The sequence below is a fragment of the Rubritalea sp. genome (genome assembly GCF_051252225.1).
Taxonomy (GTDB): Bacteria; Verrucomicrobiota; Verrucomicrobiia; order Verrucomicrobiales; family Akkermansiaceae; genus Rubritalea.
This window is the reverse complement of record NZ_JBPOGE010000002.1, coordinates 228,416-283,986: the sequence shown is the minus strand read 5'-3', so window position 1 is coordinate 283,986 and position 55,571 is coordinate 228,416. Positions and strand designations below refer to the sequence as shown.

The 55,571-nt window shown below is 47.9% G+C and carries 58 protein-coding genes and 1 tRNA gene (2 of these 59 running past the window's edge); 36 read left to right on the top strand and 23 right to left on the bottom strand.

Annotated elements, in window-relative coordinates; translation table 11 throughout:
• From ACSHX2_RS03735 to ACSHX2_RS03720, 4 genes are all read right to left on the bottom strand, one after another.
• Window positions 1-763, bottom strand: the 5' portion of a protein-coding gene (locus tag ACSHX2_RS03735) for an alpha/beta fold hydrolase (RefSeq protein WP_435690702.1). It extends 41 nt beyond the left edge of the window; the window shows 763 of its 804 coding nt (coding positions 1-763); it begins with the start codon at window positions 761-763; its stop codon lies beyond the left edge, outside the window.
• A gap of 62 nt (window positions 764-825) precedes the next feature.
• A complete protein-coding gene (locus tag ACSHX2_RS03730; protein WP_435690701.1) occupies window positions 826-1,836 on the bottom strand; it encodes a sugar phosphate isomerase/epimerase family protein in 1,011 nt (336 codons plus the stop codon).
• Between the two features lie 134 nt (window positions 1,837-1,970).
• The gene (locus ACSHX2_RS03725) at window positions 1,971-2,714 is read right to left on the bottom strand and encodes a helix-turn-helix domain-containing protein (protein WP_435690699.1); all 744 of its coding nucleotides are present in this window, start codon (window positions 2,712-2,714) and stop codon (window positions 1,971-1,973) included.
• A 125-nt stretch (window positions 2,715-2,839) separates the two neighbouring features.
• Window positions 2,840-3,337 (bottom strand): Fur family transcriptional regulator, encoded by a 498-nt coding sequence (locus ACSHX2_RS03720; RefSeq protein ID WP_435690697.1) that lies wholly within the window; start codon window positions 3,335-3,337, stop codon window positions 2,840-2,842.
• A gap of 169 nt (window positions 3,338-3,506) precedes the next feature.
• Here ACSHX2_RS03720 and ACSHX2_RS03715 point away from each other — a divergent pair, with 169 nt between their 5' ends.
• From ACSHX2_RS03715 to ACSHX2_RS03700, 4 genes are all read left to right on the top strand, one after another.
• Window positions 3,507-3,896, top strand: coding sequence for a hypothetical protein (locus ACSHX2_RS03715; RefSeq protein ID WP_435690695.1), 390 nt, complete (start codon window positions 3,507-3,509; stop codon window positions 3,894-3,896).
• A gap of 129 nt (window positions 3,897-4,025) precedes the next feature.
• On the top strand, window positions 4,026-4,553 hold the full coding sequence (locus ACSHX2_RS03710; RefSeq protein WP_435690693.1) for an STAS domain-containing protein: 528 nt from the start codon (window positions 4,026-4,028) through the stop codon (window positions 4,551-4,553).
• Window positions 4,554-4,571: 18 nt separating this feature from the next.
• Window positions 4,572-6,053 carry a GAF domain-containing SpoIIE family protein phosphatase gene (locus tag ACSHX2_RS03705; RefSeq protein ID WP_435690692.1) on the top strand — a complete coding sequence of 494 codons (1,482 nt, stop codon included), beginning with the start codon at window positions 4,572-4,574 and terminating at the stop codon, window positions 6,051-6,053.
• A gap of 43 nt (window positions 6,054-6,096) precedes the next feature.
• Complete coding sequence (locus tag ACSHX2_RS03700) at window positions 6,097-7,335, top strand: competence/damage-inducible protein A (RefSeq protein ID WP_435690690.1); 1,239 nt, start codon at window positions 6,097-6,099, stop codon at window positions 7,333-7,335.
• On the opposite strand, the gene ACSHX2_RS03695 is transcribed toward ACSHX2_RS03700, so the two are convergent.
• Entirely contained in the window at window positions 7,332-7,769 is a 438-nt protein-coding gene (locus ACSHX2_RS03695; protein WP_435690688.1) for a 23S rRNA (pseudouridine(1915)-N(3))-methyltransferase RlmH, read from the bottom strand. The two genes, ACSHX2_RS03700 and ACSHX2_RS03695, sit on opposite strands and share 4 nt — an antisense overlap.
• 210 nt (window positions 7,770-7,979) lie before the next feature.
• Between ACSHX2_RS03695 and ACSHX2_RS03690 the strand changes: the two genes are divergently transcribed.
• From ACSHX2_RS03690 to ACSHX2_RS03675, 4 genes are read left to right on the top strand one after another with little or no spacing between them, the layout of a single operon-like run.
• Entirely contained in the window at window positions 7,980-8,588 is a 609-nt protein-coding gene (locus ACSHX2_RS03690) for a LemA family protein (RefSeq protein WP_435690686.1), read from the top strand.
• Between the two features lie 51 nt (window positions 8,589-8,639).
• Window positions 8,640-10,589: a M48 family metallopeptidase gene (locus tag ACSHX2_RS03685; protein WP_435690684.1), complete on the top strand. Its 1,950-nt coding sequence runs from the start codon at window positions 8,640-8,642 to the stop codon at window positions 10,587-10,589.
• Window positions 10,590-10,626: 37 nt separating this feature from the next.
• On the top strand, window positions 10,627-10,953 hold the full coding sequence (locus ACSHX2_RS03680; protein ID WP_435690682.1) for an MGMT family protein: 327 nt from the start codon (window positions 10,627-10,629) through the stop codon (window positions 10,951-10,953).
• A gap of 55 nt (window positions 10,954-11,008) precedes the next feature.
• Complete coding sequence (locus tag ACSHX2_RS03675; protein ID WP_435690844.1) at window positions 11,009-11,899, top strand: 1,4-dihydroxy-2-naphthoyl-CoA synthase; 891 nt, start codon at window positions 11,009-11,011, stop codon at window positions 11,897-11,899.
• A 58-nt stretch (window positions 11,900-11,957) separates the two neighbouring features.
• Here the strand turns inward: ACSHX2_RS03675 and ACSHX2_RS03670 are convergent, their stop codons facing one another.
• On the bottom strand, window positions 11,958-13,445 hold the full coding sequence (locus ACSHX2_RS03670) for a S10 family peptidase (RefSeq protein ID WP_435690680.1): 1,488 nt from the start codon (window positions 13,443-13,445) through the stop codon (window positions 11,958-11,960).
• A 148-nt stretch (window positions 13,446-13,593) separates the two neighbouring features.
• Between ACSHX2_RS03670 and ACSHX2_RS03665 the strand changes: the two genes are divergently transcribed.
• The 24 genes from ACSHX2_RS03665 to ACSHX2_RS03550 all read left to right on the top strand — a co-directional run bounded on the left by ACSHX2_RS03665 (window position 13,594) and on the right by ACSHX2_RS03550 (window position 32,304).
• Complete coding sequence (locus tag ACSHX2_RS03665; RefSeq protein ID WP_435690678.1) at window positions 13,594-14,421, top strand: alpha/beta hydrolase; 828 nt, start codon at window positions 13,594-13,596, stop codon at window positions 14,419-14,421.
• Between the two features lie 101 nt (window positions 14,422-14,522).
• Window positions 14,523-14,597, top strand: a tRNA-Ile gene (locus ACSHX2_RS03660).
• Window positions 14,598-15,012: 415 nt separating this feature from the next.
• A complete protein-coding gene (gene rpsL, locus ACSHX2_RS03655) occupies window positions 15,013-15,387 on the top strand; it encodes a 30S ribosomal protein S12 (protein WP_435690676.1) in 375 nt (124 codons plus the stop codon).
• Window positions 15,388-15,431: 44 nt separating this feature from the next.
• Entirely contained in the window at window positions 15,432-15,905 is a 474-nt protein-coding gene (rpsG, locus tag ACSHX2_RS03650; protein ID WP_435690674.1) for a 30S ribosomal protein S7, read from the top strand.
• A gap of 42 nt (window positions 15,906-15,947) precedes the next feature.
• A complete protein-coding gene (gene fusA, locus ACSHX2_RS03645) occupies window positions 15,948-18,092 on the top strand; it encodes an elongation factor G (RefSeq protein ID WP_435690672.1) in 2,145 nt (714 codons plus the stop codon).
• A 39-nt stretch (window positions 18,093-18,131) separates the two neighbouring features.
• The gene (rpsJ, locus tag ACSHX2_RS03640) at window positions 18,132-18,440 is read left to right on the top strand and encodes a 30S ribosomal protein S10 (RefSeq protein ID WP_435690671.1); all 309 of its coding nucleotides are present in this window, start codon (window positions 18,132-18,134) and stop codon (window positions 18,438-18,440) included.
• Between the two features lie 29 nt (window positions 18,441-18,469).
• Window positions 18,470-19,117 carry a 50S ribosomal protein L3 gene (gene rplC / locus ACSHX2_RS03635; RefSeq protein WP_435690669.1) on the top strand — a complete coding sequence of 216 codons (648 nt, stop codon included), beginning with the start codon at window positions 18,470-18,472 and terminating at the stop codon, window positions 19,115-19,117.
• Window positions 19,118-19,145: 28 nt separating this feature from the next.
• A complete protein-coding gene (rplD, locus tag ACSHX2_RS03630; protein WP_435690667.1) occupies window positions 19,146-19,754 on the top strand; it encodes a 50S ribosomal protein L4 in 609 nt (202 codons plus the stop codon).
• Window positions 19,755-19,776: 22 nt separating this feature from the next.
• Window positions 19,777-20,061 (top strand): 50S ribosomal protein L23, encoded by a 285-nt coding sequence (gene rplW / locus ACSHX2_RS03625; RefSeq protein ID WP_435690666.1) that lies wholly within the window; start codon window positions 19,777-19,779, stop codon window positions 20,059-20,061.
• Window positions 20,062-20,122: 61 nt separating this feature from the next.
• On the top strand, window positions 20,123-20,956 hold the full coding sequence (rplB, locus tag ACSHX2_RS03620) for a 50S ribosomal protein L2 (RefSeq protein WP_435690664.1): 834 nt from the start codon (window positions 20,123-20,125) through the stop codon (window positions 20,954-20,956).
• 37 nt (window positions 20,957-20,993) lie between these two features.
• On the top strand, window positions 20,994-21,263 hold the full coding sequence (gene rpsS, locus ACSHX2_RS03615) for a 30S ribosomal protein S19 (protein ID WP_435690662.1): 270 nt from the start codon (window positions 20,994-20,996) through the stop codon (window positions 21,261-21,263).
• Between the two features lie 18 nt (window positions 21,264-21,281).
• The gene (locus tag ACSHX2_RS03610) at window positions 21,282-22,004 is read left to right on the top strand and encodes a hypothetical protein (RefSeq protein ID WP_435690660.1); all 723 of its coding nucleotides are present in this window, start codon (window positions 21,282-21,284) and stop codon (window positions 22,002-22,004) included.
• Between the two features lie 36 nt (window positions 22,005-22,040).
• Window positions 22,041-22,382, top strand: coding sequence for a 50S ribosomal protein L22 (rplV, locus tag ACSHX2_RS03605; protein WP_435690658.1), 342 nt, complete (start codon window positions 22,041-22,043; stop codon window positions 22,380-22,382).
• A 24-nt stretch (window positions 22,383-22,406) separates the two neighbouring features.
• On the top strand, window positions 22,407-23,117 hold the full coding sequence (rpsC, locus tag ACSHX2_RS03600) for a 30S ribosomal protein S3 (RefSeq protein WP_435690656.1): 711 nt from the start codon (window positions 22,407-22,409) through the stop codon (window positions 23,115-23,117).
• Window positions 23,118-23,157: 40 nt separating this feature from the next.
• Window positions 23,158-23,577 (top strand): 50S ribosomal protein L16, encoded by a 420-nt coding sequence (rplP, locus tag ACSHX2_RS03595; RefSeq protein ID WP_435690654.1) that lies wholly within the window; start codon window positions 23,158-23,160, stop codon window positions 23,575-23,577.
• Between the two features lie 36 nt (window positions 23,578-23,613).
• The gene (gene rpmC / locus ACSHX2_RS03590) at window positions 23,614-23,811 is read left to right on the top strand and encodes a 50S ribosomal protein L29 (protein ID WP_435690652.1); all 198 of its coding nucleotides are present in this window, start codon (window positions 23,614-23,616) and stop codon (window positions 23,809-23,811) included.
• A gap of 23 nt (window positions 23,812-23,834) precedes the next feature.
• Window positions 23,835-24,098 (top strand): 30S ribosomal protein S17, encoded by a 264-nt coding sequence (gene rpsQ / locus ACSHX2_RS03585; RefSeq protein WP_435690650.1) that lies wholly within the window; start codon window positions 23,835-23,837, stop codon window positions 24,096-24,098.
• Between the two features lie 76 nt (window positions 24,099-24,174).
• Window positions 24,175-24,540 carry a 50S ribosomal protein L14 gene (gene rplN / locus ACSHX2_RS03580; RefSeq protein WP_435690648.1) on the top strand — a complete coding sequence of 122 codons (366 nt, stop codon included), beginning with the start codon at window positions 24,175-24,177 and terminating at the stop codon, window positions 24,538-24,540.
• Between the two features lie 21 nt (window positions 24,541-24,561).
• Entirely contained in the window at window positions 24,562-24,783 is a 222-nt protein-coding gene (rplX, locus tag ACSHX2_RS03575; protein WP_435690646.1) for a 50S ribosomal protein L24, read from the top strand.
• 230 nt (window positions 24,784-25,013) lie between these two features.
• Window positions 25,014-25,904, top strand: coding sequence for a ThuA domain-containing protein (locus ACSHX2_RS03570; protein WP_435690644.1), 891 nt, complete (start codon window positions 25,014-25,016; stop codon window positions 25,902-25,904).
• 89 nt (window positions 25,905-25,993) lie between these two features.
• Entirely contained in the window at window positions 25,994-27,505 is a 1,512-nt protein-coding gene (locus ACSHX2_RS03565; protein WP_435690842.1) for a sulfatase family protein, read from the top strand.
• Between the two features lie 26 nt (window positions 27,506-27,531).
• On the top strand, window positions 27,532-28,554 hold the full coding sequence (locus tag ACSHX2_RS03560) for a DUF7133 domain-containing protein (protein WP_435690642.1): 1,023 nt from the start codon (window positions 27,532-27,534) through the stop codon (window positions 28,552-28,554).
• Window positions 28,555-28,631: 77 nt separating this feature from the next.
• The gene (locus ACSHX2_RS03555; protein WP_435690640.1) at window positions 28,632-30,605 is read left to right on the top strand and encodes an NPCBM/NEW2 domain-containing protein; all 1,974 of its coding nucleotides are present in this window, start codon (window positions 28,632-28,634) and stop codon (window positions 30,603-30,605) included.
• Between the two features lie 67 nt (window positions 30,606-30,672).
• A complete protein-coding gene (locus ACSHX2_RS03550; protein ID WP_435690638.1) occupies window positions 30,673-32,304 on the top strand; it encodes a fibronectin type III domain-containing protein in 1,632 nt (543 codons plus the stop codon).
• 38 nt (window positions 32,305-32,342) lie between these two features.
• On the opposite strand, the gene ACSHX2_RS03545 is transcribed toward ACSHX2_RS03550, so the two are convergent.
• The 3 genes from ACSHX2_RS03545 to ACSHX2_RS03535 form a co-directional block, all read right to left on the bottom strand.
• The gene (locus ACSHX2_RS03545) at window positions 32,343-33,026 is read right to left on the bottom strand and encodes a 3-keto-disaccharide hydrolase (protein ID WP_435690636.1); all 684 of its coding nucleotides are present in this window, start codon (window positions 33,024-33,026) and stop codon (window positions 32,343-32,345) included.
• Window positions 33,027-33,203: 177 nt separating this feature from the next.
• Window positions 33,204-35,090, bottom strand: a complete 1,887-nt coding sequence (locus ACSHX2_RS03540) for a sulfatase (RefSeq protein ID WP_435690634.1) — start codon at window positions 35,088-35,090, stop codon at window positions 33,204-33,206.
• Window positions 35,091-35,106: 16 nt separating this feature from the next.
• Entirely contained in the window at window positions 35,107-35,817 is a 711-nt protein-coding gene (locus ACSHX2_RS03535) for a 3-keto-disaccharide hydrolase (RefSeq protein WP_435690632.1), read from the bottom strand.
• Window positions 35,818-35,986: 169 nt separating this feature from the next.
• Between ACSHX2_RS03535 and ACSHX2_RS03530 the strand changes: the two genes are divergently transcribed.
• Entirely contained in the window at window positions 35,987-36,829 is an 843-nt protein-coding gene (locus ACSHX2_RS03530) for a hypothetical protein (protein ID WP_435690630.1), read from the top strand.
• Between the two features lie 60 nt (window positions 36,830-36,889).
• Here the strand turns inward: ACSHX2_RS03530 and ACSHX2_RS03525 are convergent, their stop codons facing one another.
• The 9 genes from ACSHX2_RS03525 to ACSHX2_RS03485 form a co-directional block, all read right to left on the bottom strand.
• Complete coding sequence (locus ACSHX2_RS03525) at window positions 36,890-37,759, bottom strand: sugar phosphate isomerase/epimerase family protein (protein WP_435690628.1); 870 nt, start codon at window positions 37,757-37,759, stop codon at window positions 36,890-36,892.
• Between the two features lie 11 nt (window positions 37,760-37,770).
• Complete coding sequence (locus tag ACSHX2_RS03520) at window positions 37,771-38,478, bottom strand: 3-keto-disaccharide hydrolase (RefSeq protein ID WP_435690626.1); 708 nt, start codon at window positions 38,476-38,478, stop codon at window positions 37,771-37,773.
• A 15-nt stretch (window positions 38,479-38,493) separates the two neighbouring features.
• Window positions 38,494-39,540, bottom strand: coding sequence for a Gfo/Idh/MocA family protein (locus tag ACSHX2_RS03515; protein ID WP_435690624.1), 1,047 nt, complete (start codon window positions 39,538-39,540; stop codon window positions 38,494-38,496).
• 15 nt (window positions 39,541-39,555) lie between these two features.
• Entirely contained in the window at window positions 39,556-41,160 is a 1,605-nt protein-coding gene (locus ACSHX2_RS03510; RefSeq protein WP_435690622.1) for a divalent metal cation transporter, read from the bottom strand.
• A 62-nt stretch (window positions 41,161-41,222) separates the two neighbouring features.
• Entirely contained in the window at window positions 41,223-42,002 is a 780-nt protein-coding gene (locus ACSHX2_RS03505; RefSeq protein WP_435690620.1) for an SDR family oxidoreductase, read from the bottom strand.
• Window positions 42,003-42,006: 4 nt separating this feature from the next.
• On the bottom strand, window positions 42,007-43,233 hold the full coding sequence (locus tag ACSHX2_RS03500) for a glucuronate isomerase (RefSeq protein WP_435690618.1): 1,227 nt from the start codon (window positions 43,231-43,233) through the stop codon (window positions 42,007-42,009).
• 13 nt (window positions 43,234-43,246) lie between these two features.
• Entirely contained in the window at window positions 43,247-44,350 is a 1,104-nt protein-coding gene (locus ACSHX2_RS03495) for an Ldh family oxidoreductase (RefSeq protein WP_435690617.1), read from the bottom strand.
• Complete coding sequence (locus ACSHX2_RS03490) at window positions 44,331-44,822, bottom strand: gluconokinase (RefSeq protein ID WP_435690615.1); 492 nt, start codon at window positions 44,820-44,822, stop codon at window positions 44,331-44,333. Before ACSHX2_RS03490 ends, ACSHX2_RS03495 begins: the two co-directional genes overlap by 20 nt.
• 19 nt (window positions 44,823-44,841) lie before the next feature.
• Window positions 44,842-45,810 carry an NAD(P)-dependent oxidoreductase gene (locus tag ACSHX2_RS03485; protein ID WP_435690613.1) on the bottom strand — a complete coding sequence of 323 codons (969 nt, stop codon included), beginning with the start codon at window positions 45,808-45,810 and terminating at the stop codon, window positions 44,842-44,844.
• A gap of 209 nt (window positions 45,811-46,019) precedes the next feature.
• On the opposite strand from ACSHX2_RS03485, the gene ACSHX2_RS03480 reads away from it, so the two are divergent.
• Together ACSHX2_RS03480 and ACSHX2_RS03475 are read left to right on the top strand one after the other, a co-directional pair.
• Window positions 46,020-47,045 carry a substrate-binding domain-containing protein gene (locus tag ACSHX2_RS03480; protein WP_435690611.1) on the top strand — a complete coding sequence of 342 codons (1,026 nt, stop codon included), beginning with the start codon at window positions 46,020-46,022 and terminating at the stop codon, window positions 47,043-47,045.
• A gap of 104 nt (window positions 47,046-47,149) precedes the next feature.
• Window positions 47,150-47,599 carry a Dps family protein gene (locus tag ACSHX2_RS03475; protein WP_435690609.1) on the top strand — a complete coding sequence of 150 codons (450 nt, stop codon included), beginning with the start codon at window positions 47,150-47,152 and terminating at the stop codon, window positions 47,597-47,599.
• 52 nt (window positions 47,600-47,651) lie between these two features.
• On the opposite strand, the gene truA is transcribed toward ACSHX2_RS03475, so the two are convergent.
• From truA to ACSHX2_RS03460, 3 genes are all read right to left on the bottom strand, one after another.
• Window positions 47,652-48,407 (bottom strand): tRNA pseudouridine(38-40) synthase TruA, encoded by a 756-nt coding sequence (truA, locus tag ACSHX2_RS03470; protein WP_435690607.1) that lies wholly within the window; start codon window positions 48,405-48,407, stop codon window positions 47,652-47,654.
• A gap of 472 nt (window positions 48,408-48,879) precedes the next feature.
• Window positions 48,880-51,333, bottom strand: coding sequence for a DUF3656 domain-containing U32 family peptidase (locus ACSHX2_RS03465; protein ID WP_435690605.1), 2,454 nt, complete (start codon window positions 51,331-51,333; stop codon window positions 48,880-48,882).
• Between the two features lie 273 nt (window positions 51,334-51,606).
• On the bottom strand, window positions 51,607-52,080 hold the full coding sequence (locus tag ACSHX2_RS03460) for a hypothetical protein (protein WP_435690603.1): 474 nt from the start codon (window positions 52,078-52,080) through the stop codon (window positions 51,607-51,609).
• Between the two features lie 156 nt (window positions 52,081-52,236).
• On the opposite strand from ACSHX2_RS03460, the gene ACSHX2_RS03455 reads away from it, so the two are divergent.
• Window positions 52,237-53,499, top strand: coding sequence for a hypothetical protein (locus ACSHX2_RS03455; protein WP_435690601.1), 1,263 nt, complete (start codon window positions 52,237-52,239; stop codon window positions 53,497-53,499).
• Window positions 53,500-53,563: 64 nt separating this feature from the next.
• Here the strand turns inward: ACSHX2_RS03455 and hemH are convergent, their stop codons facing one another.
• Both hemH and hemG read right to left on the bottom strand, forming a co-directional pair.
• Window positions 53,564-54,583 (bottom strand): ferrochelatase, encoded by a 1,020-nt coding sequence (gene hemH, locus ACSHX2_RS03450; protein ID WP_435690599.1) that lies wholly within the window; start codon window positions 54,581-54,583, stop codon window positions 53,564-53,566.
• 130 nt (window positions 54,584-54,713) lie between these two features.
• Window positions 54,714-55,571 carry the 3' portion of a protoporphyrinogen oxidase gene (hemG, locus tag ACSHX2_RS03445; protein WP_435690597.1) on the bottom strand. It continues 552 nt past the right edge of the window, so only the last 858 of its 1,410 coding nucleotides appear in the window; its start codon lies off the right edge, out of view — the gene reads right to left on this strand; it ends in the stop codon at window positions 54,714-54,716.

Sequence of the window (55,571 nt, the reverse complement as noted above, 5' to 3'; positions counted from 1 at the left end):
TTTCGATGTTTTCGAAGTGGAATGCATGACCTGCATTGTCGTAGAAGTAGGTTTCACAGTTCGGAATAGCGTTAGCAACTTCGTTCGCCATCCAGAGTGGGGTGAAGATGTCGTCGATGCCACCAGTGATATAACAAGGAACTTCAATGTTAGAAAGCTCTGCTAATGTGTTATGTGACGTACAGGCTGCTGCTTGGCCTTTGAGGCCATGAAGCGGCTGAGGTGTCGGATCTAAATCTGCACCAGCTTGGCCTTCTGCAAGAGAAGCGAAGCAATCGTCGTTATCCCAGAATGGCTTGGCGAAGATGAGCGTCTGGATGTAGTGCATGAACTCACCTGGAGTGAAGCGTGCCTTACATGTTTCCATGTGCTTGAAAATGCCGTTAGCATAGTTGTCCGTACGTGCCCATGTGCACATGAGTACTGCACTTTTCACCTTCTTAGGGTGACGGAGCATAAGCTGTTGTGCGATGATGGAGCCCATTGAGCACCCAACGATACGTGCTGACTCGATACCGAGTTCGTCCATGAGTGCTGCGTAGTCGTCTGCCATCATTGCTGATGAGTAAGGACCTTCTGGCTTGTCGGTAAGTCCAACGCCGCGGTTGTCTGGCATGATGCAGCGGAAGTTCTTTGACCATTCTTCAGCATGGGCTTCCCATACTGCTCCTGGTGCTGTGATACCCATAATGCAGATGAGTGGCTCGCCTGAGCCTGACTCTTGGTAGTGCATCTGGATGCCGTTTGCTGTGACTGTTGGCATATAAATTATTTAAGTTAGGGGTGGATAGGAAGATAGCGGCTCAATGAGCCGCTATTGTTTAATTAACCAACTGCGTTACGCACTTTGATAGATGCTTCGAGGATTGCGTCCCAAGTTTTAGGAGCTTCGAGCACATTGTTGTCGAACATGCAGCCATCCCAGCAGATGTGTTTGATGCCACGTTGGTCATAATCCTTGAGCCACATTTCAGCGCAACGTGTGATGTCGAGCATGCCCTTAGGGTCGTCAGCTTGGCAGTGACGGCCGGTTTTGTCGTGGTCGCCTGTGCCGTGTACTGAACCGTCGTTTTGAGCGACGTGGAAATCAGTTGTCCATGGGCGGAGCGCATCCGTCATTGTTTTGTAGGCAGCCCAGAATTCTTCTTCTGTGTAGCCTTCTTTGAGGAGTGCCGCTTCAGGAGCGTTGTAACCTAGAAGGTAAAGGTAGGTGTGTGCAAGGTCAGCCTGGAAGCCAACGGTGGATGGCATGCCAGTCTCTTCAAGAGTGTTTAGCATGTGTTTCCATGAGTGCATTCCGCCCCAGCAGATTTCACCTTCTGCTGCGAGACGTTCACCGTGCTCAGCTGCGACAGCACCTGCGCGCTGGAATGTTTCAGCAAGGAGCTTTGTGTTAGCTACTTCGTCTTTTGCGAAATCTTCAGGGCCACCTGCGGAGTCGATACGGATCACACCGTAGTCGCGTGCGCCGTGTTCTTTAAGGATTTGGCCGATCTTAGCGGAGATTGCTACTGCGTGGACGAAATTATCACGGTCTTCTTTAGATCCGAATGCGCAACCGCCAACAGTGCCTGGCCAAACTGGAGCCACGAGGGAGCCGATCTTAAATCCGCTGTCAGTGATCTTGTCAGCCATATGACGGATTTCGTCTACAGATGCTGCTGGGTCAGTGTGTGGGTGGAAAAGGAAAAGATCCACACCGTCGAATTTTTCACCATTGATGTCAGCGTTCTTGGTGAGCTCGAGCATGCGCTCGAGAGAGATAGGTGGGTGGTCAGTGCCTTCTTCTTTGCCGACGAGTCCCGGCCACATCGCGTTGTGGAGTTTAAGTGCCATAATATGTATGTATTGAGTTTTGGTTTGTTGATGAAAAGGATTCGCCAGCTGTAGATGCTGTAAGTTATGTTCCTTTTTTACGATTCTGTCTTGTATTGGTGGGGGGAATTTTTGTATAAAATCGGCTAATGCGTTTATCTGTTTGGGTTGGCTCTGTGGCGTTTCCTGTATTGGAGTGGGGTTTCGTTGATGATGCGGGAGAACTCTCTGCTGAAATGGCTTTGGTCTACATAGCCGCATGATGCTGAGATCTCAGCAAGTGGCGAGTCGGTGTGGCTAAGCTTGTAGCAGGCATCGTGAACTCTGAGATGGCGGATATACTGCCGCGGCGTCATCTCTAATTGTTTTTTAAATTTCCTCTCAAACGCACTGACTGAGAGATTGGCGATTTTTGCTAATTCTGGGATTTTTAAACTTTCGGCAAAACGCTCGTGCATGGCTCTGAGTGGGGCTCCGAGTTCAGAGTGAATATCAATAGCTGAGGTGCCCGTAGAGAATGGGCGAGTGGTTCCTGCAATACCGACGACTTCGCCCTTGTTGTTGAAAAGGGGTATTTTTGTAGTGGTTGACCAATCTACGAAGCCTTTACCACGTGGGACCAGCTCGACCTTGTTGTACATTGGTTGCTTGGTTTCGACGATTTGCCTATCGTCTTTTGCGTAGATTTCAGCCTGCGAGGGGGGACAGAAATCGTGGTCGCTTTTTCCGAGGACAGCCCCGGGGTTGGGTGCGCCTAACTTGTCCGCTAGACGTTGATTTACTGAGACAAATTTTAAATTGATGTCTTTGACGAAAAAGAGGAACCCAGGCAGGTGGTCGAATAGGCCTTCACCGTGATCGAGTAGTTGATGTTGCTCGAAAAAAGATGCGTCTTTCATGATGTTGATATCTAGAGGGGGCAGCTTGTGGTGTGGCGTGAAATGTGAATAGGAACTATGAAAATAGAGGGTTATCTATAGGTCTTTAGCGTGAAAGAGCAAGCGAGAAAGCAACCGGGGAGCCGTTAGCGCTTCTTAGGTATCCGCTTCCCTGTGACACGGGCTTTGATGAGTTCAGGGCAAGAGCCCATGGTGCGAAGCTTTTCACAATTAGCTTCGATACGAATAGATTGGTTCTTTGGTCGGAACCCCATTCGTCTGGTTAAGCAATCATTGAGCAATTCCAAATGTGAATCTTCAAACTCTAAGACCTTGCCGCAGTCGATGCAGATTAGGTGATTGTGAGCCGGTTTATCGTTGAAGTTGGGATCGTATGTTTTGATGTCTTCGCCGAGGTCGATTTCGTGGAGCAGGTTGGCCTCTACTAATAGACTGAGAGTTCGGTAGACAGTAGCCCGTGATGCTTTTGAATTGGACTTGCGGATGCGCTCCCAGAGCTCATCTGCAGTGAAGTGTTCATCAGATTCGAAGATGACATCAATAATGGCATTGCGCTGAGGTGTGCTGCGGAGGCCTTTGGTTTTGAGGAAAGCGCTAACTTTCGTGTGTATTTCTTCGATCATCTTTGATGGTTGCAGCTGTTTTTTACAGATTAAACATGTGTTGGCAATATTGAGGATTGGCTTTTATGTTTTTTTTTAATCAATTGCAGTCATGAATGTTAGTTTATTACTTCTAGCGGTTCCGTTAGTTTTTTTTAGTGCGTGTGCTTCTAACGAGCCCGATCTGGAAGTGAGTGTCTATCAATTAAAGGATACAGAGATACACAAGAGAGAGGCTCCTTTGGCTCGTGCTGAGCAGCAAAAGCGTCTTCGGGGTGCGGTGAGCAATGTTGAACGAAATGCTAGAAAAGGGGAGTATTTTACTGTGGACTGGGATCAAGGGCAAGGTGTTGCTCTTGGGGATACAGTGAAAGTCGTTTTACTCTATAGGCAGGCCGCGACAGCCTCAGAAGTATATAAAATGGAGCGAGAATATCCAATAGCAAAGAGGACGGGGGTGACTGATTTTTCTTTGACTGGGGATGAGTATAAGAAGAATGGCAGGGTGTTGAACTGGCGTTCTGAACTATACTCTGGTGATCAGCTTCTGGCTTACGAGCAATCTTATCTCTGGCAATGATTCATAATTGTGGACAGCAATGAAAGGTGGATTAGTCCAGTCCAGAAATTAAGTTGGCTATGAGTTGACTGGTGGAGATAGAAGCGTATCATCATACCAATAGCTGACGGTAGATCAGCAATTCCTACAGTGAATAAATCGAATATCATTCTAGCGGGCAATAGAGAGGGGCTCGGGTGGGTCCGTTGTGAGGGTAAGGGCTCGTTTGTGAATAGCCCACGTCTCAAGGACTGGACTGATAGACAGCTTCGCTCAGGTCTCACTCATTTGGTGATTGATCTTGAGGAGTGTACTGGAATGGATTCTACATTTATGGGAACCATGGCTGGGATTGCCATGCGTTTGGCAAAAGTCGAAGGAGGCTTGATCGAGATAGCTTCGGCCAAGGATAGAAACAGTAGGTCGCTAGACGACCTTGGTTTGAGTGCTTTAATGCTCATTAACCCTTCTAGCCCGTCATGGGCGGGTGATGAGGAACAGATACGTTCGGCGCTAGTCGAGATAGGGGCGCAAGGTGCGACGAATAATGCCCAGCATGTTTTTGATGCTCACCAAACATTAGTTGATGCTGATGATTCTAACGCTGAAAAGTTTTCTACAGTGCTAGATTGTTTGGAAGCTGAGTTACGGTCTCGTAGTTCTGAGAATCATGAGTAGCATAGCGGAAAGCTGTAAATGAGCACGATATTGACGCAGGCGTCCTATGTAGACGAAATTGAAAATGCTCTAGCTCTTAGCCTGTGCTTTTCTACCTTATTGCTTTTTTTACTTTTGCTGAAATGGCGAAAAACAAAAGCTCTGCTGGATATTACAGAGCGGATGAAGAAGACTTTAGAGGGTGAAGGGAACCGGTTATTTGAGTTCCTTCATATGTTAGGCATTGCTCTTGAGGAGGATCACTCAGCTACGACACTTCATCGGGAAATTGTAGACGGTGTGAATGATGTGGTGTCATCTCGAGGTGGTGCTCTCTACTTATTAAGTTCTTCAGGTCGTTACTTGATCCCAAAACACATAACGGAAAAATGTCCGTTGTTGATAGGTTTGCCGATGGAGGTTTTTAAAAAATCTGGGGGAGATATGGGGCTGTTAAAAAGTCATATTCAGCTCAGCAAGGTGCCCTCAGCGGAGGGTATGTTAGGAGCTGTGCTTTCCTCAGGGGTTCCTCAGAAAGTGGATGATGTAAAATACCACGAAGCATTTAAAGATACCCTTATCCATTACGCGGGTGATGTGACGGCAATGTTGGCTCCATTGAGTTACGGAGGCCGTGACCTGGGGGTGCTGGCCGTGGCTAGACCTCTGAGTGAAGGTCAATTTACGCAGAGCGAATTCACTCTATTTCGCTCAGCGAGTGAGCAGGCCGCGTTTGCGCTTGGGAATGCAACTATTCATCAAGAGGCTGGTGAGAAGCGAAAGATTGAGGGGGAGCTCCGCACTGCTCAGCAAGTTCAGCAAGTTTTGCTGCCGAAAGGTAAGCCAGAGGTTTTAGGTTACGAGATAGAAGGTTTGAATAAGCCTGCTCGGTTGATAAGTGGAGATTATTACGACTATATCAACTTGGGTGAGGGTAAGTGGGGCGTGGCTATTGCAGACGTGTCCGGTAAAGGGGTCGCTGCTGGTTTGTTGATGGCAATGTGCCGGAGTGTGCTAAGAGCTGAACTAAGGCGTGGAGCAGATCCGTTACATGCTGTTAGTCAGGTGAATCGACTGATGTTCAATGATATCAAGGAGGATTCTTTCGTGAGCTTGGCTCTTTATATTATCAATGAAGAGAATGGGCATGTGCAGTTAGTGCGTGCGGGCCATGACAAGGCTCCCATTTATCGGAAGGCCACAGATAGTATTGAGTGGGTGAAGCCGCCTGGATTGGCAATAGGTTTGGACGATGGAGATGTGTTTGACCGTATTACGAAGCTCCATGAATTCCAGTTGGATGAAGGGGATACTCTATTGCTTTATACTGACGGCGTGACCGAGGCTTATAACTCTGACGAAGAGGAGTTTGGCCTAGAGCGTATGGTTGATGTTCTAAGGGAGTCATCTGATGAGGGGGTAGATGTAATTCTAGTAAACCTGATGAAGTCAATAAATGGCTTCGTTTCAGGAGCTTTGCAATCAGACGATATTACGTTGATTGCAGTTCAAAAAAAGTAGATTGAGCGGTAGCTCATAGTTTGAGATGTGCTAGTTTGCTCTCATGCGCATTGAAATTCTCAATACTGGTACGGAGCTATTGTTAGGTACTACCCTAAATAGTCATGGAGCATGGCTTGGAAATGAGCTGCTTAGTCTCGGTTTGAGGGTGGAGCGCCAAATGACTGTGGCGGATGGTCAGCCTGTAGTGGAGGCCATGCAGGAATGTGTGGAGCGTGCTGATGTGTTGATTGTGACTGGTGGCTTAGGCCCTACGAGTGATGATTTAACTCGCGAAGCTACTGCGGAGGCTATGGGGATCGAGCTTATCGAGGATGAGCATGCCTTACGCGGTGTGATCGATTTCTTTGAGAGACTAGGTAAGCCGATGGCGAATTCTAATAAGAAGCAGGCATTGGTGCCTTGTGGTGCTGAAGTTTTGCCCAATCCTAATGGGACAGCCCCTGGGGTGTATGTACCTCCTCGTCTGGGGAAGAATTCTCCTTGTGCTGTGTTCTTGCTGCCTGGGCCGCCAAATGAACTTCACCCAATGTATCACGCTGAGGTGCCGCACCGCCTTAGAGCTTTGGCTGAAATTGCTGAAGACCATACTATGCTGGAAATGCGTTTCACTGGAGTTGGCGAGAGTGCATTTCATGAGCGTTTAGATGCGAAGTTGCATGCTATGAATGGGCTAGAAGTCGGGTACTGTGCTCGCCCTTCTGAGGTGGACCTGCGATTGATCGGGACGACATCGGTAGTACGCCAAGCGCGTGATTTTGTGATTGCTGAGTATCCTCAGAATTTAGTGAGTGAAAATGGGGGAAGTTTAGAAGAGGTCGTCGTGAAGTTACTCGCTGAGCAAAAGAAGAAGCTTACGACAGCGGAGAGTTGTACTGGAGGCCGAATTGCTAGTCGGGTTACTGATGTCTCCGGGGCTTCAGCTGTGTTTACCCATGGGTTTGTGACTTACTCTGATGAAGCTAAACAAGAGTTGTTAGGCGTAGGTTCTCAATTGTTAGAACGTTGTGGGGCCGTGAGTGAAGAAGTGGTCACGGCTATGGCTGAAGGGGCTCTTCGCGCTAGCGATGCTGATATTGCAATTGCTGTGACTGGAGTCGCTGGGCCGACCGGAGGGAGTGAGGATAAGCCAGTAGGGACAGTGTGGTTAGGATTTGCCGCTAAAAGCGGCGGAGCCTATGCAATCAAGCAATTTTGGCCACGTGATCGTGAATCATTTAAAGCGTGTGTGAGTCAGAAGGCGCTTGATATGGTAAGACGCCATTTACTTTTTGGTTCCTAACGATGATAGGGTTCACCGCGCTGCATAGTGGCGATGCGGTAGAGTTGTTCTAACAAGACTACTAGTGCGAGTTCGTGCTGGAGAGTGAGTGGGCTGAGTGCCCATACCAGATCAGCTTGATCGCGTAGTTCCTGGGTGTGCCCATCGGATGCGCCGATGAGATAGGTAGCACGTTTTTCTCCGCGCATTTCCCATTGGTTGATTTTCTTAAAAAGTTGTTCAGTAGTGAGTTGTTCACCGCGCTCGTCCATAACGATGCGTATACTGTTAGCGCTCCCATCGTGGAGACGCGTGGAGACGTCTTCGCTTGAGCCGTCCTTGACATGCTTCAGTTCGTAGCTGCCGTAACGAGTGAGTCGCTTCTGGTATTCAGCGACTCCGTCTTTGGCGTATTTGAGAGCGGGCTTACCGGCAACGAGGATGGTGTGTTTCACTCGGATAAATAGCGAACAAGTATCACTGAGAGGCAAGGAGAAAATACAGGATGATGAGACAGCCTGAGTAGCTGCGACGGGTTGTTTATAGATTCCACAGCTTTTTGTAATGGATAGTGAGCTGGAATTAGTGAAGTTTAGTGGTATCTCACTTGAGAAGTATTGAAAACCAAGTAGTCTAACATCATGCAAACTATCAGTCCATTTTTTATGCAAACATTAGCCCTGGGCGGTGTTGCTATCACTCTTATTATTCTATTGGCACTCGTCGCTATCGCCGTTTTTTGGGTGATCGGCATGTACAATGGGTTAGTGAAGTTACGGAATCGTTATAAGAATGCATTCGCTCAGATTGATGTGCAGCTCAAGCGCCGCTACGATCTGATACCTAATCTTGTGGAGACGGCTAAAAAGTACATGGCGCATGAGCGTGATACTTTAGAGGCTGTGATCCAGGCTCGTAATGCGGCTTCTACTGCTCGTAAGGGCGTCAGTCCTGATGATGCTCAAGATATGCAGAAGCTGATGGCTTCTGAGGGTGCGCTTGGCGGTGCGCTGGGAAACCTTTTCGCATTGTCGGAGTCTTATCCAGACCTCAAGTCGAACCAAAACATGATGCAGCTCAGTGAGGAACTTACCTCTACTGAAAATAAAGTGGGCTTCTCACGTCAGGCCTACAATGATGCGGTGACGACTTATAATACGAAGCGAGAAACATTCCCGACTAACATTATTGCAGGTATGTTTAATTTCGGGGAAGCGATTCTCTTTGAGGTCTCTGACGCGAGTGAGCGTGAGGCTGTGAAGGTCGAATTTTAGTGTGTGCTTTCGGAGTGTTTATTAGCAGCTAGCCATATCTAATTCTATTTAATGAATTTCTACGAAGCGCAGGATGACGCAAGGCGTCGGACTAAGTTGTTAGTATTTTACTTCGTCTTAGCTCTGGTCGGGGTGGTATTGGCGATCTATGCGATCCTCGGCTTGTATTTCATGAGCCAGATGGTGAGCTATGTAGATAGCTCTGGTGCTCGGATTGTAGAGCAAGGTAGCTTTTGGGATCTTGAGCGTTTCGCGACCATTGCGATACTCACTACAGTTGTCATCCTCGCTGGTAATTTGTTAAAATCATATCAGCTCAGTGCTGGTGGTGAGGTGGTGGCTCGCGACATGGGTGGGCGCCAAGTAGACCCACACACGACGGATACGGACGAGCGTAAGCTGATGAATGTGGTGGAGGAAATGGCAATTGCCTCGGGCGTGCCAGTTCCTCAGGTGTGGGTGATGGACCAGGAGGCTGGTATCAATGCTTTTGCGGCTGGGACGGAGCCCGGAAATGCTGTCATCGGTGTGACGCGTGGGTGTATCCAGCGTCTTAATCGCTCTGAATTACAGGGCGTGATAGCCCACGAATTTAGCCATATCCTCAATGGTGACATGAAACTAAATATGCAGCTGATTGGCTGGTTATTCGGTATCATGATGCTTTCGATTATTGGTCGTGAGTTATTATTTCACATGCAGTTTGCGAGTATGCGCCGTAGTCGTGAGAATAATAACGGAGCTCTCATTGGCTTGGTTGCTGCAATTGCGCTTTTAGTGGTTGGGGCGATCGGGGTTTTCTTTGCGCGGATGATTCAAGCTGCGATCTCACGTCAGCGCGAATACCTAGCGGATGCTTCGGCTGTCCAGTTTACGCGTGACCCAGCAGGGATTGCAGGAGCGCTGAAAAAGATAGGTGGTCAAGAGTATGGTTCTAAGGTGAAGGCAGGGAAGGCGGGCGAAGCCAGTCATATGTTTTTTGCTGATGGCGGTTTGTTTTCTTATGGCTTTACTACGCATCCACCACTGGATGTGCGGATTAAAGCGATTGAAGGTGATTGGAATGGCGAGTTTAAGGATTCTGTGATTCCAGAAGTGGCATCGTCACGCGGTGGATCTCAATCTGATGCACGGATGAGTGGCTTTGCTGGTGGAGCAGCTCCACAACAAGTAGAGGTGGGGAGGGAGCAGTGGAGTCAGCTTGGAAATTCTGAGCTCAATAATGTGGCCGTTGGCGCTGCAGTGTTAGGAAGTCTTGATAGATCTTGGGTCGATGCTTGCCATGACCGCGAGCAGGCTCAGGCGTTGATTTTCGGCTTGCTGTTAGCTTCTGACCAGAAGCTGCGTGGAAGAGAGCTGAAGTACCTTAAGCAGCACATTGGCGATGCAGCTATGGAGCTAGCTACTCAGTGGTTCGGCCAGCTAGCTGGTGAGCACTCGTCACAGAAGATTGCGCTGATCGATTTGTCGATCCCAGCTTTGCGCAGATTGTCTCAGCCCGAGTATGAGCGATTTATCAAGGCAACACAGTGGTTAATAGCCAGTGATGGGCAGGTGGATATTTTTGAATTCATGCTGCAGAAAGTTTTAGAAAGCCATCTTTCTGCTTATTTTGAAGGGTCACGCAATGCGCGTATTCGCTATCACAAGTTGGGTCATTTGAGTTCAGAGTTGAATGTGTTGATTTCGACGATGGCTGGAGTTGGCGCTGCTGATGGGAATAGCCTAGAAGATGCGTACTCGGCTGCTGCTCAGGATTTGGTGCAGCATGGGGTGCGCTTAGATGGTATTTTGCCTCCTGAGCAGTGTGGATTACACCTTATCGAAGATGTATTAAATAAGCTGGCTGAGTCGACCCCGCCGATGAAGCGCGATGCTTTGCATGCTTGTGGCTTAGCGGTGATGGCTGACGGAGTCTTAGCGAGCCGCGAGGCTGAGTTGCTGCGAGCAGCAGCAGATGCTATGGGGGCGGCTATCCCGCCATTTGTGAAGCAGAGTTAGATTTGAGTTCTCGATCTTAGATGTTATTTTTTAGCTTATGAAAAATCGACAGCCAACAGCCTTTGAGCATCGTGTGTATGCTGCGATATCTGAAATTCCGATAGGGAAGGTGATGACCTATAAGGCGCTGGCGGAGAAGCTTGGTTGTGGATCTTCACAGGCTGTGGGGCAGGCTTTAAAGCGCAATCCCAATGCTCCCGAAGTTCCGTGTCACCGGGTGATAAATAGCCGGTTGGAAATTGCTGGTTACATGGGAAAGTTAGAAGGGGATGAGATCACACTGAAGTTAGAGTTGCTGGCAGCTGAAGGTGTGGAATTTGATTCGTGTGGTAAGTTGAATGATGAGGCTTGCCTGACTGTTTGAAGAGCGCTGACTAAATTGCTCTCGCATGTCGGTGCAGACAGGTTTAAATGACGGCATGATTTCAGAAATTTTTCACGCCGAGGACTGGAAGGAAGTCGAAGGCTATCGCTTCGAGGACATCACTTTTCACGAAGCTGTTGTTGGTGGCACTGTAAGGGTTGCCTTTAACCGGCCTGAGTGCCGAAACGCATTTCGTCCGCAGACGGTTGATGAACTCTATCAGGCGCTTGAGCACGCACGGACTGACGAGTCGATTGGGGTCGTAATTCTAACAGGAAACGGTCCGAGCTCTAAGGATGGTGGCTGGGCGTTTTGTTCTGGTGGTGATCAGCGTGTTAGAGGTAAGGACGGCTATAAGTATGAGGGGACTGAAGATGCGACAGGCGCGAACCTCGGTCGCTTACACATTTTAGAAGTGCAGCGCTTGATTCGATTCATGCCGAAGGTCGTGATGGCCGTGGTGCCAGGTTATGCAGTTGGCGGTGGGCATTCTTTACATGTGATCTGCGATCTCACTCTGGCCTCTGAGGAGTACGCTGTTTTTCAACAGAAGGATGCTGATGTAGCGAGTTTCGACGCGGGTTATGGATCGGCGTATCTGGCGAAGCAGGTTGGGCAGAAACGTGCGCGCGAAATTTTCTTTCTCGGGCTCCGCTACACTGCACAGGATGCTTATGAAATGGGCATGGTGAACAAAGTGGTGCCGCATGCTGAGCTCGAGAAGAAGGCGCTCGAGTGGGCGTGTATCATCAATGATAAGTCGCCAACGGCTCAGAAGATGCTGAAGTATGCTTTCAATATGACTGACGACGGTATGGTCGGTCAGCAGATTTTTGCAGGTGAAGCAACACGTCTTGCCTATGGAACTGATGAAGCTGCTGAAGGGCGCGAAGCATTTGTTGAAAAACGCAAAGCGGATTTCTCGAAATTCTCGCGCCAGTATTAGGTAAGATAGATTGAGGGGGGAAATGGGCTGCTAAGCGTTAGTGGTCCATTCGGCTGCTTCACTCTACTTGAGTCGTGATGAAATCGACTAGGTCGGTTCGCATTTTCTCAAGGTCGGGCTGGTTGAGGTAGAACATATGGCCGGCCTCATACCATTTGACTGAGATGTTCGCGCGTCGAGCTGGAGGGAGTAGCATGTGATCGACGCTGTAGAGTATGCCAGCGGGTGGTGTGGCGAGGTCGGTGTAGCCACACTGAATCAATACACGGAGTTTGGGGTTGTGCATGAGTGCCTCAGCGAGTGAGTCGCTGAGATTGACATATTCATTGTCAGCATCCCAGTCCCATGGGTGGACTTTGTTAGTGAGGACTTCGTAGACCCGTTCGTCTTTCCAGCCTAGGCCGGTGCTTAGGTAGTCGAGCATCGCGGTGGCGATTGGTCCGTAAACGATCGAGTATGATGGATCGTAGCTAGGGTATTCTGTGCTCGAGTCCATGGCGTCCCAGGCGACACGTCCGTCGAAGCGCCCGAGTGTTTTTGAATCAGACCGAAGGAGTTCTTTGCGGAATTTGTAATTGGGGATACGGAGGTGGTTTTTTAGAATCCAATCGCTTGGGAGTCCCGTGAAGTAGGCTAGCTTTTCGGCTGTGGCCTGTTTAGTTTTCTGATCGAGTGTGTGTCCGCGGTGGAGGGCACTACGGTAGGGGCCTGCTGCCCATTCGCTGGCTTCTTGGGCAAGCTTGTCGCGGTCGCCTTGGATTTTTCCGTGAAAATGTGCTGTGGCAGTGAGGCTTGGGAGAAATGAGGTGTATGCGAGGTCGTTGCCTTGGCTAGGGCTTACAGTGCGGTAGTCTAACAAGCCCGAGAGTAGGATCACTCCATTGAGCTGCATTCCGTAGCGCTGGTCTACTTTTTCTGCGAGTCCAGCTGCGCGTAGTGCGCCATAGCTCTCTCCGAGTATGTATTTAGGCGAGCTCCAGCGCTTGTTATTCGTGGTCCAAAGGCGGATGAAGTCGGCCATGGAGTCTAAGTCTTTTTTTACGCCGTGGAAGTTCTTTTTCTTCTCGCTGTCTGTGGCGCGGGATAGGCCGGTAGATACTGGGTCAATGAAAACCAGGTCTGTGACATCGAGGATGGAATACGGGTTGTCTTGAACTGTAATGGGGGGATTAAGAGCTTCGGTGCCATCTTCAGAGGTGGGGATAATCTGAGGGCCTAGAGCTCCGAGGTGGAGCCAGATTGCTGAGGAGCCAGGGCCGCCGTTGAAGGCAAAGAGGACGGGCCGCTTGCTGTAGTCGGTCACTCCTTTTCTTGTGTAGCTCACATGGAAGATGCGGGCTGTTTCTTCACCTTTTTCATCGCGTAAGATCATTTCAGCGGTGGTAGCTGTGTACTCAATTTTTTTACCATCAATGGTGACGATTTTCTCACGAGAGACTGGTTCTTTTGCTTCAGTCTTTGGTGTTTCTTTTTTGTCTGCGGCTAGAGAGAGGCCTGAGCAAAGTACGCCGAGGAGAAGGCTAACAATAGGAGTGATAGGTCGCATGTCGTACAATGAAGCAGAGAATGAGGGTGTTGTCATTCTTTCTCGAGAAACTGTAATGGGGCTTCACTAGTTGTGAAGGTGTCATCAGTTTGTTAGTAATCTGTTTATGTTCATTTTTAGACGGCCCCTATTACTTGTGTGTTGCGCAATGAGTGTGCTTAGTTGCTGTGCTGCGGAGAAAAATTTGCTCACAGCTTTAGCTATCGGGATGATGGGGAAGGGAGGTGGGGATCGGCTTTTTTATTATCCGACTAAGGATGTGCCATTCACACCTAAAAAGTATGGATATGACTATGGGGATGTTTTCTTTGATTCTGCGGATGGGGTAAAACTACATGGTTGGTGGATGCCTGCCAGGGGAGAGTGTAAGGCAACTATAGTCTATGCTCACGGCAATGCTGGTTCGGTGGCACATCATTTTGTGTTTGTGAATTGGCTGGTAGATGCAGGTTATAATGTCTTGCTCTATGATTATCGTGGGTATGGAGCATCCGAGGGCGTGGTTTCTAAAGATGGGATCGTAAAGGATGCTCAGGCGGCTATAGCGTACGCTGATGAGCGGAGTAAGAAACTAGTCGTGTTTGGGCATAGCCTTGGTGGGGCGAAATCTATTGCTGCCATAGGCATGGCTGCTCCTGAGTCTCTCAGGGCTGTAGTTGTGGATTCAACCTTTGCTTCCTATAAAGATATGGCTGAGCGTGTGGCAGGTAAGTCTGCGCGTAAGGTAGTTAGTGATTCTTATGATCCAATCGACTCTGTGCTGGAGATGCCTGATGGGGTACAATTGCTTATTGTTCATGGTACAGCGGATGAGACTATTCCTTACGCGCAAGCCAAGAGATTATACCTAGCGGCAAGGCAACCTAAGAGCTTGATGACAGTGGTAGGGGGGAATCATGTGAATTGCTTCTTTATCAATGGTGGCAAATACAGGAAGGATCTGCTTAGCTGGCTAGAAATAGAGTTAATGAAATAAAATGTAGTTTTCTGCATTTTTTCTGTAGACAGCAAGAGTAGCTTGGGGTAAATCCCTGCCCGCCCGAGGGACTTTCCCCAAGGCGTTTATTAAAAGCAAGTGGCAGGATAGCTCAGCGGTAGAGCCGTGGAATCATAATCCATTGGTCGCGAGTTCGAATCTCGCTCCTGCTACCAGCTTTTATATAAAACGACAACTAGTCGATTTGAGCCCGCAGTAATGCGGGCTCTTTTTTTTGCAGCGTTGGTGGATGTGTTTGGATTTTGTGAGTTATTAGCGGCTCTTCTCTGGGGTATTGGATTATTATTACATTTTTTGAGGTTTTTTTCGGAAATTAGCGTTTTTTAAGTTGGTTGATCGGGTGGCTTCTTAAGGTGTTTAAGAAACCTTAAATAAATCCATTTTTAGAATGTGGGCTGTGGCTGGAATTCAGTGATTTATGAAGGATGAGCGGCGGTTTGGATGGTGCAAAATTTACCCAAAATAGGGCTTGCCAGATTGTGTTTCATGGGTAGAGTCGCCGCCCCACAAAGTGTCTCGAGATCTAGGTCTAGAGGCGTTTTCCATTGAGAAATCAAACAATAAGCAATAATGCCGACAATTAACCAGCTCGTCCGTAAGGGGCGTAAAAAACCAGTAGAGCAGTCCAAGTCACGTGCTCTCAACGCCTGCCCACAGCGTCGTGGTGTCTGCCTTCAGGTAATGACACGTACGCCAAAGAAGCCTAACTCCGCTCTCCGTAAGGTAGCTAAAGTACGTCTTACCAATGGTAAGGAAGTAATGGCTTACATCGGTGGTGAAGGTCACAACCTCCAGGAGCACTCAATCGTCCTCGTTCGCGGTGGTCGAGTAAAGGATTTGCCAGGTGTACGTTACCACATCGTTCGTGGTGCTCTTGATACCCTTGGTGTCACAGGTCGTAAGCAGTCCCGTTCTAAGTACGGAGCTAAGAAGCCTAAGCAGTAATTTGCTTCTTCAATCTAACTAACAATTTATAAAGAAATTTTATTATGGCACGCCGTAGAAAAGTTCACGCAAAGAAAGATCGTCGCGACGCACGTTACGACAGCCAACTCGTTGGTACACTCATCGCTAAGGTGATGAAGGATGGTAAGCGCTCAATCGCTGAGCGTATCGTATACAGTGCGATCGAAGCAGCTAACGAAGGAGTTGACACAGTCGACCCTCTCGAAGTTATCACACGCGCTATCGAAAACGCAAAGCCACGTGTAGAGGTTAAGTCTCGCCGCGTAGGTGGCGCTACTTACCAGGTGCCTCTTGAAGTTGCTCCTGAACGTTCCGAGTCCCTCGCTATGCGTTGGGTCGTGACATTCGCCCGCAATAAAAAGGGTGTACCAATGCACAAAGCTCTCTCTAACGAGATTAAGGACGCTGCGAACAACACTGGATCAGCAGTGCGTAAGCGCGACGACATGCACAAGATGGCGCAAGCTAACCGTGCATTCGCTCACTTCCGCTTCTAGTCGAAGCAAAACACTCTGTAGAAGAATAGATAGTTCACTTTTATGTCATCTGACCTCAATTCACCAAATCGTCCATACCCGTTGCAGCGCACGCGCAACATCGGGATTGCGGCGCATATTGATGCGGGGAAGACGACTCTTACTGAACGAATTCTCTTCTACACCGGCATGATTCATAAGATCGGCGAAGTGCACGATGGTGCTGCTACGACCGATCACATGGAGCAAGAGCGCGAACGTGGGATTACAATCACCTCAGCAGCCGTAACTTGTGAATGGGTTCAAAAGCCCAACGATGGTATCACCAAGCTTTTTGAAAGTCAGAAGCAGCGTGTGAATATCATTGATACTCCAGGTCACGTAGACTTCACCGCTGAGGTGGAGCGCTCTCTCCGTGTTCTCGATGGCGCAGTCGTTGTATTTTGCGGTGTCGCAGGCGTTCAGCCACAAACTGAAACAGTCTGGCGACAAGCCAATAAATACAGCGTTCCGCGTATCGTATTTGTGAATAAAATGGACCGCACCGGTGCTGACTTTAATCATGTCCTTAAGGATGTGCGTGAGAAGTTAGGCGCTACTGCCGCGGCCGTACTAATCCCAATCGGCTCCGAAGATCAACTTCGTGGCCAAATTGATGTGGTAAACCAAAAAGCAGTCATTTATTCGGATGATGACAAGATTGGTTCCACCTTCATGATCGAAGAACTCGATAGTGATTTAAAACTAGAGGCTGAAACAGCCCGTGAAGAACTGCTCGAGGTGGTAGCTGACCTCGACGATTCACTCGGTGAAAAATTCCTCATGGAGGAAGAGATCACAAATGAAGATCTCAAGTTTGCAATCCGTCGCCTTACGATTGCCAATAAGTTTATCCCCGTTACTGGTGGATCTGCTTTCAAGAATAAAGGAGTTCAGTTCCTTGTTGATGCAGTGGTCGACTACTTACCAAGTCCTGTCGATATTGAGCCCGCAAAAGGTCAAAAAGTTGATGACGAGGAATCAGTTGTCTTAGCTCCTGCAGACGATAATGGAAAATTCTGTTCATTAGCATTCAAGCTGTGGGCGGACAAATTTGTTGGGAAGCTCGTATTTTTCCGCGTTTATTCTGGAGTCGTTTCTAAAGGTGACATGGTCTACAACCCGCGCACCGGTAAACAGGAACGTGTTTCTCGCCTGATTCAGATGCAGGCTGATAAGCACATCGAGATAGAGACCTGTTATGCAGGTGATATCGCAGCTTTTGTTGGTATTAAGAACGTTACGACGGGTGACACTCTCTGTGAAAAGAAGTTTGATATCCTTCTCGAACCACCAACATTTCCAGAGCCAGTCATCGCGATGGCCGTGGAGCCGAGAACTAAAGCTGATCAAGATAAAATGGCGATTGGTCTAGCGCGTCTTCAGGAAGAAGATCCTACGTTTGTTGTGAAGACTGATATGGATACCGGTCAGTGCATCATCGCTGGCATGGGAGAGCTTCACCTCGAAGTTATTGTCGACCGTCTTAAGCGTGAGTTTAAGGTCGAGGCGAATACAGGGAAACCGCAAATCGCATACCGCGAAACAATTTTAAAAGAATCACCAGGTCTTGGAGTGCTGAAGAAGCAAACTGGTGGTACTGGGCAATATGCTAAGGTAAACTTAGTAGTCAGCCCAGCAGAAAGAGGGAAGGGGCTCACTATTGAAAATAAGATCACTGGTGGTGCTATCCCTAAGGAATTTATCAGTTCCGTCTACAAAGGAATCGAAGATTCCATGATCAATGGAGTCATCGCAGGTTATCCTGTGGTTGACTTAATCGTCACAATAGTAGATGGAGACGCCCACGACGTTGATTCCAACGAGAACGCGTTTCGCGTAGCGACTATTTTTGCTATGCGCGACGGGATGGAGAATGCAAATGCTCTACTCTTGGAACCCGTTATGGATGTTGAGGTGACTACACCTGATGAATATCAAGGTGATATTCTCGGTGACCTCAGCCGCCGCCGCGGTCAAATATCCGGCATGGATAGCAAAAGTGCTGCCTGTACGCTCAAAGCGACAGTGCCACTAGCTGAAATGTTCGGTTACATGACAGCACTCAGAACAATCTCTTCTGGCCGAGCTTCATTTACGATGGAGCCGGCTAGTTTTGAACCCGTACCACAAGCAATCGTCGATCAAAAGTTCGGCGAAAGCAGGTAAACAACTAAATAATAAAGGTAAAAACAATACATCTTCACTATGTCTAATCAGAAGATCAGAATCCGACTCCGTGCCTATGACCATCGTGCAATCGATCGTTCAGCACAAGAGATCGTAGAAACTGCCAAGCGCACTGGCGCTAAAGTAGCAGGCCCGATTCCTCTGCCGACTCACGTTGAAAAATTCAGCGTAAATGCTTCTGTGAACCAGAACAAAAAGTCAGCAGACCAATTCGAGATCCGCACACACAAGCGTTTGCTTGATATCGTAGATCCAACAGCACGCACAGTAGATGAGCTCAAGAAGCTCAACCTACCAGCTGGTGTTGACATCACAATCCGCATCTGAGCCCTAACAACGTAGAAATAAATATTACTATGTCACTCGGACTATTAGGTAAAAAAGTAGGCATGACACGTGTGTTCGATAAGGACGCAGGTATCATGATCCCAGTCACTGTTGTTGATGTTAAAGGCAATGAGTTTCTTCAGGTGAAAACAACTGATTCTGACGGCTACACAGCTGTACAGGTTGGTTATGATGATCAGAAAGAAAACCGTCTTAACTCACCAACTAAAGGTCACTTCAAGAAGCACAACAGTGCTCCAAAGAAGCTCGTTCAAGAATTTCGTTTCGAAAGCGACGAACAACTTCCGAACACAGAAGAAGCGCATCCAGGTGCAGCTCTTTTCGAAAGCGGTCAAGTAGTTGACGTAATCGGCACCACAAAAGCAAAAGGCTTCCAAGGTGTTGTTAAGCGTTACAACTTCGCAGGTCAACCGGACTCACATGGTCACATGATGCACCGCCGCCCAGGTGGTATTGGTGCTGGTACATGGCCAGGTCGTGTATGGAAGAACAAGAAGATGCCAGGTCGTCACGGTCAATACCGTCGCACTGTTCAGAATCTTAAAGTTGTTCAAGTTCGTGAAGAAGACGGCGTAGTCCTTATCTCTGGAGCAGTTCCAGGTCATAAGGGTTCTTACGTTGTTGTTCGTCCCGGTGTTAAAGCGAACAAGAAGTAATCCTTAAAAATTAGAAAGAATCACTGAAATGTCAGCTAAAACACTAACAGCAGCAGAAGCAACAGCTGCTAATATCAATCTTGTTGAAGGTCGTAAAGGTACTCAAGCAGTACACGACCTTGTAATAGCATACCGCGCAAATCGCCGTTCCGGTTCAGCAAACACTAAGACTCGTGCAGAGGTGAAGTGTACCGGTAAGAAGATGTACAAACAAAAAGGTACAGGTAACGCACGTCACGGTGACCGTGGTGCTCCAATCTTCGTTGGTGGTGGTGTAGCATTTGGCCCTAAGCCACGTGACTACTCCAAGAAGGTAACTAAGAGCGTTCGTAAGCTCGCTCTTCGTCGTGTTCTTACATCTAAGATCGAAGCTGGTGAGATCCTCACTGTAGCTTCCTTCGAGATTGCAGATACTAAGACTAAGTCATTCATTGCAGCTGTGAAAACAATCACAGAAGCAAAGAAGGTTCTCGTGATTGCATCCGCATTCACTGACCAGACTTTCCTCGCAGGTCGCAATGTTAAGAACGTTCAGCTCATCACTGCTGCAGAAGCAAACATTGAGCAGATCCTCCACGCAAATGCAGTCATCGTTACTGAAGACGCACTTGAAACCATCGCTAAGCGTACTGCTTAAGCCACTAACCGAAAAGAAAACGATGAAAGACATTTATACAGTCATCGATACTGTTCTTCTCAGCGAAAAAGCCACACTCCTTGCGGAGCAGAACAACGAATACGTGTTCAAAGTGGATCGCCGTGCGAACAAGCTCGAAATCAAACGTGCAATAGAGCAACTCTTCGGTAAGAAGGTTGAAGCTGTCCGTACTTGCAACTATGCAGGTAAGTTGAAACGCCAACGCCGTAGCGATGCAGGACGCACCGCTAACTGGAAGAAGGCAATTGTTCGCCTAAAAGAGGGCGAAACTCTCGATCTCATCTAAGCAACGAGATCGTTAATTATTAACGCTGCAAAACGAAATTATTCGAAAGGAATAGCGAATTATGCCTTTAAAAACATTTAGACCATTCACACCTTCGAACCGTTATAAGGTTCTACCAGGGTTTGAAGAGATCACAAAATCAACACCAGAGAAGTCGCTCACTGAGCCACTTAAAAGAACTGGTGGTCGTAACAACCGCGGTCGTATCACTTGCCGTCACATCGGTGGTGGTCACAAGCGTAAGTACCGTCTTGTTGACTTCAAACGTCGTAAGTTCGACGTAGAAGCAACAGTCGTTGCTATCGAATACGATCCAAACCGTACATGCCGCATTGCACTCATCGAGTACACTGACGGACAAAAAAGCTACATCCTTGCTCCAGTAGGCCTTCAGGTCGGTGCTAAGGTTGTATCTGGTGAAAACGTTGCACCTAAAGTAGGTAACGCAACACCACTTAAGAACGTGCCACTCGGTACTAGCATTCATAACATCGAGCTCGTTCCGGGTGGTGGTGGTAAGGTTGCTCGTTCCGCAGGTCAGGAAGCTTTGCTTTCTAACCGTGAAGAAGGTTACGCTCTCGTTAAGATGCCATCTGGTGAAATCCGTAAGTTCAATGACAACTGTCTTGGTACTATCGGTCAAGTAGGTAACCGCGATCACATGAACGAGGTTTCCGGTAAAGCAGGCCGTTCACGCTGGCAGGGCAAGCGCCCTACAGTTCGCGGAATGTGTATGAACCCAGTAGATCACCCGAACGGTGGTGGTGAAGGTAAATCTAAGTCCGGTGGTGGTCGTCAGCACCTTAAGTCTCCTTGGGGTCACGTTAAGGGTCAGAAGACTCGTAAGAGAATCAAGCACAGCGATAAGTTCATCGTATCCCGTCGCACTAAGTAATTGAACTCAACACAGAATCTTTAACCAATTTAACATTATGCCAAGATCACTCAAAAAAGGACCATTCGTGGACCAAAAGCTTCTTGATAAGATCGATGCTGCTGTCGAAGGCGGCAACAAAAAGCCGATCAAGACATGGAGCCGTCGTTCAATGATTACACCTGACTTTGTAGGCCACAATTTCGCAGTTCACAACGGCAAAACATTCGTTGCCGTTTACGTAACTGAGAACATGGTAGGTCACAAACTCGGTGAATTCTCACCGACTCGTATCTTCAAAACACACGGAGGTATCGGTAAGAAGTAACGCCGTCTAGTTTTATTTATGCGCGCTTCTTTCTCACTTTCAGTATATGCAGGAGCTTTGCTCTTCTCTGCTGGAGTTGGTAGCGCGCAACAAAATGAAACAACAGATGCTCGCCTTCTCAGGCTGGAACAACAAGTAGCCAGCCTTCAATTACATAATCAGACACTTTCCAAGGCTCTTGCTCATGCCAAAAAGCAAGAACAAGAAGCCACCGGAGAGCTGGAGACAATCCGCTTAGATCTTGAGGCACTCGGAACCTACCCATTAGGGACAGATGATGAGAGACTCAAACAGGCGGTGGCCAACCGCAAGGTGCTCGAGGAACGCTTAAGTAGGCTGGAAACAGCCGCGCTGAAGCTCACCGATCAGGTGCGAGAGTACCTCAAAACTGCCTTTGCCGCTGACGCCGAAGCAAGACTAAATGTAGAATCTGCTATCAGAGGACTTGACGTCGAGCTCGGAATAAGGCACAAGCCGCGTCCCCAAGTGGAATTTGGTAACCTACAGGAAGCCAAAATCATCAGTATCGACAGCCAATCAGGCTTGCTGGTACTGAACGCAGGGGGGAAGCAGCAAGTGCGCATCGGCATGACATTTCGTATCCTACGCGGTAATAGCCAAATAGCCGAAGCTATCATAGCCAGGGTTCGCCCAGATATATCTGGAGCCCTAGTTGTGACGCTCGAAGACACCAATAACGCGGTTCGCCTCGGCGACATCGCATCCATTAAGACGAATTAACAAATCAGGAAATAATCATCCAACGGAACCAAATCCATGGAAGTAAAATCAACATACAAATACGCTCGCGTCTCCGCTAAGAAAGCACGTGACGTGGCCCGCGCAATCCAGGGTCTTCCTGTGTCTTCCGCACTTGACGCACTGACCTTCACACCAAAGAAATCAGCTGCTCTCATTGCTAAGACACTAAAGTCCGCAATTGCGAACGCAGAAAACAACTTCGAACTCGATGCAGACGAACTCATCGTAAAAGAAGCTACAGTCGGTGAAGGTCCTACCTTCAAGCGCTTCAAACCACGTGCCCGCGGTTCCGCAGGTGCTATCCGTAAGCGCACAAGCCATATCTTCATTACTCTTGCCCCTAAGGCAGAAGCATAAACAACCACTTAAAGAACCAATATTATGGGACAGAAAGTAAATCCTATCGCATTCCGCCTCGCAGTCTCTAAGGACTGGCGTTCTAAGTGGTATGCTAAAGGCCAAGACTACTCCGCCAAGCTACACGAAGACCTCAAGATCCGTAAATACATCAAGGGTCGTCTTCACTTCGCTGCTCTTTCACGCGTCACTATTGAACGTGCATGGAACAGTGTTCGCATCACACTTCACACCTCACGCCCTGGTCTTGTGATCGGTCGTAAAGGTGCTGAGATCGAAAAGATGACATCTGACATCACTAAGATCTGTGGTGGCTGCCAAGTGAAAATCGATATCATCGAGATTCGTAAGCCTGAGCTAGACGCTCAACTCGTAGCAGAAAACATCGCCGTTCAGCTTGAGCGTCGTATCGCTTTCCGCCGCGCAATGAAACGCTCACTCCAGACTGCAATGGAATTCGGTGCCGAGGGCATCCGTGTTCGCTGCGCAGGTCGTCTAGGTGGTGCTGACATCGCACGTGCAGAGTGGTACCGTGAAGGTAAAGTACCTCTTCAGACACTCCGTGTACCTATCGACTATGGCTTCGCAGAAGCTGCTACAGTCTACGGTATCATCGGTGTGAAAGTATGGATCAACAAAAAGGAAGAAAAGCTCACAGCAGGTGGTGGTAATAACCGCAATGATCGTGGCAACCGTGGCCGCCGTCCAGGTGGTGACCGTCGCGATCGTCGTTAGAGCTCAACTTTATAAACTTTAAATATAGGAATATAGAATTATGCCTTTAATGCCAAAACGCACGAAGTTCCGCAAGTCACAGCGAGGTAATCGCGGTGGTAATGCACAGCGCGGAACTGACGTAAGCTTCGGTGACTTCGGTCTCCAGTCTCTCGGTCGCTCATGGATGAGCAACCGTCAGATCGAAGCATGCCGTATCTCCATCAACCGCTTCCTTAAGCGTAAGGGTAAAGTATACATCCGTGTCTTCCCTCACAAATCAGTAACAGCTAAACCTGCCGAAACTCGTATGGGTAAAGGTAAAGGCGCTGTTGACCGTTGGGTAGCAGTAATCAAGCCTGGCACCATGATCTTCGAGATCGCTGGTGTACCTGAAGCAGATGCGAAGGAAGCCCTTCGTCTTGCTTCAAACAAGCTCGGTTTCCGCACTCGTTTCGTAGAGCGTAATAAGCTTGCGTAATCCTCAGAATATTAACCAGCAATAGAAACTACTATTATGGCTACAAAAATTAGCGACATCCGCGAACTTTCAGCTGAGGAACTGAGCACTCGTCTCCGCGAACTCAAGCAGGAAGCTCTAACACTCCGTCTTCAGCAGTCCACTGGACAGCTTGAAAACACTGCACGCATCAAGGCAATCCGCCGCGAAGTTGCACGAGTAAATACAGTTCTTACAGAACTTCGTAACAAGTAACACCAAACAAAGGATAAACAAACATGAGCGAATCAAACACTAAGCCAGGTTTACGCAAGTCCCGCGTTGGCGTTGTTGTCTCCACAGGTATGGACAAGACTATCGTAGTAGAATACGTAGCTCGCGTTCCTCACCCACGCTTCAAGAAAATCGTAAAGCGCACGAAGAAATTCTACGCTCACGACGAAGAAAGTAAGGCAGCTGTTGGCGACAAGGTACGTATTACCGAAACTAAGCCTATCTCTAAGCTTAAGTGCTGGGAACTTACAGAAGTTCTCACACACTAATCAAATCAAAGGATTCGGCATCACTCATCGTGGTGCCGATCTCCATCTCTGTAACAATTAAACTGAATAAAAATTTATGATTCAAATGGAATCCTCAGTAGCGATCGCCGATAATACCGGTGCACGCTCTGCTAAAATGATTGGTGTCCTCGGAACTCGTTCCAAGGTTGCTAACGTAGGTGACATCATCACAGCACACGTTCGTGAAGCTATTCCAACAGCTTCCGTTAAAAAAGGCGCTGTTATTAAAGCTGTTGTTGTTCGTACCGCTGCACCTGTTCGTCGTAAAGACGGCTCTGTGCTTCGTTTCGACGGCAATGCTATCGTCATCATTGATAAGGACAACAACCCTAAAGGTACTCGTATCTTCGGCCCTGTTGCTCGTGAACTTCGTGAGAAGCAGTTCATGAAGATCGTATCCCTCGCTCCAGAGGTACTCTAACTCTAAACTGACTTAACTATCATGGCACACGTAAAAAAGGGTGACAACGTAAAGGTTATCGCAGGCGCTCACAAAGGTGCTACTGGCACTGTAAGCTCTGTGAACGAAGCTAAGCAACGTGTAATCGTTGAAGGCGTTCGTAAGATCAAGAAGGCAATCAAACGCTCCGAAGCTACCCCAGATGGTGGTATCGTTGAGATCGACGGCCCGATCGCACTCTCCAATGTTAAGAAAGTAGACTAATCTACTCTCTTCACGAGATTTTCAAAAAGCGGTTCTCAGCAATGAGAGCCGCTTTTTTTGTGTCAGAAAATATAGGAGAAACAAGTAAGGAGTAGGGAGGTGAGTTTGGAAGCTAGCACACCTCCAATTTTAATTTAATGAATCGGGTCGACCCGTTGTAATAAAATCACTTCGGTAGAGGTATGCATAGGAATCGATACTCGACAGAATACACTTTAATATAAAACTTCATGAAAAAACGCCAAGCTCAATATATAACGCTCATTTTTAGTCTGCTCTCTTCATTTTTGTTTGCGGCAACTCCTGAAACAGTCAGTGGAGCTAAACTGGCTAAAGATGGACTTAAGGTTCTCTATGTGACGCATGAGCCTGGGAAGTATAACGATTACACACCGCAGCGTAAAATATTTGAGCAAATCGCCAAAGACAATGGCTGGCAGCTTACTGTGATGTCTGGTTCTTTCGATGAAGTGGAGAATAAGCTCGCGACGAAGACTGACTTTGGCGTGGGGTCAGATGTCATCGTCTACAATGTTTGCATGGCGCATAGCGACCGTCTTGAGGCTCCTCACAACATTATTACCCACACTAAAGAGAAAGGGATTCCTTCTCTACTGATTCATGGGTCACTTCACAGTTTTTGGCCAACCTACAAAGCTGGCAATAAAGAGAAGGCTAGTTGCGTTTGTCCCGCTGGAGCCCATACGAAAGTGAAGGCAAAGAAAGAACTCGTTGCTCAGTGGAAAGAAAGCCATCCAGGAGTAGAGTTTCCAGCATGGCCTAATATGACTGGCATTGCTTCAGTAAAGCATGGACCTCGTAAATCAGTGCAGGCGATTCCACTTAATGAGTCACATCCTATTTTCGATGGAGTAAAAGGGTACACCACGCACGAGCAAGCCGAACTCTATAACAACTACATCACAGCAAAGGAATCTCCTGAAACCACTGTACTGATGCAGGGGAAACAAGGAAAAGATCAAGCTGCCGTACTTTGGGAACACCCACTTGGTAAGTCTAAGTCTGTTTCGTTCACGCTGGGTCATAGTGTTGCTGAGTGGAAGCAAAAGCCTTTCCAGCAGTTACTCGTTAACTCTATCAATTACCTAGGCAAGAAGTAAGTCTCAGATCCTCTTTTTTGGAGCAATTTTATATGAGAATTCCACACGGTTTGAATCGGAGCATTAAGAGCGTAACTATACTTTCATGTATGCTTTTGGTGAGTGAAAGCTTCGCTGGCCATCGACCCAATGTGGTCATTATTTACGGCGATGATGTTGGCTATGGTGATGTCGGAGCCTACGGCTCTGAGATGATCCCAACTCCGAACATTGATAAGCTAGCAAAAGAGGGGTTGTTGTTTACTGACGGGCATTGCGCTGCTGCTACTTGTACACCATCACGTTATTCATTGCTCACTGGAATCCACGGCTTTCGTGATGGAGTCAGCATTCTCCCGCCGAATGCTCCGTTGGCAATAGGCACAGACATTCTCACGCTGCCTAAACTCTTTAAGCAGGCTGGATATAGTACTGGAGTGGTAGGGAAGTGGCACCTAGGTATCGGAGCTGAAGGGCAAGCTGTGGATTGGAACGCTGAAGTGAAGCCTGGGCCGTTAGAGATAGGCTTTGATTTTTCCTTCCTGTTGCCATCTACCAATGATCGAGTTCCTTGCGTGTATCTTGATGGGCATAAGGTGGTGAATTTAGATCCCAAGGATCCTCTCTATGTTGGAAGATCAACTGCGCAGGTGAACCGTCCAGGCAGTACGGCCTATCCCGATGCGAAAAAGAATCAGGAGGCGATGACTTATTATCGTAGCACTCATGGTCACAATAACAGTGTCATCAATGGCATTGGGCGTATTGGATATATGGCGGGTGGTAAATCAGCACTTTGGAATGATGAGACCATGGCTGATGTATTTGTCGATAAAGCTAAGCAGTATATAAAGGACCATAAGGATAAGGCCTTCTTTCTTTATTTTGCTTCGCAAGATAGTCATGTGCCGCGCGCACCACACCCACGCTTTCAGGGGAAAACTAAACTTGGCTACCGCGGAGATGCGATGGTGCAGTTTGATTGGTCGACAGGTGAGATCATGAAGGCTCTGGAGCAACATGGCCTAACAGAGAATACCATTGTTATTTTCTCGAGCGATAATGGACCAGTGTATGACGACGGCTATGCAGACGGTACTCAAGTTAAAAAATCGCAGGGCGAGTCGGATCGTGGGCATGATGGTTCAGGGATTTATCGCGGTGGCAAGTATCAGATCTATGAAGGTGGAACGAGAGTGCCATTTATTGTGCGCTGGCCAGCTAAAATTAAGCCAGGAAAGTCAGATGCCTTAGTCAACCAGATCGACTTCATCGCTTCGTTTTCGAGCTTGCTAGGTGTCGAACTCCCAGAGAATGACGCACCTGATAGCCGGAACACTTTGAGTGCTTTTCTTGGGAAGGATCAAACAGGCCTACCATCTATGATAGAAGAAGCAGGTAAAGCGGGCCGAGCTCTCCGAGTGGGATCATGGAAGTACATCCAAGCTAGAAGGGAATCTAGTAGTAAAAAGGTGTCTGGAGAATTGTATAATCTGGCTGATGATCAAGGAGAGAAAAAGAATGTCATAAGCGAGCATCCTGAACGAGCGACGGAGATGGCAAAGCAGCTCACTGCTTTGATGAAGGCTAAAGGAGTCCGTGTGAGCTCCAAAAATAATTAAAGACTGAAGTGTTGATGAATTTTTTGATGTATAAGTTAATTGTAGTAACTACCTGTCTGGCGAGCGCTTTTGCTGATAGTGGATCGGTGGAAGTCGTCCAGACACGTTATTCCGATGCTAGCCAAACACCATGCCCAGCAGTGATTGCGGCAGCTCCAACAGGAGAGGTTTTTGTGGGTGTGGATATGCAAGGTTCCCTGGGCAAAAAAGTCGGGCGCGGGAAAGTTGTAAGGCTGCTCGATAAGGATACTGATGGCAAAGCAGATGTGGTGACTGAGTTCGCCAAGATTGACAATCCTCGTGGCATTACCGTTCTTGGGAACAGGGTGATTGTTCTTCATACCACAGTGAAAGGTGGCAAGTATGCGAACCAGCAATTGTCAGTGTTTGAGGACAAGGACTGGGACGGCGTCGCCGATGGCCCCCCGCGGCCACTGGTGAAGAATATTGGGAACAGTAAGTTTATTCAGGAACGTGGGTTGGATCATTGTACGAACAATATTCGATTTGCCATTGATGGATGGATCTACATCGCTGTGGGTGATTTTGGAATGGTCGATGCAGAAGGTACAGATGGCCGTAAGCTTACGATGTATGGAGCTGTTGCTCGAGTAAGGCCTGATGGCACAGGCTTGGAAATGTACGTAGAAAATACCCGGAATGTGTATGACATTGAAATTGATGCAGAGATGAATCTTTTCACCCGTGAAAATACCAATGATGGTATCGGCTGGTGGACGCGTTCTTCTCATTTCATTCAGTCAGCCGACTATGGCTACCCAAGTCTCTACACAAACTTTCCAGAAGATATGCTGCCAGCAATGGGGGAATATGGAGCTGGATCAGGCGTTGGCGCGCTTTATCTAGAAGAACCGCAATGGCCTCAATCTTATGAGAACTCCGTGCTGTTAGCTGACTGGGGGCACAATAAGATCTATAAACATGAATTGGAGCCGTTAGGAGCCACCTTTTCTAATAGAGTAAAGGGGTTTCTGAGTGCATCGCAAGTGACAGATCTCGACATAGATGGCTCAGGTAGGCTCAGGTAGGCTCAGGTAGGCTCAGGTAGGCTCAGGTAGGCTCAGGTAGGCTCAGGTAGGCTCAGGTAGGCTCAGGTAGGCTCTATGTGTCTGCGTGGGACGGCGCTGGCTATCAAGGGAACCCAGACAAAGGCTACGTCTCATTGGTGGTACCTAAAGGATGGAAATATAAGGCCTTTCCAGTGCTCAGCGAGCTGAGTGATAGTGCGCTCATTAGTGCATTGAATACTAACAGTCACACAGCGAGAACCTATGCATCATACGAGCTTGTAAGGAGAAATGCTGCTTCCGCTACAGTTTTAGAATGCATCCAGGATCAGAGTAATAGCAAACACTCTCGTATCGCGGCTCTATATGCCTATGTGCAAGTTGAAGGTGTGAAGTCCCTTTCTACACTTCAGGAATTATCGAAAGACGCTGTTATTCGAGAGCATGCGATCCGAGCAATGGCTGATGAACTGACTGTAGCAAAAGCTGCGGACGCTATGTTCATCGCAAAATTCCTAACAGATGATGATCCCCGTGTTCAGGCAGCAGCAGTGATAGCTCTTGGTAGAATTGGAAATAAGCAAGCAGCGTCAGCACTGATTTCAATGGCTGTTTCGCCAGTAAGATCAGAGACAATCGATAAAAGTTCGAAAGCCCCGATTTATAAGTCCAAAGTTTTATCCGATTTCAAGCAAGAGAGGGAAATCGAGGTTAACATAGAAAAATTAACGCAGCTTGTTTTGATCACTGATCAAGTGGATCAGAATAAGTTTGATCACGCAGCATGGCTTAATCCAACGATCATTCTCAAGGACGGAAAGAAGATCGACCTCACAAAAGTAAAGCCGGACTCTATCAGTGTGGATCGAGGCGTTTTCGGGGTGAACCAGGACTGCACAGGGAAGCTGCTTAAGTATAAGGGCAAAGCAGCCAAAGGGCTGGGAGTACATGCTCAAGCAGAGATTGTTTATTCTATCCCGGCTGATGCGAAAATGTTCACGGCGACTGGCATTCTAACAGAGGGAGCAAAGGGACAGGGTAATAAAAAAGGTAAGTTGCTATTTGCTGTGAGTGAACATGCTACGAAGCCTACGGAGGAGGCTGGGTACATAGCTCCAAACGTACTGAATCCCCATTCGACACCAAATAAGGATAGAGTGCTACCGCATCTTGCGCAGAAAGCATTGGTTGCTCTCAATGCTGAAGACGCTCTTGTGGAATCAATTATGCTCGGTGAGGGGGAGGCTTATCAAGGAGCTTTAGCGACCGCCAAATTTATGCATTCTGATAAGATTGTTGATGCTCTCACTCGCAGAGCCAAGCTGGTTCAGGGGCCAGAGAAGTTTGCGATCGTTAAGGTGCTTGCGCGACTGCATCAAAAAGAAAAAAGTTACGATGGCACGACTTGGTGGGGGACGCGCCCGAATCCAGATGGACCGTATTTCACTCCAGTGGATTGGTCTGGAACCTCAGCGATTAATGCATTTTTTAGTAGTGAAATTGCTAACCAGGGAGACAAAAAAGACATCATAGGCGTGTTGAAAAAGAACAAGGCCTATGTCCCTGAGCTTAATCCAAGGCCTCAGAAGAATAATAAGAAGAAAGTGAAAAAGATCGGCAACACAGCGATCGAAGATGTGGTGCTCTTTATGAATAGGTATAAAGGGAAAGCTGCGAATGGAGCCAAACTGATTACTAAAGTCGGCTGTGCGAGCTGCCATAACATCGATAAGGAGGCAGTCGTGAAAGGACCAGATCTAACTAAACTAGGGAAGATGAGCATTACCGACTTAACGGAAGCTATTATGAAGCCTGGAGCAACCATCGCGCCAAGCTGGGTGAACCTCACTGTTAAGGATGGCATGGTGCACACGGGGACTATCGTGAAAGAAGATCAGGCGGAAATCACTCTCCATAACATTGCTGGTATGCCTACCACCCTGAACATGTCTGATGTTGAGAAGCGAGAGCCAGGCCTCAACATGATGAGCCTCCATCTAACCGATGAACTGACTCTTCCAGAGTTTGGGGACTTGCTCTACTATATCAAGTCGCTCGACACACGTAATTGATTCGGTGGGGTCATACATGACAAAAACCGCAGTTTGCTATCAGCCTTTTAATATGCTGGTTTAAGTCATGGGGAACTTACGTTTAGTTGCAAAAATGTTTTTGGTGTCTGTCGTCTTACTCTGCAGTTTGCATTCATCTGTGGCAGACACGACGCCACGCTTTACTGTCTTCACCTATGCAGGAGATCCATCAACGACGCTTACGGTAAACTGGCAGACGTATTCAAAACCTTTAGCTAATCCTATAGTAAAGTATGGCACTTTGCCGATAGCTGAGGCTATGACCGGCTCACATAAATCTGTAGAAGGGGAGATGTCGCAGATTGAGGGTCTCAATGGCCGTTACATCCATCGTGTTCACTTGACCGAACTCACTCCTAATACACGCTACTATATCAGTTTGTGTGATTCAGATGGAAAGCCATTGCCTGAATCTTCAGAGTATACGGTCTGGACTATTCCCACTGATGATTCACCGCTCCGCTTCGTAACGGGGGGTGATATGGGGACCAGTGAGGATGTGCGGACTTTATTACGTCATGCTGCATCAAGAGAACCAAATTTTGCTGTGGTGGGAGGAGATGTCGCTTATGCAAATGGCCAGCTTGGAAATGTGCATTTGTGGGATAAGTGGCTGACCTATTACACCGAGGAAATGGTGACTTCAGAGGGGGACAGTATTCCATTGATTGTCGGAGTTGGAAATCACGAGACCCAAGGGATGTTCGGCAAAACCTTTAAGGATGCGCCCTTCATTTCTGGTTTGTTTGGGCAGGATATGAAAAAAAACCATTTCTCTCGGCGCTTTGGGGAAAACCTAGCTCTCCTAATTCTAGATAGTAATCATACTGCCAGCCATGAATCCCAGGTAGATTGGATACGTAGTGAACTTACCAAATTTGAAGACGTGCCATATACGGTAGCTGTCTACCATGTGCCGCTGTACCCGAGTCACCGTGGCTTTATGGAGGAGCACTCAGCTCTAGGCCGTAAGTACTGGGCTCCAGTATTTGATGAAATGAACCTCACCGTTGCTTTTGAAAATCATGACCACACTCATAAAAGGAGCCATCTCATCAAAGACGGAAAGGTGAGTACTGACGGTACAGGAACACTGTATTTAGGCGATGGCTGCTGGGGGCGTAACGTCCGCGAAATCGATTACGGTGGGCGTTGGTATTTGAAGGAGTGTACCTCTTCACAGCACTTTTGGTGCGTAGATAGCAATACTTCAGGAATCGTGTATCGCGCTGTGGGGATGGAAAATCAGGTGTTTGATGTGTATCCTGAGGACAATCCTGAAGCAGCTGCTGCTGGGGAGATTAGGGAGGGCATTAAAAACGCCTACATGCTGCCCAAAAGTTGTACTAGTTCACCTGGCTATAAGGTAGCAGGTAATCAGTGGATGGGGGGAGCGACCACTATTAAGGTTACCAATAGTTTTAAGCATCCAATGCGCTATAGCCTGAGCCCAGCTGTTCGAGGAAAGCAGGTCAAAGCGAGTGGGTTTTCCGACGCGCGTTTCACCTTGGCTTCAGGAGAAACTAAAGAGCACGCAGTAAGCTACACTGCAAACTCTAAGAAGCCCTTGCCTCTAAATAAGGTTAGGTTGGGTTATTGGATTAATGCTGAGATCATGCTTCCTGAGCCTATCAAGATACGTAGTAACTTTAGTTTGCCGTTACACCGAGAGAACTAGCTCAGAACGTCTGATAGCTGAATGAAAAGCTAAAGATTCTATTCATTGAGAGTGAGTATGACTGCCTTGCGCATTTCTACCTTCATCACGAGCTTATCATGCATCTGTAGTCCTATGATCCCTTCAGGTGAACGCTTAGGGTCCTTGTCAATATAGTCTAAAACTTTGGTCCCATTGAGCCAATATTCAATATGATCGCCTTCAGCTCGGATGGTCATGCGGTTCCAGTCTTCAGGTTTAAAAACCTTTTTCATGAGTTCGCTATCTGCGAATACGCGTAAAGATGGGCGGGCGTACCAGTCACCAAGAGAGCCATTGTGTCGTGAGTCTAGGCCTGCATCGTACTCATAGCCAGATGGTGCATCATAAGTAGAACCTCGCCATTTGAAATCAAATCGCTTCACACGAAAGTAGATGCCCGAGTTGGATTTTGGGCCACCGCTGAGGCGCACGTCAGCTGAAAAAATAAAGTCGCGGAATTTTTTCTTTGTATAGATCCATTCAGGCTCTTTGAGTTTTTTGCCGGCAGTATCACCAGTGATGACGCCATCTTTAATGGTCCAGAGTTCTGAAGGGACTTCCCAGCCCTCAAAGCTGTTCTCTGCGATGAGTTTAACGTCCTTGGAGTCGTCAAGCGTAGGTTCTTTTGCATTGTCACTGGATGCAGCAGAGAGAAAATGAGATGCGGCCAAAGTAAGTGCAATACAGAGAAGGGCTTTCATAAATGTTAGCTCTATCGTGTTAGAATAGAGCTGTCAAACCTACAGCATTTCCTCCAATTGATAGAAACTTAGTCACTAAGCCTGATGTCCTTCAGACTGCTGTAGTTTTCGAGGTGGGAATTCGGCATATGCTGGGTTGGGAGACTGAACCTCGTTGAGTTTTCCCTCAGCATCTTTTTATGGTTTAGTCGCTAAGGCAAAGTCGGTCATTTTTGACGTCTTTCGGCTATATTTTTTGAGACTTGGGTAGCTTACGAGAAATTTATTTTCATCGATGAGATTGATGAAGTAATGGGTGGTTTCTTTCGGTAGCGCTATTTTGAAACTGGTTTCATCTACTTTAGTGAGTGGGGCTTTGAACCATTCTTCGTGCTTGTCTCCACCATTGTGTGTGTAGATGAGCTGGGCTTGCTCTATAGTAGCTCCATTTTCCTTATAGGTGACAGTGACAGTGCCGCCCTTTTCACTCACTTGAGAGATTGATGGTATAAGGTCTTGGTTCGGGAGTTCGCCTTTATAGTCTGGATTGTAACTCGGGTAGCTGGCCTTCATTTCTGTAAGCATACTGGTGAGCTGGTTATCCATATCCTGGGTCTTTTCAGGCATCGATTTGGCAAGGTTTTTGGCTTCCTCGATGTCGACTCTCACGTCTTTTCCATTTTCACTTTTGTAGAGTTGGAAGAGTTCGATTGCAGGTTCGCTGGGGTTATTGACGTGGTCGTAGTTACGAATGAGTTTATAGCCATCATTGATGATGGTGCTTTCGTAATCGTTGTTGTGTGGGAAATGCCACACCATGAACTCACGCACTGAACCATCACTGAGTTTGATGAGACTTTTATCTGTTGGATCGCCCAGAAGGAGAGGTGAGATATCGCAACCATCGAGGTGTTTCTCAGCTGGGAGTTTGGTGCCGGTGAGTGAAACGATAGTCGGATAGAAATCTAAGCCGTTGACCATGGCATCGCTTTGTGCGCCTTTTTGTATGTTTGGTCCAACGATCATGAGAGGAACTCGGGTGCCACCTTCTTTGGCAGAGGTCTTCCCTTTGTCGAGCGGGGTGTTGTCGGTGTAGCCCACGACGCCCCCGTTATCGGAAGTGAAAATGACGTAGGTGTTTTCACTGAGTTTATGGCCCGGCCAGCGTGGGTCATCAGTTTTGTCTAAATACTCAAAAACTTGGCCCATGTAATAGTCGAGGGATTCTACCATGGCACCGTAAAATGGATTGGTTTGTCCAGGTTTCTTGGATTTCGTATTTTTACCAACCCTAGTGGCTGGGTCGACTCCCATACGCTCCGCGTACTTTTTAAGAAGCGCTTCATTGCGAGTGACGATGGGGCTGTGGACGAGCCAAGTGCAGTAGTAGAGGAAGAAAGGGTCTTCTTTATTTTCTTTGATGAAGTCGAGAGCGTCCTCGTTGTTTTGATGGTAGGGGAAACCATTTTCATCGAGGCGGTATGGATCCTTCTCATCACGGGTAGCAAAACCTGTTAGAGGGTTGTCCAAGCCTCTTCCGCTGTGTGCTCCACGGCTGGATTTAGTGAAGTCAAATCCCACATCTTTAGGCTGAGGGAAGGCACTGTGGTCGATGGCTATATGCCATTTCCCTGCGTGCCCAGTAGTGTACCCATTAGAATCTAAGGCGCGTGCTATTGTGAAGGTGTCCTCAGGCATACGGCCGCTAAACCATGGCGTGACCATGCGTGACGAACTACTCGCATACGGTGGTTTACCTCCGAGCACGTGAGTTTTCTGGGCTCTTGCTGGGTGATTACCACTGACGATCGCACAGCGTGATGGTGAGCATGATGGCGCAGGAGAATAGGCCTGCCAGAACATCACACCGCGTTTCGCGAATGCATCGAGATAAGGCGTGTCGTAGGCTAATGGAGCATCGACATCATAGCATTTCAAGTCTTGCCATCCGAGGTCGTCGCTAACGATGAGTACGATGTTAGGTTTAGCTGGGCGTGTCTCCTCGCTCGCATTAGCTGACGAAAGGAGGCTGATCAGACCGAGTAAAGGAGCTGTGCTCGCAAGAATGTGGGTGAAAGTTTTCATGGGCTAATTAGAAATGTTAGTTGAGAGGTCTGAGCTGGAGATTACGCCAGCGGACATTGCAGGATTTTCCATTGTGGACTTGGAGTGCGAAGAAGCCTTCACGGGTGTCGTGCTCCGGATCGGTATCTGTGAAGTCAACGCGTTGAACGCCGTTGAGCCAAGTTTGGATGTGATTACCTTGGCAACGGATGACGATGGTGTTCCATTCGTCCCATTTGAAAAGAGTCTTACCCTGTAAGGTGAATTGTTTGGCAGAGGAGACGTCGTTTTCTAATTTTCCTTTGATTGGGCTGAGCCATCCACGTCTAGCTTCATCGTAGAGGCCTGCGGTCCAGGCTCTGCCTTTGCCGTTGTCAGCTTCGCATTGGTAGCCGAAGACACGGCCGTCGCCGTTTTTCTGTGCGGCGCGGAACATGACTCCTGAGTTGCCGTCGAGTGAGTCGAACTTGAATTCGTAGCTGAACTCGAAGTCAGTGTAGGTCTTTTCCGTGCGGAGAAAGGTGTTGCTCTTTATGTTTTCGCCAGTCCCGACAATACAACCACCTTCGGCTTTGAAGCTACCTGTGCCTCCGACCACTTTCCAGCCTGTAAGATCATGGCCGTTGAAGAGGTCTATGTTATCTGGGCTTTTGTTTTGTTCCGCAAGCAGTGGGAGAGTCACTGCCAGCAGAGTGAGGGTTATCATGACTATTGGGTCCTTTAATGTGGAATATATTTTATCAAGCATAGTGTGCGGTGGAGCTATTAATATTTATGTGTAAGTTGATTATTATCTGTAACCAATAAAGAATCGGCAGCTGAAGTGTTAGGGGGAGGTCGATTGATCAAAGGAATTCAAATTAAAATTTGAAAAGGTGGTTAGGGGTAGTATCGTGGCACGTTAACCTACATACATTATGAATTTAATTATAAAAAAAGGACTCACAGTTGTGTCGTTCTCAGTGCTTTCATTGCTGCTAACCAATTGTAATGATACTCCGAGTGCGGCCGATTCTAGTCAGGTACTCGAAATTAACAAAGGAAAGGCGCTTGTTCTTGAATCTATTGCAGCTCACGGAGGTACCGATAAATGGTATAATAATGGGCTGCTTAATTTTCGTTGGACATATCATATGACTGATCGAGGGCCTAAGGCTATTGTTGATACTAAGCAGACTGTTGACTCTAGAACATTGGATGTAGTTCATGAGGTTCCAGACTCTGATGTGAAGTTTGGTCTTAGTAAGGGAGAGGCATGGATTTCACCATTAGGATCGAATTTTAAGCCGCCAGTGCGTTTCTGGTCTCTTACACCCTATTATTTCCTTGGTATTCCTTTCGTGTTTAATGATGATAACGCTCAGTTTGAGTTATTAGCAGAGACTAAAGAATTTGAGGGGAAAGAGTACTCTCAAGTGAGAGTCACATATGGCAAAGAGGCTGGCGATAGTCCTGATGATTACTATGTTTTATTGATTGATAATGAGACTAAGTTAACTAGAGGCGCATATTATATCGTGACGAATAAGCTTGTTGCTCCGAATGGGCCAACTCCTGAAAAATTTATTACTTTAGATGATTTGACAGACATCAATGGTGTTATGCTCGCGGGGTCTCACAGAACAATGTCTATGGACAACGGTGTTATTGGAGAACAAATGAGACATGCTGATGTGAGTGAAGTGAAATTTCTTCCGAGAGGCTCAGTGGACCTTGGTATTCCTAATCCAGAATTGATTATTAAGTCTGACTCGGAATAAAGGGAGTTTTTCAGCTGTAGATCTACTATTATGGCCATTGTTAATGGCATAATAGTAGTCTTAACGCATCATAGCCTCTAGCCTGCGCCCATAGCTCACGTAGCTGTCATAGCATTGTTGCCAGTCTGGCTCTTGACCATCAGTGACGTGGAAGACTGTGGCTACGTGTGGCTCGATGGCGATGAATCCTGAGTAGTTAAATTCTGCTAGGTCTGTGAGGATTTCCTTCACATATGCTTGGCCTGTTCCTGGAAAAACATACTCGGGTTCTTCGTCTTCAGCTACAGGATTGAGGCAGTCTTTGATATGGATGTGAATGATGTGCTCTTTCACAGCCTTGTAGAATTCTAGAGCGTCTTGCCATGGGAAGCTTCCATCCGAATTCGGCTTACTACGGTCTTTCTGGAAGACAGGGTTGCCCGTATCGTAAATGAGTTTGAGATTAGGAACTTCTTCGACGAGGCGTAGTGTGTGCTCAGCGGAGAAGCCACCCCAGTTCATGCAGTTTTCGTGGGCGACAGTGAGACCGGCGTCGTTGAAGCGATGGGTGATTTCACGGAGACGGTGAAAGCGTTCTTGTTCTAGCTGGTCTTGCCCCCAAGGTTCTTGCGCGTAAGACATGACTCGGACGATGTCCGTGCCGAGTCGTTGCATGCGTGGGATAGCACGTTCTACTTCACCGAGTGTGATGTCGAAGTCTGTATGGATCGACTTCGCCCAGTTTCCAATCAGTGAACCAAATTCAGCAACCTTAATTCCAGCCGTGTCTAGTTCACCGGCAGCAGTATCAAATTCCGGCTCGGAGAGTTCGTGGATGTTTTTGCCGTTGATTCCTCGAGCTGAAATATAGTCCCAGCCGAGTTCCTTTGTCGCTTTGATCTGAGTGCTGAGGTCGCGTGCCGCTTCGTCTGCAAATCCGGTGAGTTTCATAGATTGTTTACTTAGAGTTTGCGGATCATCATGTTTTTAAAGGTGATTTCAGTATCAGAGTGATCCTGAATGTGGATTCCTCCAGTGTGTGTGCCAAAATCTAGAATCTCGCTTTTGAAATATTTGGAATCTTCGAAACGCTTTTTCCAATCTTCGGACCCAATTTCGATAGTGAGTACCTTTTGGCCATTAAGCCAGTGCTCGAGGGTGTTACCTTTGGCTACGATACGACCAGAGTTCCATTCACCAGCTGGGTTGAGCTTGCGTGGTGATTCTTCTTCTTTGAGCTCATAGAGTTCAGCTGTGCGGTGAGAAACGCTGTTGTCGCGGTAGTTTACGTCATCAATGATTTGATATTCGAAGCCTGTTGAGTTGGCCTGACGGTACTTAATGCCGCTGTTGCAATTTTCGTGGATATTGAATTCAAATTTGAGTTCAAAGTCGAAGAATGTCTCCTTAGTTTCAATGCTTCCTCCGCGGCCTTCACCGTCTTTCTTTAGAGTCATGACACCGTCTTTGAGTGACCAACGCGCGCCGATTTCTTTGGTGCGCTTACCTGCTCTATTGGATGTGGGTTGCCATAGTTGGTTGATGTCATCGCCAACAAGAAGGTTGGTCCATTTAGCTGACTTTTCAGAAGTATCAGACTTAGTCTCTCCTGCAATAGTGAGCGCGGAGCTCACTGCGAGAATAGCGAGTGATTCGAGAATATGTTTCATGAGTTTGTTTTTAGGTTAGAGTTCAATGCGTTTTGAGCCATTTTGAGCTGACTCATAGATGGCACGAATAAGGGCGACGGCCCGCCGCGCTTCTTGTCCGTTGGTGAGTGGTTCACGACCATCTTCAATAGCCCTAACAACATCTTCGAAGTTGCGCTGGTGGCCTAAGAAGTCGATGGCGTTCGGGTCATTGGCTCCCATGCCTTTTTGTTCTGAGTTTGTGGAAAGTTCGTTTTTGATACGGGCATCTTCTGGTTTTTCTTCCATGAAATCCCATACACGGAATGCTGTGTCGGCCATGAAGACGGAGCCTTTTTCTCCGCATACGTGGACTTCTGCTGGGTGGCCATCGCTGGACCAGCATGCCGTGGAACCATGGATGACACCGAGGGCGTCATTTTCGAATTCTAGAGTCGCGACAGCGGTGTCCTCGACTTCGATTCCTTCATGGATAAGGCAATTCATGCTCGCGGTCACCGCTTTGACTGGTCCGCAGAGATAGAGGAGCTGGTCGATAGTGTGGATGGACTGGTTCATCAGTGCTCCGCCACCGTCGAGCTCCCAAGTGCCACGCCAGGCTCCGGAGTCGTAGTAGGCTTGGTCGCGGTACCACTTGATAGCAGCTTCGACCATGGTGATGCGGCCGAAACGACCAGTATCGACTGCTTTTTTAAACTCCTGAATTGCTGGGTAGAAGCGACGATTGAAAATGCCAGCACAGGTGACGTTATGCTCGGCGCAAACGCTGAGGATTTCATCGATCCGCTCAGTGGTCACTTCGAGCGGTTTTTCACAGATGATGTGTTTTCCCGCTTTGGCAGCCGCGATTACGGGTTCGAGATGAGCCCCTGAGACCGTGGCTATGGTGACAATGTCAATTTCTGGATCAGCAAGTAAGGCGTCTACTGATTCGTATGCCTTACAGTGGAAGTCTGTTGCTAGAGATTGGGTTTTTTCTAGTGAACGGCCTGCGATTCCTTTGAGCGTTCCGTTGGACATTGCTTGGATCGCTTCCGCGTGGAAACGAGCAATCATACCTGAGCCGATAATTCCGAAGTTCATATACGTGTGAGGTGGCTATGCGTTTGCTGATTTATTTTTGATAGCGAAGCTGATGATGCCAATGGCGGCTAAAATGCCGAGTGAGGTGAGGCCCACTTGTCCCCAGGTGATTGGGAGGTCAAAGAAAGCATCTTTTTTGTTCATCAGTGCCCAGACTGAGGCGAAACCTGCGAGGAAAAGTCCGGTGAGCATTAGGATGTTTACGACAATCAACTTACCGCCAGTGAGCTTTTCTTGGCCTAGGGTGCGCCTGGAGTTCATCAGTAAGACGAAGATGAGGTAGGCAATAGGTAGGAGAGTTGTAGCAATGACGGAAGCGGGGACGGCCATGGCAGTCTTGTTTGTGCCCTCCCAGAGGAGGGGGGCGAGTGCTGCTGTGATCGCTGGAATCGCCGCGCCAATGAGGAATGGCTTCTTTGCTTCAGGTTTTCCTGCTGCTTGGGAGATAGCGAATCCATTCATCAGCATGTGGACGATCATTGTGGAAAGTGCCATAGCGAGAATGCCGATGCCGAAGATGAGCTGTGATGGTTTCTCTCCCACAAGTGGGGCGAGGGACGAAGCCAGCTGCTTGGCATCACGCTTAGTGATATACGCTGCCATTTTACGATCAGCTATAGGTAGAGCGTCGGCTTTTTCTCTCAGGGTCTCTTTTGTGAAGTCGATACCAGCGAATTCGAGGCGGCCTTCGAGGTTTTTATAGTAGCCAGTTTCTAGAGCGATAGGTTGGCCTTGCTCGTTGAGGATGTCGGCATCCTTACAGTGGAACTGTGCAGAGGCGGTGATCACGAGTAGAGAAGCTGCGATCACGAAAGGAATGGCAAGTCCAAGAACTAGGTCATAGCGGGAAAGTTCACGGTCTGCTTTTCCCCAGCCCTTTTTCTTCAGAGTGTAAGGTAACAGGAATGTCATATTGATTCCAACGACAGCACCAAAGGCTGCAATGATGATGGAACGCTGAGAGTCGGTGATCGTATCAGCCCAGTAGGCTGATGCATCTCCAGTAGCCGCAATAGCTCCTTCGAATGAGGCTGCAGGGTTGAATAAAGCGCTGAAGTTAGGAATGAAACCAGTGAAGAGGGTGCCAAAGTCGACATTACCATTTACCATGTTGACCGTAGCCGAACCGAAGAAACAGAGGATCACGATGCCGACCATGATTTTGAGAATTTTCTCAAATGTAGCGACACCTTTCGAGCCTGAGCTATAGAAACAAACGACAGCATAGGCTACTACAGCGAGTAGGGTGGTGATGATGTATGGGTTTACCCCTGCAAGTCCGAAATTCTGTTGAACAACACCGAGGCCTAGAGATGCTTGGGCTGGGCAGAAAACACAGTCGGCAATGACGGTAGCTAATAACCATGCCCAAGCGATAACTGGGGAGATATGCTTACAGGTGGAGACGAAAGGTGTCTCCTCAGTGCTTAGTGTCACATAGGCAAGAGAGGCGAGCATGATGACACCAAAGACCATAGCCATGGGCTGCAGCCAGAGCAGGCCATTGCCGCCGATGACTCCAAGATAGAGAGCTCCAACGAGTGAGCCGCCACCTAGTGTGACAGCAGCTTGGAGCCAGCCTGGGCCGGACTGCTTTGCGTATTTGAGTAATTTGCTCATGGTTGTTTGGTAACTAACTAGTTAGAAAAAATTGGGGGGTGGGTTTATGTTTTGTGGTGTGGTTAAATAGACATCGAGTTGAAACCGCCATCGACGACGAGTTCGTGGCCAGTGATGAAACGGCCTGCATTTTCTGAAGCGAGAAGAACGGTGGCGCCAATGAGTTCGTCTGGGGCGCCAAAGCGATTCGCTGGAGTTTTCCCTAGAATTTGTGAGACGCGAGATTCGTTTAGTACTTTGCGATTTTGTTCAGCGGGGAAGAAGCCTGGGACGAGGGTGTTCACGCGGATACCTTGTTCAGCCCACTCACGGGCGAGGTTTTTGGAGAGGTTATGCACCGCTGCTTTGCTCGCGGAATAGGTGAAGACACGAGATAGAGGTGTGAGGCCAGAGATAGAACCTAGGTTGATGATAGAGCCCGCTTTTTTCTCCTTAAGGAAATAGTCACCAAAGGATTGGCAGGCGCGGACAGTGCCAGTGAAGTTGATATCCATGATGCGAGCGATTTCCACTTCTGTAATTTCAAGAAAGGGAGTGGGAGAGTTGACGCCTGCGCCGTTGATGAGAATATCTATGCCACCAGATTTAGCGATGACATCGGCAATGATCGTATCGATGGATTCGCGGGTGGAGACATCCCCTTTAAGGAAGTATCCTGAGCCATCAGTGTCGGCGATGATCGCAAGTTTTTCGTTGGCTTTTTCTTCATTGCGACCGACGAGTATGACCTCAGCTCCAGCCTTGGCTAGGCCGATAGCCATGTGGCCACAGAGTTCACCTGTGCCGCCGATGACAACGGCAACTTTCCCTTTGAGATCGAAGAGTGTATCGAGATAAGACATAAAATTATAGATTTAGGTAGGCCTTCACATTGTGATAGGAAATGTTCTGAGCCGTTTGTTTTAGAAGGGTTGAGTCGTTTGGCATTTCTCCAGCGATAGCTTTATCCGCGAGGAAATTACATAGAATGCGACGATAGTAGTCGTGTCTCACATAGCTGGTAAATGAACGGCTGTCGGTAAGCATGCCGATGTGGGCGCCGAGGGCTGAAAGTTGCGTCGTGAGATCGAGCTGTTCTCTAATTCCTCGCACGTTATCGAGATGCCACCAGGCTGCGCCGTATTGGAGTTTTCCAGCGTTGGGGCCTTGTTGGAAATTCTGCAATGCGCAGCAGAGAGCTGTGCTCTCGTTAGGGTTGAGGTTATAGACGACTGTTTTGGGAAGTTGATCGGTCTGATCGAGGTCGTTGAGGAAATGGATGAGATTGTCGGTTTGTGTCCAACTGCCAATGGTATCAAAGCCGGCGTCTGGTCCAGTCTGCGCTGAAAGGCGAGTGTTGACTCGACGTTGTGGTCCAAGGTGGAGCTGCATGATCCAGCCTTTTTCGTGGTTCCACTGGGCTATTTCTAACAGCGCTTGATAAGCCGGTGTTCCTGGAGTTGGGATCTGATCGATTCCATGGTCAGACATTTTACAACCGCATTGGGAGAAGTAATCGTGTCGTTTCTTGAGCGCGGCGAGGTCGATATCGTCAGACAATAGGTATTTATCTGGACGGTAGGTGGGGATGACTAATGTGGTGGTGTTAGATTTTGTTAGATCTATATGGTCAGCCAAATTATCATAGGGGTCATCAGTGGTTCCAATAAGTTCTACTTTAAATTGCTCAAGTAGGCTGCCTACAGAGATCGAGTTCTCAAGCTGTAGCTCTGCTTCGGCCCAAATTATTTCAGCAGTTTCTGCGCTGAGTAGTTCAGTGATTCCGAAGACAGCCTCTAACTCCATGTGCGCCCATTGGTAGACAGGGTTCCCTATGGCTAATGGCAGGATAGAAGCGAAGGCGAGGAATTTATCCTTGGGGGCAGCATCACCCGTGATGAGAGATTCGTCCACTCCGCAACCACGCATGAGGCGCCACTTATAGTGATCATGTTTTAACCACAGTTCCCATAGGTTGGCGAAGCGATGGTCATGGAGAATCTCGCCTGCAGGTAAGTGGGTGTGGTAGTCTATGATCGGTAAATTTTTTACCGATTCATAGAGTTCTTCAGCGAGTTTGGACGTGAGGAGCATTTAGACTAAAGAATTAAGATTCGAAAGGTTTCGAAGTGAGAGCTGGGCGATCGAGCGTGGCAGCTATTTTATTGAGCTCTTCTAGTTCTGCAGTGGAGAAGAGGAGACCGCCGGCTTGTTTAGTGCGTTCGGCGGCTTGCGCTTCGAGTTGTCCTGGAAGGAGGCAGGTTTCGTTGCCATGTCCCAGAATGTCGTCGATCACTGCTTTCACATTGCTCTTTTGATCTCTCCCAGCCGCAAAGGCGTTCCCGCTCATCGCTTCAGGGTGGATGACTTGGAAGAAGAATGAAGAGGTAGTTTTCTCTGATGGAATCGAGGATTGAGTCCCGCGAATGGTTGGAATGGAGCCTCCGATATAGGCCGCGACTATTTCATTTACCAGTGAGAGTCCGTAGCCTTTGTGTCTGCCGAAGGGGAGGAGCGAGACTGCCTTTGCTGGATCTGTTGTTGGGTTACCATCGGCATCGACAGCAGATTCCGGTGGGAGGGTACCGCCTTCGCGTTTTAGTTGCTGAACGCGACCCATCGCAACGGTGGATGTCGCCCAGTCAATACAGATAGGGTAGCCTAATTCATTAGTTGTTGGGAATGCCCAGGTGTGTGGGTTTGTTCCGAGTGTTGGGAACTTACCGCCAAAAGGAACGACCTCGGCTAGGGTGGATGTACAATTAGTATAAGCAATGTAACCGCGATTGGCAGCATCGATGGCATAGCCACTTCCCCAAAGGTAGTGCCATGCGTTGTCTACTGAGACCATGCCGATTCCGTATTTATCAGCGAGCTCGATGGCACGGTTGAAAGCTTCTTTCGCAACGAGTTGTCCGAGTTTTTTGTTGCCATCCCAGACTTCAGAGGCGGCGAAACGGTGTTCTTTTTTGATGATATTCGCACCCGGTGTGCAGTTACCAATGGCAGAGCCTAGGAGTTCATCGAGGTGAAGAGCCTTGAGTGCATTGTGCGTGCGGTTGCCGTGTGTGGTGGCAACTGCAGCTATCTCTGCCGCTGCGCGACCTTCTTCTTCATTGAACCCACGCGCAATGAATGCGGCGGTGATGAGTTCGTTGTGGGCTTGCACATCGACGATATGCATTTGTTCTTTAGAGTTGGCTGAGGACATCGTTTACAATGGTTGGAATGGGGGAGGTAATGGAGACTGTAATGGTATTGGCTTCTGCAGAGGGGGACTCGAGGGTGTTGAGCTGGCTATCTAACAGAGATGCTGGCATGAAATGTTCAGTGTTGTTAGAGCGACCTTGAATACGTTCTAACAGAGTTTCTTTCTCCCCATGAAGATAGACAAAGGTCGTGTTTCCTGCGCTACGTAGAATGTCACGGTATTGTTTTTTTAGAGCGGAACAAGCGGTGACAGAATTGCCGTTAGTAGCTTGGATAGTCATCGCAAGTTTTTCTAACCACGGTTGGCGATCGTCATCATTGAGAGGTTCACCCGAGGCCATCTTGTCGATGTTCGCCTGAGGGTGGAAGTCATCCCCATCATAGAATATAGCATTTAGGGAATCTGCGAGCGCTTCTCCGACAGTGGATTTTCCACAGCCTGAAACGCCCATGACAATGATTCGGTGACTCATACTTAAAAGGTGGGAGCTACTAACGATTCACTATGTTAGAACAGGCGTCTGGGCCTTGTTCTAGGATTGTGATGATGTTCTGGGCGGCGGTAGAAGCCATGGCGGCGTTTGATTCAGCAGTGTTAGATCCGACGTGTGGGGTGAGTAAGATATTTGGAAGTGTTCTGAGGTCCTTGTCTGCAGCTTGCGGTTGGTAAGGTTCAACTTCAAAAACATCGAGGCATGCACCTGCTATGTCGCCATTAGAGAGAGCTTCGTAGAGAGCTAGTTCATCAACTAGAGCACCACGGGCTGAGTTCACAAGGACCGCGCTATTTTTCATTTTAGCAAACATCTCGGCATTGGCGATGTGCTTGGTGGCTGGGACGACAGCCATGAGAAGTACAACGTAGTCGGCTTCAGCGAGTGCAGCATCGCGGTCGGTCGTGTATTTAGCAAAACCGACTGAGTCTTTAAGCTCGGCAAAGTTTTCTTCTGGCTGGATATCCACGCCAGTTACTTCCATTCCAAATCCAAAGGAGAGTTTCTGGCAGAGGTTCTGGCCGATACGACCAAAACCTAGAATGGCGACTTTGCGGCCGCGGAGTTCGACACCGGGTTGTGGAAGCCATTGATTTGCGACAGTGCTTCCGTGAGCTGTGTGGAGGTGGCGCGCGAAGCTGCCGATCATCCAGCATGCGTGTTCTGCAACTGCATTGTCGAGAACGCCAGGTGTGTTTACTACATAGAGCCCATTTTTAGTCGCGAGTTTTTTATCTACGCTGTCGTGGCCGACCCCATAGCGAGCAATAATGCCCCCTTTAGGAAAAGCTGTGTAGAGTGCTCCAGTGTATGGATATATATCGGCGATGAATGCTTTTACGCCATTTTCTTTAATCTGAACTGCGAGAGAATCCTCTTCTTCGTTCACAGGTTCGAAGTTGTACTTCGTTTCCGAATTAAGGCGTTCAAAAGTAGACTTTGCTTTGTTGTATGAAATGCTGGACACATAAATGGTGCTCATGACCATAAGGTGGCAGTAAATGATCTTGTGTACAACATTGACTCACGCATGTTGTCTTTATATATTGCGACAGCATGGATGGAAAAAGACCACAAATATTGTACATAGGAGATAGAGAGAGCTTTTTTTCTCGAGAGGTGCTGCGCGGGGTGTTTTCGATGCGCACAGCAGGATGTGACTGGCATTACTGGTGTGTGTCTTCAAGTATAAGTGCTAATGAGTTAGAGGAGTATGTGGCTGCGAGGCAGGTGGATGGAATGCTGGTGCGTGGACTTAAGGAGGGGAAAGCTTTAGCTCTAGCAAAGCTTGATGTGCCTACGGTTTTCATACGCTCTGTGGAGGGGGAAGATGCTGAGTATATCAATGGGCCTCACCCGGATGATCAGGCGATTGGTCGTTTAGCTGGTGAGGAATTTGGCTATTTAAATTTAGGATATTGGGGCTTTGTTCATTGGGAAGGAGTGATGTGGTCAGAAGCGCGCAAGAAGACATTCCATGCTTATGCAACTGAGCTGGGCGTGAAAAATGACACTTTGAGTTTACCGCAAGAGGCGCGAACCAATTGGGCAGGTGTTAAACGAATTGCCGAATGGTTAGAGACACTTCCTAAGCCATGCGGGGTATTGGCATGTAAAGATGATGCTGGACTGGATGTGCTGCAAGCGTGTCGAATGTTAGGTTATGCAGTGCCTGACGATGTTGCGGTGATCGGAGTGGATAATGATCGCTTACTCTGCGAATCCTCAAGTCCAGCTCTTACGAGTATCGATTTGAAGGCTGCCGATTTGGGGAGAGCTGCCGTCGTGCAGTTAGGGAAGATGTTAGGAGTGCTGGGTGATGATGTGGAGGTTCCGCAGGCGCCTGCAGTGGTAGTGACAAGGGAATCGAGTCAGCGGAAAGAACGCTATGCTCTCATTTGCCAGCGTGCGATCGATTATATTGATGCGCGGCCATTGAAGAACATGAATGTTGACTACGTAGCTAAAGGTTGCGGGGTTTCACGTAGAGCCTTAGAGCGAGCTTTTGCTAAATATCTCGATAGGAGCCCAGCTGCAGTCATGCGGGAAAAAAGGGTAGTAGCGATTGAGTTACTCTTGAAGGACAGGACTTCGAGCCTAGAAAGCGTGGCACATCAAGCCGGGTTCTCTGAGTGCTCTGGATTATCTAACTTTATCAAACGCATGACAGGGAAGAGTCCTGGAGAGTTACGCGAAGAATAGTGAATGGGCGTGGCCTAAAAAAGTTCATGATTGAAGCTCAGTCTTTCACTAAAAGAATTAAGCTATCGGTGGCGGACTTGTGAGATGTGTGTTAGTAGGTAAGTATGTCCAATTCACATAAACCAGTAGTCGGGGCCTTACGCCAAGTTGTTGCAGATAGCTATGCTTTGTTAGGCCAAACTCATTTATGTCACTGGAACGTGCGTGGTCCTGGATTCTTTGCTTTGCACACAGCATTCGAGGAGCAGTACACGGAGCTTTTTGCTGCAGTGGATGAAATAGCAGAACGTGTTAGAGCTCTCGGGGCTTTAGCTCCTGGTGGCTTGTCTAATCTTGCAAAGCTTTCAACAATCAATGAGTTGGAAGAGGATGCCAATGCTGAGGTTATGGTTGCTCATTTGGCTGAAGCCAATGAGATTGTTGTAGCAAGCTTAGCAAATGCTCGCGATGTGGCTGCAGAAGCGAATGACTCAGAATCTGAAGACCTAACTATTGCTCGTATCCAGGCACACCAAAAGACAATTTGGATGTTGAAAAGCTATCTAGGCGAGTAACAGCTTTCGCTTTAATCTGTATAAAGCTCACATATCGTATGTGAGCTTTTTTTTAATATTCGACTCTTGTCAGAGTGAGGCCATCTGATGGCGCGCAATAAGGTGACCGTCCGCTAGGTTGGTCACCAGATTGATCTAACAATGCTAGGTGGTCATCTAATCTGAGTTTCCCTTGAGCTGCGTAGACCGCTGCGCCAGTAAGTAGCCTCACCATTTTATAGAGGAACCCACTGCCTGTGTATGTAAGGATAAAGCCTTCATCTATTTCTTTCACAGAGGCTTCGGTGATAGTGCGTTTGTAACAAGTATCCTCGCTTTCATTACCTCTTAAAGCAGCAAATGCCCGGAAGTCGTGCGTGCCGATGTAATGGCTCATCGCTTCAGCTAAGGTGGCTTTATCGAGTTGGCGAGGTAAGTGCCAAGATCTTCCTGAGAGCATAGGGTGGAGTACTGGCTGCATGGCTAACAGGTAAGAGTACGTTTTTGATTTTGCTGAAAATCTAGCGTGAAAATCTTCGCTGACTTCTTCGCAGTCGAGTACTCTGATGGTTGCAGGCAGTTTAGTGTTTAACGCTGGAACCCAATTATACGGGTTCATATCAATACCCTCAGGTTTGTCGAAATGGGCTATTTGGCCATCGGCGTGTACTCCAGTATCTGTCCTGCCAGATCCTTGAATTTGTACTTTTTGCTTACTCACCTGCTCAATAGCACTCTGGATTAAGTCTTGAATTGTGTGGCCGCTTGGCTGAGTTGCCCAGCCTGAAAAACCTCTGCCATCGTAGGCTATGGTGATTTTAAGTCGCATAGTGAAATATGATTCTAACATTGAGCCCGCAAGCTATCAACTCGAGAAGAGCTTTTGTTTTAGTTCGTTTTATAAATATGGACCCACATACCGAATCTGAGATGCTTTCTCTCATAACACTCAGTGCATATAGGGTTATGGGTGCACCCCTAAATGGGGGGGTGGACACTTTAGGTCGTTTGTTTATATTTTAACTAACTTCAGAAATCAGTAGAACTAATCTCTTGTGTGTGGCTGTCTTTAGGCTTCGGAAACTAGCTTGCTAGTGAATAGTTTAAAGGCAGCTTTCTGGTTACTATAGTTAAGAATCGCAATATGCCCCGAAATACCCTCAGCGAGGTTGGTAGTAAAACTGCTAACCTCGCATTTTTATGAGCTGTATGATGTCTGAACTGGGGATGTTGATAGATAGCCCTTAAGTACTCCCGTGAATGAATAGCACAGTCACCAGAGTTGGAATAAACCTATGCTGTTACTTTACTCCCAGAGAACCTTCGGTGACGCCTAGTTTTTCCATGATGCCAAGATCTTGCCATAGTAGGTGGCCATCTGTCTTTTTGTCGACGAGCTGCTGGTAGGCTTGGAGTGTGAGACTCGTGGAAATAGCGTCTTCGTTGAGGAATTCGATACGGTAACGGCTGAGGCCAGAGGCTCTGACTTCATCGTAAAAGCGTGCGCCAGTTTGAGCGCGGCCGTTGAAAAGAGTGTTACGGCAGCCAACATCCGCCTTCAGTGTATGGAGCTGGCCAACTCGGTCGCGTAGCTGGACTTCGTGTTTTTCACAAGGACGTCCGCAATCCTTGTACGTGGTGCCTTCAGACATAAAGGTACAGAACACGCAGTGCTCCATGTGAAACATGGGCATGTGTTGGTGAAGTGTGAGCTCAAACCAGTCGCTTGGAGCATTGTTAAGCATATCTAACAACTGGTGAATATTGAGGTCGTATGAAAGTGTGAGGTGGTCGAGCGATGCTCGTTCTTTGAGGATTTTTGCGGTGGCAGGGTTGGCGCAGTTGAGTGAAAAGTCGCCAGTACGGTAGAGGTCATCACGATTTTCAAAATAGCTGACAGCGCCGAGGTTGCGGATGAGTACGCCGTCAGGAGCAGCATTATCGATAAACTTAAAGTACCCTGTTTCTTGTGGTTTCTGGATCCGAGGCGTTGCTAGGTGGATGGTGGCGTCACCGCCTGCTGCACGTACGATTTCGACTGCGGTTTTATAGCGACGGATGTCTTCGAAGTCCGCGTAAATGCACTTTATGCCGTTTTCGAGTGCTGCCTCGATCTGATGTGGATGACGTGTGAGTACGGAAAGTTCAGCTGGCTTAACCACGGTTTCGGTCTTCTCCGGCATGATGTCGGCAAGAGTGAGCTTAGAAACGGGTTTTTTAACTGGAACTATTTCAGCAACTTGTTGATCGAGTTTTTCGACAAGTGAGCGGCGCAGGCGGTTGAGAGCTGAGACGGGGATGATGAGGCCTTCATCGACTTGGTTGTCGATGGAGCCTAGCTCATAGGCCGAGCTGCCGAGGCGGCCGAGCTGTTTTTCTAATAGCTCGGTAGTGAGTGGGCGGTTTTCTGCAGGTTCGAGGATTTCAGAAGAGCTTACGGAAATACCATTACACTCCAGTGTGAGTGAGGTGCCAGCAATGCCGGTAGCCTTAATATTTAGGCCGCTGCGAAGTGGTTCGAGTTTGGCATTTTTCCAGAGTGCTTTGACTTCTGAATTGAGTTTCGGGTCGTCGGTTTTGTAAATGGCGATGCCAGGTTTGATCCGGTCCCAGTTGATGCTGGAGTGCTTGCGGTGGAAGTTGAGGACATCACCTTCGACAGTCCATATACGTGATCCTTGCTCGAGGTCTCTGTTTTCACCTGCATCGAACACGATGCCGTCACCAGCTTTGAGTCCGTGCTCTCCTTGTTGGTTTAGTACGATCCAACCTGGGCCACAATTTTCAACTGTTCCAATCCTGACACCACGCTTTTTACCGAATTTTCCGTGAGTAAGGTAGGGGTGGTTAGTGCCTTCGAGCCAGCCAGTAGATAATCCACGAGAAAAAGTCATTTCCATGGCATAGCGGTCGCGCGATGTAATGGTGGATGGGCGGTTCGCTACTGCGTCATCGATAGCCTTGCGGTAGACGCGAGTCACTGCAGCAACGTACTCTGGAGTCTTGAGGCGTCCTTCGATTTTATAGGAAACAACGCCTTGGTTGACGAGGTCAGGGATGAGGTCGACAGCTGCGAGGTCTTGAGGTGAGAGAAGGTAGCGCTTTTCACCCATGTCTACCGTTTTACCATCGACGACAAGTTCATAGGGCATGCGGCAGGCTTGGGCGCATTCTCCGCGATTAGCGGAGCGCTGGCCAAGAGATTCTGAGGTGAGACATTGGCCAGAGTAAGCGACACAGAGGGCTCCGTGGACGAATACCTCGAGCGGGACGCACTCGCTTGGATTGAACTTATTGATTTCCGTGAGGGAGAGCTCACGTGAGAGCACTGCGCGGTCGAGCTTGTAAAGTGAATCGATGAAATCTAGCCCCTCGGGTGAGGTGATAGTCATCTGAGTTGATGCATGGATTTCAATAGAAGGAGCGACAGCACGGCAGAGCATAGCTAGGCCGAGGTCTTGGACGATGATGGCATCTACGCCAGCGCTCTCAAGGAGTCTGAGCTGAGCCTCTGCAGCTTCGAGCTCAGAGGTGAAAATGAGGGTGTTCATGGTAACAAACCCTTTGACGCCGTGGGCGTGCAGGAAGTCCATGAGTTCGGGAAGGTCTTCGTCAGTGAAATTGTCAGCACGAAGGCGTGCATTGAACTTAGAGAGTCCAAAGAAAATGGCGTCTGCACCATTAGCAACGGCAGCGCGTGCGCAATCCCAGTTGCCAGCAGGAGAGAGGAGTTCAGGTGTGCGGTCAGTGTCCATGGTGATTCAGTGCGTGTGTGGTGCTGTGCGGGCAATTTTAACCCGCGGGGCGGTGTGCACCGAAACTAGCGGTAATCCAAGAAAATAAAAGCCTTGTCGCTAACAAGCTTAGAAGTGAGAGATATAAATGTAAAAGTCGGAAGTTTAAGCCGACTTGGTGTGAACCTAGTGGCTGAAAAGGTCTTTTTCATTAGATGGCATAGAAAAAGCCCACCATCTGGAGAAGTGACTCCTGATGCCGGGCTTTTACGTTTAAATCTATATTAGACCCTATTAGTTAGGGATGATAGCTTCAGCTGCTTTTGTGCGCAGGTCGTTACTTTGCTTTTCTAACTTATCAGTCATTTCTTGTGTTTTGTTTTCAGTGGCTTCTTTAGCCTCGCCTGTAGCGTCTTTGATGGAATTTACCGAGTCATCGACAACCTTTTTAGTAGATTCTGTGGCTTCATCAGTAGTCTCTTTGATCGCGTTTACAGAATCATCAACTGCGTCTTCAGTAGCTTCTTTAGCGTCATCAGTGGTTTCTTTGATCGCGTCTACAGAATTGTCGACGGCGTCTGCGGTGTCCTCTTTGATTTCAGAGGCTTTTTTGCTTACAGCATCGGATTGTTCTTTCACTACTTCGCTCGCTGCGTCTTTGGCTTCATTGAGTTCTTTTTCAAGTTTCTCAAGGGACTCAGGTTTTTCGCCACAGGAAACGGCTAAGCCAGCAGAGCAGAGTGTAAGGATAAGGTGTTTAAATTTCATAACGTAGTTTGGTTAGGTCTAGCTGAATCGTTGTTATAAACTCAGTATTGCTTAGGATTATACTGACGCGGCTAGTAAATGAAAGGTTTTTTACAATGGTAGTCAGCAGTTAGAATAGTATTGTGGCATCATATGATCTGAGATAGTTAAGGGGATATGAATCGTGTATTTGCCACATTTTTGGGCGCAATTTTTTTACAAACCGGGGTGACTTTTGCTCAGCAGTTTCCAGAGTTTGAAGCGCCTCCTGTTTTCACCTCTTCACAAATTTTACCGCCCGGCTTGTTAAGTGGTCCACTATTTCGTGTGAGGGAGCTAGCTCCATCTGATGGGTATCTCATTGATTTTACGATGGATACTAACTATGGAGTGATGAAGGCACGAGGGTTAGTTGAATTATCTGTTAGGGTGCATGAGATGAAGGCGATTAAGGTTTTGGTGGACACAAGTAAGTCTGACCTATTTGCCGAAGGCTTGAAACAGTCATTGGAAGCACCGGTGGATGCTATGAAGAACATCGCTGCAGACCCTCACGAAGCTATCAGAAAGACTCCTGCCACGGTGGGTCATTTTTTTCAGAAGGTAGGTTCCTCCCTTACAGGAGCGGCTGATAAAGTACAAAATAATTGGGAGAATAGAGATCCGAATCAAGACACTGAAGAAATGCTAGCGGAGTCTGGAAAAGGGCTGGGGAATTCTGCTAAAAGCATCGCGGGATTTGATAAGGCGAAACTTGACTGCGCACGAGAACTAGGAGTGAACCCTTATAGCGATAATAAGCTTTTGCAGGATGAGATGGAGAAAGTGACTTGGGCGTTTTTTGCTGGTGGGTTACCTCTTAGATTGGGTGCTTCTGCTGTTTCAGGTGGCGCTTCCATGGCTCTTACTGCCACCAAAACGGTGGGTATCCCTGAAGATATTTATGATGTGACTCCTGGTGAATTAATGCTTCGTGATCGGACAGCAATGGAGGCAATGGGAGCAGATGAAATGCTAATAGAGAAAGTATTCCTTAATCCTAATCTTAATGTGGCGCTGCGCCACGGGGCAATTAGCTCCTTAGTGAATTTGCCAGGTGGTGCAGATAGGCTTAATGTTCTCGGGCAGCTCGGAAGTTGCGCTAGTGTGGAACAGGCTAGATATTTTTACCAAGTATTAGAAAAGCTCAAAGAGCGCCATGCCAAGTCTCCATATATAGCGCTCAGTACGGTGATGCGCATGCCTGCGGGTATAACACAAGATGGAGTGTTAGAGGTGGTCGCTCCTGTAGATTATCTTTGCTGGACTCCACAGATTGCACAATTCGCGAGTACGCCGAAGGTGCCCGGTCAGAAATATCGGGCGGTGGTATACGGGAGAATAAGTGCCTTAGCTATAGAGGGGTTTAAGGTTTCTAACTGGGAGGTTATAGATCTCTAAATGACGAAAACCCGAGCCTTTGCGGACTCGGGTTTTTGTGATGAGAGAGAGAGTTGGAATGGCTTTATGGCTCCCAGCGCTCAATCTTGTCATTGAGCCATTTGATCCAAGCAGGATGGGTGTTGAGGCAGGGGATAAGTTCGAATTCTTCACCACCGAGTTCGAGGAACTGTTCTTTCCCTTCCATCGCGATTTCTTCGAGGGTTTCTAGGCAGTCAGTAATGAATGCTGGGCAAATGACTTTAAGTTTTTTTACACCTTCTTTAGCGAGTCGTTCGATTTCAAAGTCAGTGTATGGCTTGAGCCATGGGTCTTTGAGTAGTCGGGATTGGAAAGAGATGGTTACATCGTCATGGCTGAGGCCGCCTTTTGCCATGAGAGCGTAAGCTGCAGCATAGCACTGGTGGCTGTAGCAGGTGGCATGAGCTGGGTGAGGAGTGGTGCAGCAATTTTTCGTTTTCAGGCAGTGATCGTGTGAGGGGTCTGTATTCTGCACATGACGCTGTGGGATGCCGTGAAATGACATCATGAGGTGGGCTCCTGAACCCTCGTAGCTCGGTCTGATAGATTCCCAAAGCGCATCAATGTACTGAGGGTCTTTATAGAATGGCTGCACTAACACCGTGTTGATCTCACCCATACCTTGCGCGCGGAGCTGGTCCATGAGTTCGACAACTGCAGTCTCATAGCTAGACATTGCGTATTGCGGGTAGAGAGGAATGATGAGTAGGTCGTCAATGCCGTCCTTTTTCATCTCAGTGACTATGCTCTCAGTAGATGGCGACCCGTAGCGCATGCCAAGATAAACGGGGATGTCCGTATTTTCCTGAACAAGCTTTTGTTGCTCCACGCTAGTGACGATGAGTGGAGAACCTTCCTCGGTCCAAACCTTAGCATAGGCTTCAGCTGACTGTGCTGGGCGCTTAGGAAGGATGACGAGTTTGAGGAGGAGTTTTCGAACAATTGGATTGATGTCGAGAACTCGTTCGTCTGAAAGAAATTGATCGAGGTAAGTGCGCACGTCTTCGACTTTCGTCGAATCCGGTGAGCCGAGATTGAGCATGATGACGCCTTTTTTAGCCATGATAGTGGAACTAAAACTAATCGTTCTAGTCGTGTTAGGTGTTGTGTATGAAGTGTTAAATTAGGGCTAGTTGTCGCGCAAATGCTTTTCTGAGAAAATCTTTATCAGGATTTCTAATGAGTGAATTACGCTATTTAGCTGAAATTGTCTTACTAAGATTGATGCCAGAGAGGATGCAGTCTCCCACGGAAATTCCGCCTCTGTAATTACCAGCAAAGTGGATGCCAGGGAATGTTTTTTCGCACTGTTCCAGCTGTTCGAGTACATTATTGTAGCCTAGATTGAGCTGTGGAATTGCTTTTTTCCAGCGAATGATATTGCTGAATGTTGGATTGCCCTCAATACCTAGGAGTTGGCGAAGTTCGTCCATGACTGAAGCTTTCATGGCGCTATCCTCCATTTTTGCATGTTCAGGAGTTCGGGCGCCACCGAGCATTATGTTGATGGAAACATGGTCCTTCGGAGCTCGGCCTTCAAAAAGGGTGGAAGTGAAGAGGGCTCCGAGAATTTTTGATTTTTCGTTAAGCGCATTGAGCATGCCAAAGCCGTCGAGCGGGTGTTTGACTTGGACTCGTTTGAAGCCGAGAACCATGCTGGATACTGGTGGGTACTCGAGCTGCTGAACTTTGGAGACTTCTTCTAGCACGTCTGAGACGTGTTTGTCGAAAGGTAGGTCTTTTAGCTTGTGGGCTGGCAGAGTGATGATGAGGTCCGAGAAGGAGCCTTGACCAAGACATTTTCCAGCTTTCCAGCCTACGTTCCAGCGCTGAGATTTCTTATTGAAGGAAATGCTTTGGATATCAGCTTCAGTAATGATGCTATCTTCTTCTAGATTGCTCTCCAACGTTTTAGGGAGTGTCTCAATCCCAGCGCGGAAAGAAATGATCTCGCGTTTACGAAGTCGGTTAGACTCTTCTTTTTTTGCTTCTTTTCCGGCTTGCAGCATTCCTTTGAAAACAGAACCAGATTCTTGTTCACATTTATAAAT

Excerpts from the sequence above, each read along its gene's own strand:
- ACSHX2_RS03730 (WP_435690701.1), bottom strand. The coding sequence starts at position 1,836 with ATGGCACTTAAACTCCACAACGCGATGTGGCCGGGACTCGTCGGCAAA.
- ACSHX2_RS03725 (WP_435690699.1), bottom strand. The coding sequence starts at position 2,714 with ATGAAAGACGCATCTTTTTTCGAGCAACATCAACTACTCGATCACGGT.
- ACSHX2_RS03720 (WP_435690697.1), bottom strand. The coding sequence starts at position 3,337 with ATGATCGAAGAAATACACACGAAAGTTAGCGCTTTCCTCAAAACCAAA.
- ACSHX2_RS03705 (WP_435690692.1), top strand. The coding sequence starts at position 4,572 with ATGAGCACGATATTGACGCAGGCGTCCTATGTAGACGAAATTGAAAAT.
- ACSHX2_RS03700 (WP_435690690.1), top strand. The coding sequence starts at position 6,097 with ATGCGCATTGAAATTCTCAATACTGGTACGGAGCTATTGTTAGGTACT.
- ACSHX2_RS03690 (WP_435690686.1), top strand. The coding sequence starts at position 7,980 with ATGCAAACATTAGCCCTGGGCGGTGTTGCTATCACTCTTATTATTCTA.
- ACSHX2_RS03685 (WP_435690684.1), top strand. The coding sequence starts at position 8,640 with ATGAATTTCTACGAAGCGCAGGATGACGCAAGGCGTCGGACTAAGTTG.
- ACSHX2_RS03680 (WP_435690682.1), top strand. The coding sequence starts at position 10,627 with ATGAAAAATCGACAGCCAACAGCCTTTGAGCATCGTGTGTATGCTGCG.
- ACSHX2_RS03675 (WP_435690844.1), top strand. The coding sequence starts at position 11,009 with ATGATTTCAGAAATTTTTCACGCCGAGGACTGGAAGGAAGTCGAAGGC.
- ACSHX2_RS03670 (WP_435690680.1), bottom strand. The coding sequence starts at position 13,445 with ATGCGACCTATCACTCCTATTGTTAGCCTTCTCCTCGGCGTACTTTGC.
- ACSHX2_RS03665 (WP_435690678.1), top strand. The coding sequence starts at position 13,594 with ATGAGTGTGCTTAGTTGCTGTGCTGCGGAGAAAAATTTGCTCACAGCT.
- rpsL (WP_435690676.1), top strand. The coding sequence starts at position 15,013 with ATGCCGACAATTAACCAGCTCGTCCGTAAGGGGCGTAAAAAACCAGTA.
- rpsG (WP_435690674.1), top strand. The coding sequence starts at position 15,432 with ATGGCACGCCGTAGAAAAGTTCACGCAAAGAAAGATCGTCGCGACGCA.
- fusA (WP_435690672.1), top strand. The coding sequence starts at position 15,948 with ATGTCATCTGACCTCAATTCACCAAATCGTCCATACCCGTTGCAGCGC.
- rpsJ (WP_435690671.1), top strand. The coding sequence starts at position 18,132 with ATGTCTAATCAGAAGATCAGAATCCGACTCCGTGCCTATGACCATCGT.
- rplC (WP_435690669.1), top strand. The coding sequence starts at position 18,470 with ATGTCACTCGGACTATTAGGTAAAAAAGTAGGCATGACACGTGTGTTC.
- rplD (WP_435690667.1), top strand. The coding sequence starts at position 19,146 with ATGTCAGCTAAAACACTAACAGCAGCAGAAGCAACAGCTGCTAATATC.
- rplW (WP_435690666.1), top strand. The coding sequence starts at position 19,777 with ATGAAAGACATTTATACAGTCATCGATACTGTTCTTCTCAGCGAAAAA.
- rplB (WP_435690664.1), top strand. The coding sequence starts at position 20,123 with ATGCCTTTAAAAACATTTAGACCATTCACACCTTCGAACCGTTATAAG.
- rpsS (WP_435690662.1), top strand. The coding sequence starts at position 20,994 with ATGCCAAGATCACTCAAAAAAGGACCATTCGTGGACCAAAAGCTTCTT.
- ACSHX2_RS03610 (WP_435690660.1), top strand. The coding sequence starts at position 21,282 with ATGCGCGCTTCTTTCTCACTTTCAGTATATGCAGGAGCTTTGCTCTTC.
- rplV (WP_435690658.1), top strand. The coding sequence starts at position 22,041 with ATGGAAGTAAAATCAACATACAAATACGCTCGCGTCTCCGCTAAGAAA.
- rpsC (WP_435690656.1), top strand. The coding sequence starts at position 22,407 with ATGGGACAGAAAGTAAATCCTATCGCATTCCGCCTCGCAGTCTCTAAG.
- rplP (WP_435690654.1), top strand. The coding sequence starts at position 23,158 with ATGCCTTTAATGCCAAAACGCACGAAGTTCCGCAAGTCACAGCGAGGT.
- rpmC (WP_435690652.1), top strand. The coding sequence starts at position 23,614 with ATGGCTACAAAAATTAGCGACATCCGCGAACTTTCAGCTGAGGAACTG.
- rpsQ (WP_435690650.1), top strand. The coding sequence starts at position 23,835 with ATGAGCGAATCAAACACTAAGCCAGGTTTACGCAAGTCCCGCGTTGGC.
- rplN (WP_435690648.1), top strand. The coding sequence starts at position 24,175 with ATGATTCAAATGGAATCCTCAGTAGCGATCGCCGATAATACCGGTGCA.
- rplX (WP_435690646.1), top strand. The coding sequence starts at position 24,562 with ATGGCACACGTAAAAAAGGGTGACAACGTAAAGGTTATCGCAGGCGCT.
- ACSHX2_RS03570 (WP_435690644.1), top strand. The coding sequence starts at position 25,014 with ATGAAAAAACGCCAAGCTCAATATATAACGCTCATTTTTAGTCTGCTC.
- ACSHX2_RS03565 (WP_435690842.1), top strand. The coding sequence starts at position 25,994 with ATGCTTTTGGTGAGTGAAAGCTTCGCTGGCCATCGACCCAATGTGGTC.
- ACSHX2_RS03560 (WP_435690642.1), top strand. The coding sequence starts at position 27,532 with ATGTATAAGTTAATTGTAGTAACTACCTGTCTGGCGAGCGCTTTTGCT.
- ACSHX2_RS03550 (WP_435690638.1), top strand. The coding sequence starts at position 30,673 with ATGGGGAACTTACGTTTAGTTGCAAAAATGTTTTTGGTGTCTGTCGTC.
- ACSHX2_RS03545 (WP_435690636.1), bottom strand. The coding sequence starts at position 33,026 with ATGAAAGCCCTTCTCTGTATTGCACTTACTTTGGCCGCATCTCATTTT.
- ACSHX2_RS03540 (WP_435690634.1), bottom strand. The coding sequence starts at position 35,090 with ATGAAAACTTTCACCCACATTCTTGCGAGCACAGCTCCTTTACTCGGT.
- ACSHX2_RS03535 (WP_435690632.1), bottom strand. The coding sequence starts at position 35,817 with ATGCTTGATAAAATATATTCCACATTAAAGGACCCAATAGTCATGATA.
- ACSHX2_RS03530 (WP_435690630.1), top strand. The coding sequence starts at position 35,987 with ATGAATTTAATTATAAAAAAAGGACTCACAGTTGTGTCGTTCTCAGTG.
- ACSHX2_RS03525 (WP_435690628.1), bottom strand. The coding sequence starts at position 37,759 with ATGAAACTCACCGGATTTGCAGACGAAGCGGCACGCGACCTCAGCACT.
- ACSHX2_RS03520 (WP_435690626.1), bottom strand. The coding sequence starts at position 38,478 with ATGAAACATATTCTCGAATCACTCGCTATTCTCGCAGTGAGCTCCGCG.
- ACSHX2_RS03515 (WP_435690624.1), bottom strand. The coding sequence starts at position 39,540 with ATGAACTTCGGAATTATCGGCTCAGGTATGATTGCTCGTTTCCACGCG.
- ACSHX2_RS03510 (WP_435690622.1), bottom strand. The coding sequence starts at position 41,160 with ATGAGCAAATTACTCAAATACGCAAAGCAGTCCGGCCCAGGCTGGCTC.
- ACSHX2_RS03505 (WP_435690620.1), bottom strand. The coding sequence starts at position 42,002 with ATGTCTTATCTCGATACACTCTTCGATCTCAAAGGGAAAGTTGCCGTT.
- ACSHX2_RS03500 (WP_435690618.1), bottom strand. The coding sequence starts at position 43,233 with ATGCTCCTCACGTCCAAACTCGCTGAAGAACTCTATGAATCGGTAAAA.
- ACSHX2_RS03495 (WP_435690617.1), bottom strand. The coding sequence starts at position 44,350 with ATGTCCTCAGCCAACTCTAAAGAACAAATGCATATCGTCGATGTGCAA.
- ACSHX2_RS03490 (WP_435690615.1), bottom strand. The coding sequence starts at position 44,822 with ATGAGTCACCGAATCATTGTCATGGGCGTTTCAGGCTGTGGAAAATCC.
- ACSHX2_RS03475 (WP_435690609.1), top strand. The coding sequence starts at position 47,150 with ATGTCCAATTCACATAAACCAGTAGTCGGGGCCTTACGCCAAGTTGTT.
- truA (WP_435690607.1), bottom strand. The coding sequence starts at position 48,407 with ATGCGACTTAAAATCACCATAGCCTACGATGGCAGAGGTTTTTCAGGC.
- ACSHX2_RS03465 (WP_435690605.1), bottom strand. The coding sequence starts at position 51,333 with ATGGACACTGACCGCACACCTGAACTCCTCTCTCCTGCTGGCAACTGG.
- ACSHX2_RS03460 (WP_435690603.1), bottom strand. The coding sequence starts at position 52,080 with ATGAAATTTAAACACCTTATCCTTACACTCTGCTCTGCTGGCTTAGCC.
- ACSHX2_RS03455 (WP_435690601.1), top strand. The coding sequence starts at position 52,237 with ATGAATCGTGTATTTGCCACATTTTTGGGCGCAATTTTTTTACAAACC.
- hemH (WP_435690599.1), bottom strand. The coding sequence starts at position 54,583 with ATGGCTAAAAAAGGCGTCATCATGCTCAATCTCGGCTCACCGGATTCG.